Origin of the sequence: Aquirufa ecclesiirivi (genome assembly GCF_011250515.1) — a bacterium.
GTDB lineage: Bacteria > Bacteroidota > Bacteroidia > Cytophagales > Spirosomataceae > Aquirufa > Aquirufa ecclesiirivi.
The window spans coordinates 60,548-118,218 of record NZ_JAANOP010000005.1; the positions used below are offsets into that span (position 1 = coordinate 60,548).

The 57,671-nt window shown below is 39.1% G+C and carries 52 protein-coding genes (2 of these 52 running past the window's edge); 20 read left to right on the forward strand and 32 right to left on the reverse strand.

Features of this window, described 5'->3' with window-relative positions; translation table 11 throughout:
• Positions 1–863, reverse strand: partial view of a SusC/RagA family TonB-linked outer membrane protein gene (locus G9H65_RS08130; RefSeq protein ID WP_166374854.1) — the 5' end (the start) only. The gene continues 2,377 nt to the left of window position 1, outside the view; 863 of the gene's 3,240 nt are visible here — the first part of the coding sequence; it begins with the start codon at positions 861–863; its stop codon lies beyond the left edge, outside the window.
• Between the two features lie 519 nt (positions 864–1,382).
• Between G9H65_RS08130 and uvrC the strand changes: the two genes are divergently transcribed.
• Positions 1,383–3,191, forward strand: a complete 1,809-nt coding sequence (gene uvrC, locus G9H65_RS08135; RefSeq protein WP_166374855.1) for an excinuclease ABC subunit UvrC — start codon at positions 1,383–1,385, stop codon at positions 3,189–3,191.
• Here the strand turns inward: uvrC and nuoK are convergent.
• The 4 genes from nuoK to G9H65_RS08155 form a co-directional block, all read right to left on the reverse strand.
• Positions 3,188–3,493, reverse strand: coding sequence for an NADH-quinone oxidoreductase subunit NuoK (gene nuoK / locus G9H65_RS08140; protein WP_166374856.1), 306 nt, complete (start codon positions 3,491–3,493; stop codon positions 3,188–3,190). The genes uvrC and nuoK overlap by 4 nt on opposite strands.
• Positions 3,486–4,007, reverse strand: a complete 522-nt coding sequence (locus G9H65_RS08145) for an NADH-quinone oxidoreductase subunit J family protein (RefSeq protein WP_166374857.1) — start codon at positions 4,005–4,007, stop codon at positions 3,486–3,488. The genes nuoK and G9H65_RS08145 overlap by 8 nt, the downstream gene beginning before the upstream one ends.
• Positions 4,004–5,122: a 4Fe-4S binding protein gene (locus tag G9H65_RS08150; RefSeq protein WP_235927482.1), complete on the reverse strand. Its 1,119-nt coding sequence runs from the start codon at positions 5,120–5,122 to the stop codon at positions 4,004–4,006. The genes G9H65_RS08145 and G9H65_RS08150 overlap by 4 nt, the downstream gene beginning before the upstream one ends.
• A 65-nt stretch (positions 5,123–5,187) precedes the next feature.
• Complete coding sequence (locus G9H65_RS08155) at positions 5,188–7,608, reverse strand: alpha-ketoacid dehydrogenase subunit alpha/beta (RefSeq protein ID WP_205753282.1); 2,421 nt, start codon at positions 7,606–7,608, stop codon at positions 5,188–5,190.
• A 164-nt stretch (positions 7,609–7,772) separates the two neighbouring features.
• Between G9H65_RS08155 and G9H65_RS08160 the strand changes: the two genes are divergently transcribed.
• Positions 7,773–8,150 carry a DUF1573 domain-containing protein gene (locus G9H65_RS08160; protein WP_109322144.1) on the forward strand — a complete coding sequence of 126 codons (378 nt, stop codon included), beginning with the start codon at positions 7,773–7,775 and terminating at the stop codon, positions 8,148–8,150.
• A 58-nt stretch (positions 8,151–8,208) separates the two neighbouring features.
• Here the strand turns inward: G9H65_RS08160 and G9H65_RS08165 are convergent, their stop codons facing one another.
• Entirely contained in the window at positions 8,209–10,074 is a 1,866-nt protein-coding gene (locus G9H65_RS08165; protein ID WP_166374859.1) for a hypothetical protein, read from the reverse strand.
• A gap of 13 nt (positions 10,075–10,087) precedes the next feature.
• Entirely contained in the window at positions 10,088–11,890 is a 1,803-nt protein-coding gene (locus G9H65_RS08170) for a family 16 glycoside hydrolase (RefSeq protein WP_166374860.1), read from the reverse strand.
• Between the two features lie 158 nt (positions 11,891–12,048).
• Between G9H65_RS08170 and G9H65_RS08175 the strand changes: the two genes are divergently transcribed.
• The 8 genes from G9H65_RS08175 to tnpA all read left to right on the forward strand — a co-directional run bounded on the left by G9H65_RS08175 (position 12,049) and on the right by tnpA (position 18,891).
• The gene (locus G9H65_RS08175; protein ID WP_166374861.1) at positions 12,049–13,101 is read left to right on the forward strand and encodes a sensor histidine kinase; all 1,053 of its coding nucleotides are present in this window, start codon (positions 12,049–12,051) and stop codon (positions 13,099–13,101) included.
• A gap of 2 nt (positions 13,102–13,103) precedes the next feature.
• Positions 13,104–13,871, forward strand: coding sequence for a LytR/AlgR family response regulator transcription factor (locus tag G9H65_RS08180; RefSeq protein ID WP_166374862.1), 768 nt, complete (start codon positions 13,104–13,106; stop codon positions 13,869–13,871).
• Positions 13,872–13,960: 89 nt separating this feature from the next.
• On the forward strand, positions 13,961–15,463 hold the full coding sequence (locus G9H65_RS08185) for a lipopolysaccharide biosynthesis protein (RefSeq protein ID WP_166374863.1): 1,503 nt from the start codon (positions 13,961–13,963) through the stop codon (positions 15,461–15,463).
• Positions 15,464–15,476: 13 nt separating this feature from the next.
• Positions 15,477–15,806, forward strand: a complete 330-nt coding sequence (locus G9H65_RS08190; protein ID WP_166374864.1) for a hypothetical protein — start codon at positions 15,477–15,479, stop codon at positions 15,804–15,806.
• Positions 15,803–16,093 (forward strand): cell division protein ZapA, encoded by a 291-nt coding sequence (locus G9H65_RS08195; protein WP_166374865.1) that lies wholly within the window; start codon positions 15,803–15,805, stop codon positions 16,091–16,093. The genes G9H65_RS08190 and G9H65_RS08195 overlap by 4 nt, the downstream gene beginning before the upstream one ends.
• A gap of 56 nt (positions 16,094–16,149) precedes the next feature.
• A complete protein-coding gene (gene rny / locus G9H65_RS08200) occupies positions 16,150–17,727 on the forward strand; it encodes a ribonuclease Y (protein WP_166374866.1) in 1,578 nt (525 codons plus the stop codon).
• A 139-nt stretch (positions 17,728–17,866) separates the two neighbouring features.
• Entirely contained in the window at positions 17,867–18,295 is a 429-nt protein-coding gene (locus tag G9H65_RS08205; RefSeq protein WP_166374867.1) for a GNAT family N-acetyltransferase, read from the forward strand.
• A 203-nt stretch (positions 18,296–18,498) separates the two neighbouring features.
• On the forward strand, positions 18,499–18,891 hold the full coding sequence (gene tnpA, locus G9H65_RS08210; RefSeq protein WP_166374868.1) for an IS200/IS605 family transposase: 393 nt from the start codon (positions 18,499–18,501) through the stop codon (positions 18,889–18,891).
• A 708-nt stretch (positions 18,892–19,599) separates the two neighbouring features.
• Here the strand turns inward: tnpA and bioB are convergent.
• The 3 genes from bioB to G9H65_RS08225 form a co-directional block, all read right to left on the reverse strand.
• Positions 19,600–20,619 carry a biotin synthase BioB gene (bioB, locus tag G9H65_RS08215; RefSeq protein ID WP_166374869.1) on the reverse strand — a complete coding sequence of 340 codons (1,020 nt, stop codon included), beginning with the start codon at positions 20,617–20,619 and terminating at the stop codon, positions 19,600–19,602.
• A gap of 49 nt (positions 20,620–20,668) precedes the next feature.
• On the reverse strand, positions 20,669–22,444 hold the full coding sequence (gene sppA, locus G9H65_RS08220) for a signal peptide peptidase SppA (RefSeq protein ID WP_166374870.1): 1,776 nt from the start codon (positions 22,442–22,444) through the stop codon (positions 20,669–20,671).
• Positions 22,445–22,537: 93 nt separating this feature from the next.
• Complete coding sequence (locus G9H65_RS08225) at positions 22,538–23,155, reverse strand: inorganic pyrophosphatase (RefSeq protein WP_109322131.1); 618 nt, start codon at positions 23,153–23,155, stop codon at positions 22,538–22,540.
• 156 nt (positions 23,156–23,311) lie between these two features.
• On the opposite strand from G9H65_RS08225, the gene def reads away from it, so the two are divergent.
• The 3 genes from def (at position 23,312) to G9H65_RS08240 (ending at position 26,908) form a co-directional block, all read left to right on the forward strand.
• The gene (gene def, locus G9H65_RS08230; protein ID WP_166374871.1) at positions 23,312–23,884 is read left to right on the forward strand and encodes a peptide deformylase; all 573 of its coding nucleotides are present in this window, start codon (positions 23,312–23,314) and stop codon (positions 23,882–23,884) included.
• Positions 23,885–23,890: 6 nt separating this feature from the next.
• A complete protein-coding gene (gene pheT, locus G9H65_RS08235) occupies positions 23,891–26,326 on the forward strand; it encodes a phenylalanine--tRNA ligase subunit beta (protein WP_166374872.1) in 2,436 nt (811 codons plus the stop codon).
• Positions 26,327–26,500: 174 nt separating this feature from the next.
• Positions 26,501–26,908, forward strand: a complete 408-nt coding sequence (locus G9H65_RS08240) for a hypothetical protein (protein ID WP_166374873.1) — start codon at positions 26,501–26,503, stop codon at positions 26,906–26,908.
• Between the two features lie 54 nt (positions 26,909–26,962).
• Here G9H65_RS08240 and ffh read toward each other — a convergent pair whose 3' ends face one another.
• Both ffh and purU read right to left on the reverse strand, forming a co-directional pair.
• Positions 26,963–28,297 (reverse strand): signal recognition particle protein, encoded by a 1,335-nt coding sequence (ffh, locus tag G9H65_RS08245; RefSeq protein ID WP_109322127.1) that lies wholly within the window; start codon positions 28,295–28,297, stop codon positions 26,963–26,965.
• 54 nt (positions 28,298–28,351) lie between these two features.
• Positions 28,352–29,185, reverse strand: a complete 834-nt coding sequence (gene purU, locus G9H65_RS08250) for a formyltetrahydrofolate deformylase (RefSeq protein ID WP_166374874.1) — start codon at positions 29,183–29,185, stop codon at positions 28,352–28,354.
• Between the two features lie 136 nt (positions 29,186–29,321).
• Here purU and G9H65_RS08255 point away from each other — a divergent pair, with 136 nt between their 5' ends.
• Complete coding sequence (locus tag G9H65_RS08255) at positions 29,322–30,554, forward strand: isocitrate dehydrogenase (NADP(+)) (RefSeq protein ID WP_166374875.1); 1,233 nt, start codon at positions 29,322–29,324, stop codon at positions 30,552–30,554.
• A 68-nt stretch (positions 30,555–30,622) separates the two neighbouring features.
• Here G9H65_RS08255 and G9H65_RS08260 read toward each other — a convergent pair whose 3' ends face one another.
• From G9H65_RS08260 to G9H65_RS08280, 5 genes are all read right to left on the reverse strand, one after another.
• Positions 30,623–32,758: a sialate O-acetylesterase gene (locus G9H65_RS08260; RefSeq protein ID WP_166374876.1), complete on the reverse strand. Its 2,136-nt coding sequence runs from the start codon at positions 32,756–32,758 to the stop codon at positions 30,623–30,625.
• Between the two features lie 116 nt (positions 32,759–32,874).
• Positions 32,875–33,318, reverse strand: a complete 444-nt coding sequence (gene rplI / locus G9H65_RS08265; protein ID WP_166230160.1) for a 50S ribosomal protein L9 — start codon at positions 33,316–33,318, stop codon at positions 32,875–32,877.
• Between the two features lie 38 nt (positions 33,319–33,356).
• Positions 33,357–33,608, reverse strand: coding sequence for a 30S ribosomal protein S18 (gene rpsR, locus G9H65_RS08270; protein WP_109322123.1), 252 nt, complete (start codon positions 33,606–33,608; stop codon positions 33,357–33,359).
• 1 nt (position 33,609) lies between these two features.
• On the reverse strand, positions 33,610–33,972 hold the full coding sequence (rpsF, locus tag G9H65_RS08275) for a 30S ribosomal protein S6 (protein WP_109322122.1): 363 nt from the start codon (positions 33,970–33,972) through the stop codon (positions 33,610–33,612).
• Positions 33,973–34,059: 87 nt separating this feature from the next.
• On the reverse strand, positions 34,060–35,037 hold the full coding sequence (locus tag G9H65_RS08280) for a hypothetical protein (protein ID WP_166374877.1): 978 nt from the start codon (positions 35,035–35,037) through the stop codon (positions 34,060–34,062).
• Between the two features lie 111 nt (positions 35,038–35,148).
• Here G9H65_RS08280 and G9H65_RS08285 point away from each other — a divergent pair, with 111 nt between their 5' ends.
• A complete protein-coding gene (locus G9H65_RS08285) occupies positions 35,149–35,826 on the forward strand; it encodes a YggS family pyridoxal phosphate-dependent enzyme (protein ID WP_166374878.1) in 678 nt (225 codons plus the stop codon).
• On the opposite strand, the gene G9H65_RS08290 is transcribed toward G9H65_RS08285, so the two are convergent.
• Positions 35,800–37,833: a BatA domain-containing protein gene (locus G9H65_RS08290; RefSeq protein WP_166374879.1), complete on the reverse strand. Its 2,034-nt coding sequence runs from the start codon at positions 37,831–37,833 to the stop codon at positions 35,800–35,802. The two genes, G9H65_RS08285 and G9H65_RS08290, sit on opposite strands and share 27 nt — an antisense overlap.
• 64 nt (positions 37,834–37,897) lie before the next feature.
• Positions 37,898–38,371: a transcription elongation factor GreA gene (gene greA, locus G9H65_RS08295; RefSeq protein ID WP_166374880.1), complete on the reverse strand. Its 474-nt coding sequence runs from the start codon at positions 38,369–38,371 to the stop codon at positions 37,898–37,900.
• Positions 38,372–38,583: 212 nt separating this feature from the next.
• On the opposite strand from greA, the gene fmt reads away from it, so the two are divergent.
• The gene (fmt, locus tag G9H65_RS08300) at positions 38,584–39,501 is read left to right on the forward strand and encodes a methionyl-tRNA formyltransferase (RefSeq protein ID WP_166374881.1); all 918 of its coding nucleotides are present in this window, start codon (positions 38,584–38,586) and stop codon (positions 39,499–39,501) included.
• Here the strand turns inward: fmt and G9H65_RS08305 are convergent.
• From G9H65_RS08305 to G9H65_RS08320, 4 genes are read right to left on the reverse strand one after another with little or no spacing between them, the layout of a single operon-like run.
• Complete coding sequence (locus G9H65_RS08305; RefSeq protein ID WP_166374882.1) at positions 39,491–40,489, reverse strand: M15 family metallopeptidase; 999 nt, start codon at positions 40,487–40,489, stop codon at positions 39,491–39,493. The genes fmt and G9H65_RS08305 overlap by 11 nt on opposite strands.
• Positions 40,490–40,499: 10 nt before the next feature.
• Positions 40,500–41,153, reverse strand: a complete 654-nt coding sequence (locus tag G9H65_RS08310; protein WP_166374883.1) for a LysM peptidoglycan-binding domain-containing protein — start codon at positions 41,151–41,153, stop codon at positions 40,500–40,502.
• Positions 41,154–41,156: 3 nt separating this feature from the next.
• A complete protein-coding gene (gene purE, locus G9H65_RS08315; RefSeq protein ID WP_166374884.1) occupies positions 41,157–41,645 on the reverse strand; it encodes a 5-(carboxyamino)imidazole ribonucleotide mutase in 489 nt (162 codons plus the stop codon).
• 12 nt (positions 41,646–41,657) lie between these two features.
• On the reverse strand, positions 41,658–42,791 hold the full coding sequence (locus tag G9H65_RS08320; RefSeq protein WP_166374885.1) for a 5-(carboxyamino)imidazole ribonucleotide synthase: 1,134 nt from the start codon (positions 42,789–42,791) through the stop codon (positions 41,658–41,660).
• Positions 42,792–42,884: 93 nt separating this feature from the next.
• On the opposite strand from G9H65_RS08320, the gene G9H65_RS08325 reads away from it, so the two are divergent.
• On the forward strand, positions 42,885–43,469 hold the full coding sequence (locus G9H65_RS08325) for a DUF6580 family putative transport protein (RefSeq protein ID WP_166374886.1): 585 nt from the start codon (positions 42,885–42,887) through the stop codon (positions 43,467–43,469).
• A 39-nt stretch (positions 43,470–43,508) separates the two neighbouring features.
• On the opposite strand, the gene G9H65_RS08330 is transcribed toward G9H65_RS08325, so the two are convergent.
• The 7 genes from G9H65_RS08330 to rsmH form a co-directional block, all read right to left on the reverse strand.
• Entirely contained in the window at positions 43,509–44,780 is a 1,272-nt protein-coding gene (locus G9H65_RS08330; protein ID WP_166374887.1) for a metal-dependent hydrolase family protein, read from the reverse strand.
• Positions 44,781–44,900: 120 nt separating this feature from the next.
• Positions 44,901–46,142, reverse strand: a complete 1,242-nt coding sequence (locus G9H65_RS08335) for a 3-phosphoshikimate 1-carboxyvinyltransferase (protein WP_166374888.1) — start codon at positions 46,140–46,142, stop codon at positions 44,901–44,903.
• Positions 46,143–46,155: 13 nt separating this feature from the next.
• Complete coding sequence (mraY, locus tag G9H65_RS08340) at positions 46,156–47,367, reverse strand: phospho-N-acetylmuramoyl-pentapeptide-transferase (protein WP_166374889.1); 1,212 nt, start codon at positions 47,365–47,367, stop codon at positions 46,156–46,158.
• 62 nt (positions 47,368–47,429) lie between these two features.
• Complete coding sequence (locus tag G9H65_RS08345) at positions 47,430–48,890, reverse strand: UDP-N-acetylmuramoyl-L-alanyl-D-glutamate--2,6-diaminopimelate ligase (protein WP_166374890.1); 1,461 nt, start codon at positions 48,888–48,890, stop codon at positions 47,430–47,432.
• Between the two features lies 1 nt (position 48,891).
• Complete coding sequence (locus tag G9H65_RS08350; protein ID WP_166374891.1) at positions 48,892–51,021, reverse strand: penicillin-binding protein; 2,130 nt, start codon at positions 51,019–51,021, stop codon at positions 48,892–48,894.
• A gap of 3 nt (positions 51,022–51,024) precedes the next feature.
• Positions 51,025–51,414, reverse strand: coding sequence for an FtsL-like putative cell division protein (locus G9H65_RS08355; RefSeq protein WP_166374892.1), 390 nt, complete (start codon positions 51,412–51,414; stop codon positions 51,025–51,027).
• A 1-nt stretch (position 51,415) separates the two neighbouring features.
• Positions 51,416–52,330: a 16S rRNA (cytosine(1402)-N(4))-methyltransferase RsmH gene (gene rsmH, locus G9H65_RS08360; RefSeq protein WP_166374893.1), complete on the reverse strand. Its 915-nt coding sequence runs from the start codon at positions 52,328–52,330 to the stop codon at positions 51,416–51,418.
• Positions 52,331–52,454: 124 nt separating this feature from the next.
• On the opposite strand from rsmH, the gene G9H65_RS08365 reads away from it, so the two are divergent.
• The 3 genes from G9H65_RS08365 to nhaA are packed head-to-tail and all read left to right on the forward strand — an operon-like array spanning position 52,455 to position 55,563.
• Complete coding sequence (locus G9H65_RS08365; protein ID WP_166374894.1) at positions 52,455–53,690, forward strand: peroxiredoxin family protein; 1,236 nt, start codon at positions 52,455–52,457, stop codon at positions 53,688–53,690.
• Entirely contained in the window at positions 53,690–54,400 is a 711-nt protein-coding gene (locus tag G9H65_RS08370; RefSeq protein ID WP_166374895.1) for a phosphatase PAP2 family protein, read from the forward strand. Before G9H65_RS08365 ends, G9H65_RS08370 begins: the two co-directional genes overlap by 1 nt.
• Positions 54,401–54,426: 26 nt before the next feature.
• A complete protein-coding gene (gene nhaA / locus G9H65_RS08375; RefSeq protein WP_166374896.1) occupies positions 54,427–55,563 on the forward strand; it encodes a Na+/H+ antiporter NhaA in 1,137 nt (378 codons plus the stop codon).
• 80 nt (positions 55,564–55,643) lie between these two features.
• Here the strand turns inward: nhaA and G9H65_RS08380 are convergent, their stop codons facing one another.
• Positions 55,644–56,846 (reverse strand): pyridoxal phosphate-dependent aminotransferase, encoded by a 1,203-nt coding sequence (locus tag G9H65_RS08380; protein WP_166374897.1) that lies wholly within the window; start codon positions 56,844–56,846, stop codon positions 55,644–55,646.
• A gap of 110 nt (positions 56,847–56,956) precedes the next feature.
• Positions 56,957–57,671: the 3' portion of an ABC transporter ATP-binding protein gene (locus G9H65_RS08385; protein ID WP_166374898.1), read on the reverse strand. Its footprint extends 1,115 nt past the window's final position; only the last 715 of its 1,830 coding nucleotides appear in the window; the start codon falls outside the window, past its right edge; it ends in the stop codon at positions 56,957–56,959.

Genomic DNA, 57,671 nt, shown 5'->3' on the forward strand with positions numbered 1-57,671 from the left:
TAAGAAGCTGCTGTTCCGTTAGCTGCCGCATTGTTACGGTATGCTACGTGAGTCCAATCTGCTTGCTCTTGTGGAGTTAACATTTTTGGAGCACCTCCTACGTTAGGGTCTGTACCACCGTACAATCCATCATAAGTAATTTGCAAAGGTTTCTTTCCTTTTGTACCACGCTTCGTAGTATAAACGATTACACCGTTAGCAGCACGCGCTCCATAAATAGAAGCTGCAGCTGCATCTTTCAATACAGTAGTACTTTCAATATCATCTGGTGATAAGAAATCAGTAGAACCTACTGGTACTCCATCAACAATGTACAATGGCTCATTACCACCGAAAGCACCAAAACCACGTACACGAATAATACTGTTCGTTCCTGGCTGACCGTTCGTGATCAATGTAACACCGGCTACACGACCTTGTAATTGTTGCTCAACGTTTCCTGAAGGGGCAATTTGTAAATCTTTAGCCTTAACAATAGATGCTGCAGCAGTCGACTCTTTTTTGTTGGTTACTGAATAACCCGTAACGATAACCTCGCTCAATTGGCTAACATCTTCTTCCAATGTAACCGAAATAGAGGCTTGTGAACCTACAGTAACATCTTTCGTTTTGTAACCTACAGCAGAAATAGATAATACTGCGTTTCCAGATTTAACTGTAACCGAGAATGCTCCATTAATGTCAGTAGTGGTTCCTGTATTGGTTCCTTTTACCAATATACTCACGCCTGGGATACCTTGTGAATCAGTACCAACCACTTTACCCGAAACCTTGCGGTCCTGAGCAAATGACGCAAAGCTCCCGAGCACCATAATGGCTAGCAATAAGAAGCTTTTGAAAATTTGATAATAATTGTGTTTCATAAGTAATAGTTGATTAATTATTTATTTAAAATTATGCTTTTGATTAATCGCCATTATTAAACCATTCGACCTCCTTTCATTTTAACGTATTTAAACAATTTGTAGAACTGAACATTTTCTTAAAATAATACCAGAAGATTTAATGCAAACGATTGCCATTTGCCTTTACTTTAGATATAAATCTTCCAAGAACTTAACTATCCTACACTGTCCTATGGCACAGGATACTCCCAAATATGTATAATTCAATACTCATCTGCAAATATTAAATGCAAATTTTTAGTGGTAAAGTATTATTTGTGGGTATATAGCTTAAAAAGGCTATATAATATATTCTGTTGATTCATTAGCAAGATGTTAAGTTTCCATTATTGTTTGGTTTTGAGTAAATGGTACAAACTCCTGAACTTTTGTAGCAAAAAAATAAACTAAAAAAGCAAATAAAAGTTCGCATCAAAATAAAGATTCTTTGAAAAATCCTAAAAACGATATTCGAAATGAATTTATTAAATTTGAGATATGAATAGCTTCGACCCTAAAAGCATACTTCCTTCGCTACCAGAAGAGCCTGGCGTTTATCGATATTTTGATGCACATGATACCATCATCTATATTGGAAAAGCCAAAAATCTCAAAAATCGAATTAGCAGCTATTTTGTCAATCCAAAAAACCACGATACTAAAACAAGAAGGCTAGTCCAGCAAATCAACAAATTAGAATTCACCATTGTGCATTCCGAATTTGATGCCCTCCTACTGGAAAATACCCTAATCAAACAATTTCAACCTAAATACAACATTCTATTAAGGGATGACAAAACCTACCCATTCATATGCCTAAGCAATGAACGCTTTCCTCGCTTATTGACTGCCAGAAGAATTGATCATAAGTTGGGAACCTATTATGGGCCATTTGCTAACCCTAAATCCATGAACGCCCTGTTGGAAATGTTGCATCAGCTTTTTCCTATTCGAACCTGTTCTTTAGCATTAAAACAAAGCTCCATCGATGACGGAAAGTTTAAAGTCTGTTTGGAATACCATATTGGCAATTGCAAAGGACCCTGTGAAAATTTACAAAGCGAAGAGGACTATTTGCAATACATCGAACAAATCAGCCAAATACTTAAAGGCCATTTCCAAAAACCGAAACAGTTTTTTGTGGAGAAAATGCAAGCTGCAGCAGATAAGCTTGCTTTCGAACAAGCACAAGAATGGAAAGAAAAGTGGCAACTCTTGGAAAACTTCCAAGCCAAATCCACTGTCGTGAACCCCGCCATTCATGATGTTGATGTTTTTTCCATCGTTTCGGATGAACAACTTTCCTACATCAATTTCATGAAGGTAATCAATGGTACGATTACTCAATCCCAAACTTGGGAGGTGAAGAAAAAATTAAATGAAGAGGAAGCCGATGTATTAACGATGCTCATCTGGGAAAAAAGAGATGAATTTCACAGCAGTGCCAAAGAAATCATTTCCAATATTCCCATGGCCATTGAATTTCAAGGTGTTAAGAATAGTATTCCGCAAATGGGCGACAAAAGAAAGCTCCTCGACATGTCTTTAAAAAATGTCTTGTATTTCAGAAAAGAAAAAGCGGATCGGAAAGCTGCAGAAGAAAGTGGGGGAGACCGAAAAATGCGCATCCTCTTAACCCTTAAGAACGATTTACACCTAAGTAAACTACCTCAGAGAATTGAATGCTTTGATAACTCCAATTTACAAGGCACCAATCCTGTATCAGCTATGGTCTGCTTTTTGCAAGGGGTCCCTGCTAAGAAAGAGTACCGACTTTTTACGCCAAGAACCGTGGAAGGACCTAACGACTTTGCTACCATGACGGAAGTAGTAGGTAGAAGATATTCTCGCTTATTAGAGGAAGAAGCTGAGCTTCCTGACCTGATTATCATCGACGGAGGAAAAGGTCAATTAAGCGCCGCTTGTGATGCCTTAAATGCGATTGGAATATATGGACAGATTCCTATCATTGGTATTGCGAAAAGGTTAGAAGAAATCTATTTTCCTGAGGATAGTCTTCCCCTTTACATCGATAAAAAATCAGAATCCCTAAAACTCATTCAGCAATTACGTGATGAGGCTCACCGCTTTGGGATCACTGCCCATCGAAATAAACGGAGTAAACATTTTATCGTAAGTCAATTAGAAGAGTTAGATGGGATAGGAAAATTAACAGCACAAAAACTATTGAAGAAATTTGGTACCATCAAACAAATCAATGAAGCACCTATGGAAGAGCTCGAAAAAGTCTTGGGCAAAATGAAGGCCTTGAGCCTAAAGAACCAAATCAAAAATTGGGTCGATTAAAACCTCGATTTCTCCGCTCCTAGATCAATGTTTTTGAAATGACGATAAATTTGTAAAATGATCGCCAAGGCTACTGTCATTTCACATACACCAATCACTAAGACAAATACAGAAAAGACTATTCCCTGCATCTGATCATCTTGTCTTGAAAAAGCAATCAAATTTAAATTAGCTGCATTCAGCATCAACTCGATCCCCATCAATACAAATATCATGTTGCGCTTGAGTAACATAATACCTAAACCTACCGAAAACAATAAGGCACTTACGATCAAGAAATAGCCTAATGGAATATCATTCATGGTGTTTCGCTATATAAGTGGCCCCCACTAGGGCGATTAAAAGAAATATGCCTGCCAATTCAAATGCAAAGGAATATTCCGTTAACAAAGCCAAACCTAGATATGTCAATTTAGAAGATCGCTGTATCTCCCCTGAAAGCATGCCAAACGAAGCCATGGATCGATTTAGAATCCAGAGTAAACCCAAGAATATGGAAAGACTAATCGATAAAGCCCAAAAACGTCCCGACTGCTTGGTCCACAAATCATTGGAGACATCATATGGGTCGGTTCGAGGAGTATGTGTCAACATGATTCCAAATAGAATCAAGATCAAGACTCCCCCAACATAAATTAGTAAATGTGCCACGGCCATCACATCAGCATAGGCCATCACGTATAAACCTGCTAAGCCCAACATACAAAGAAACATAGCTAAGGCAGCATGTAATAAATTTTTTGTCCAAGCCATGGCCAAGGCGCTTGCGCAAGTCAATCCAGCCAATATCAAAAATGAGGCGATCATTGGATTCATGATTCTGTGGAGGGTGGCTTCGGTTTAAAACTTGGTTTAAAAGCAGGTTTAGCAGCTGGTTTTTCTTCTTCCACAGGCTTTTCATCCTTCGGAATCTCGGTCTTAGGTTTAAAGCTCGGTTTAAAAACAGGCTTAGCCACAGATTTTACTTCTTCTGTCTTTACTTCCTCTGAACTAGTTTCTGGCTTAGGTTTAAAGCTCGGTTTAAAAGCTGGCTTAGCCGCAGGTTTTAATTCTTCTGTCTTTACTTCCTCTGAACTAGTTTCTGCCTTAGGTTTAAAGCTTGGTTTAAAAGCAGGCTTGGCAGCAGGTTTAACATCTTCTGCCTTTACTTCCTCTGAACTAGTTTCTGCCTTAGGTTTAAAGCTTGGTTTAAAAGCAGGCTTGGCAGCAGGTTTAACATCTTCTGCCTTTACTTCCTCTGAACTAGCTTCTGGCTTTGCTTTGAAACTTGGTTTAAAAGCTGGTTTAGCCACAGGTTTTACTTCTTCTGCCTTTACTTCCTCTGAACTAGCTTCTGGCTTTGCTTTGAAACTTGGTTTAAAAGCAGGCTTGGCAGCAGCGGGAGCTTCCTCTTTTTTTGTCTCTACCGAAGAAATGGCCGCCTGTTTCAAGGCTTCTTTTTCTGCCACAAACTGCTCATATAATTGTTTCTTTTCAGCTGCTTGTTCAGGATTTAAATTAGCAAAAGAAAAATTGTGCTCCTTGACATCAAATACAGAGAAATCATATTCCGATGTCATGGTTAAACATTCAGTAGGACATACAGTAGTACAAAGCCCACAAAAACAGCATTTCGACATATCAATGTCAAATTTGGCTGCGTATAAACGAATAGGAGAACCGTCGGAAGTATAACCAACCAAACCCGTAGCTTTGATGGGTTCTATTTCAATGCAATCCACGGGACAGACCTTGACACATTTGTCACAGACGATACAATCGTCCATTTCATTGTGCAATTGATATCGTCCATTGACGGGGGTAGGAATTTCTTGGTGTGGATATTGTAAAGTAAAAACCCCTTCATTCGACTTGAAGTAATCTGGGTTTTGGATGTTTTGAATCGTTCTTTGTTTCCTGGCATTCCAAGCATGCTTCCATGTTAATGCCAAGCCCTTCCGCGTACTTGAGATCGCGGATTTAATATTTTGAAAATAAAGGGCTAGGGACGAATTCATTAGAAATATATAGCTGGGAAAAGCCCTGGATCAGACTCTCGCATCATTTCATAAATGGTATCAACCACATTCTCTACATTGGGCTTAGAGAAATAATCCCCATCTGAACTATAAGCAGGACGATGTGGAGGTGCTGCTAAACAACGCGCTGGTGTGTCTAACCAAGCAAAAGCTCCTTGTTTGTCTAAGACCTCTTGCATCATATAGGCAGTTGTTCCACCAGGCATATCTTCATCCGCAAAAAGCACTCGATGTGTCTTTTGAATAGAAGCCGATATACTTTGTGTTCGATCAAATGGCAACAAAGTTTGTACATCAACAACCTCAACAGAAATACCCATCGATGATAAGGTTTCTGATGCTTCCATTACAATGCGACACATGGAACCATAGGTTACTATAGTAATATCAGTTCCTTCTCGCAATACTTCAGGAATACCTAAGGGTACTGTAATTTCATGTAAGTTTTCTGGCATTGCTTCTTTGAGGCGATACCCATTTAAGCATTCCACCACGATACCTGGATCATCTCCTTTTAATAAGGTTCTGTACATACCCGCAGCCTGAGTCATGTTTCTAGGTACACAAAAATGTATTCCTCTCAATCCATTGATTAACACGGCCATGGGACTACCTGAATGCCAGATACCTTCCAAACGATGGCCGCGGGTTCGTAGAATCATGGGGGCTTTTTGTCCCCCTGCTGTACGGTAATGTAAACAAGCTAAATCATCTGATAAGATAGGAAAAGGATAAAAAATGTAGTCCAAATATTGAATTTCCACAATAGGCCTCAAGCCTCGCATGGAAGCTCCAATCCCTTGACCTACAATGCTTATTTCTCGAATACCTGTATCCGTAATTTTCAAATCTCCGAATACCTCTTGCAAGCCAGCAAGCGTTTGATTGACATCCCCTATTTTACCTACGTCCTCTCCTAATATAAATACTCTAGGATCTTCTAAAAAATGAGCAAAGCTTTTGTTCAAAATCTCTCGACCATCTACATAATTTGCCTCTTTTTTATAGATAGGTTTAACCGCATTAATTAGCAAAGGAGAATGTTGAGATTCACTAATCTGATGTGAACTAAATCTCCGACGATTTCTTTGCTCTAATTCACTTAACCACTTTCTGAGCAATTTTACGGCTGGCCCTTGGTAGACACGAAAGGCCCGCAACGTTTTTCTTCCTGCCCGCACTAAATCACTGAATATCGGATACGGAAGCTGTTTTAATTCATCCAAAATCGGGGATAATAAACTCCCTTCATTGGTAGATTCCATTAAATTTTGAGCTACCCGTAAAAATGCTTTTTTATCTGGTTCAATAGAAGCCATATAAGCCGCAAAAGCTTCTTTCTGGTACTTCCTTGCTTCCAAGACCGCAGCTTCTTCTATTTCTTTTAAGGTTTCCTCACTTGCAAATCCTTGATCCAGCACCCATTGACGAAACAATACATTACAATCCACTTCATGCTCCCAAGCTAATCGATCGGCTGACTTATAACGTTCATGAGAACCAGAAGCCGAGTGACCTTGAGGCTGGGTACATTCTATCACATGAACTAAACATGGCACAAATTCTTCACGAGCTAATCGAGCGGCTTGTTGGTAAGCCTGCATCAAACCTGGATAATCCCAAGCTTTCACTTGGATGATTTCTAAACCTTTTTCTTGATCATTTCGCTGAAAACCAGCTAATACTTTAGAAATAGACGACTTTGTGGTCTGGTATTCAATAGGTACCGATATACCATATCCATCATCCCAAACGGAAAAGACAATAGGAATTTGTAAAACTCCGGCCGCATTGATGCATTCAAAAAACATTCCTTCAGAGGTAGATGCATCACCAATGGTGGTATAACATACTTCTTTCCCGTCTTTGGAAAACTGTTCTTTAAATTCCGCTAAATCCGCTCTAAACTGATACATTTTAGAAGCATAAGCAATTCCCAAAGAACGGGGAATTTGCATAGCAGTAGACGAAACTCCCGCTACAGAATTGTATTGATTCGTTTGATCTAGCCATTCTCCCTGCTCATCCAGCCAACGTGTAGCATGGTGATTGTTCATTTGTCGGCCCGCCGAATGAGGATCATATTGGCGATCTGGATGTCCATATAATTGAGCAAAATACTGCGGCCAAGTTAAGTCCCCAATAGCTACTCCTATGGTTTGATCCCGATAATAACCCGAAATATAATCACCTAGTCGCATGGAGCGCGCTAGGGCTATTTGACACAATTCTTTTCCGTCGCCATAGATACCAAATTTAGCTCGACCAGAAAAAACTTCTTTTCGAACTAGAAGGCTACATTGCCTGCTGATGACTGCCAAACGGTAATCTTCCAACACTTTGTCTGGATTGAATTCAATCTCAACACGTGAAAATTGGGTTGGCTTTGGTAGAATCAAAGGAGATTTGTTAAAATTTACGAGGTAAAAATACGATAAAATAATCGTGAGCCAAATACTCAGTCCTTCAATTCTTCGATAAAAAATCAGTGAATTCTTTTGCTGAATCTTTGCTTTGTTATAGCTTTGCTACACATACATTGAAAAATTTCAAACGAAAAAGCATGAAAAAATTAATTGGTATTTTGGCTTTGCTAGTAGGTTTTGCATTTCAATCCAACGCCCAAGGAGCTCTTAAATTCAAAAAAGAAAAGCACGATTTCGGTACGATTGCCGAAGGAGTTCAAGCAACATACAGCTTTGAATTCACTAACACAGGTAATGCACCAGTGGTAATTTCCAATGTTCAGCCTTCGTGTGGATGTACTACTCCAGATTGGACTAGAGAACCCATTATGCCAGGCAAAACAGGTAAAGTAACTGCGTCTTACAACTCAACAGGTAGACCAGGAAACTTCAGCAAAACAATTACGGTGATAAATAATGGTTCTACTTCCCAAATCATTCTGATGATTTCTGGTTCTGTGAAGCCGAAAGCTTAACAGCTATTTTATCTCCAATAAAAAAGTCTCCCGTTCTAACAGGAGACTTTTTTATGCTTTAGTCCCGATTAATCAGGGCATCATTGGCTTTCTTTTGTGTTAAGCCGTTGATCCAAGAAGCAATTTTCAACACGTCTTTGGCTGGCACATGCGACATGGGAGCCATTTCCGTAGCAAAGTCTGGCCAGTTTTTAGGATTAGGCTTATAGACTAATGCCAAAATTTGCTTATCGCTGTATTTTCGTTTGGAAATATCCGTAAACGAAGGACCTATTAATTTTTCTTCCCTTGCATGGCAGGCCACACAGGTATGCTTCTTCAATAAAGCCATGGCCTCATTATCAGATATAAGCGTAGTTGTCTTAGTCTTTTCTAATTGAGAAACCTTTTTCTCAATGACCACTTTTTCTACAATCGGGTTGGTCGATGCATTTAAAACCACTTTATCTCCTGAAGGTATTTGATTTAAGGTATAATAGGCCGTTTCATGCAATAAAAGCTCGCCTGCCTCATTTTTCACCCCCGTCAATTTAAATTCATGGATGAAATATTGACGAATTTGATCCAAAACAATACGAACTTTCTTTTTATCCGCAGAAACAACAATGCCTTTAATCGCCAAATCCTTCACATCAACGATCGGACTTCCGTATTGGTGATGGTATTTATAAATATAAGATCTCAAAGCATAAGATGCCGCCTTTTTAACTGAGTTTACATCCACAGCCTGTGTAAAGCTAATTTCAAATCCATCCGTACGCGCCTCAATCATATTGATTTCAAATGGAGTTATTCCATTCCATACCAATCGTTGTAGGCCAAAATCATCTTTACCCGTTGAACCCCAACCTCTAGAAGTCATGCCCACGAACATACTTCCATCCAATCCAAAGCGCTCCCTCAAAATTCCCGACTGAAACCCTTCTCGGTAATTGATGCAGAAACCCTGATAAACACCATTCACTTTTTCTAAACCCATGCGCATCACTTTAGACTGCCCTTGGTCTGCCACAAAATACTGGCCAGGGAATGGACTAAATTTACCTCCTGTCGTATCTTGTAGAATATCGGATGTCGAAATACCCATGATAGCATGAGGAAACCAAACCGCTGGAAGCTTCAAGTTTTTTACTTTTTTAGCTGCTTCAAACATGGGTGAACCATTATCAGGAATTTCCTCCAAAGTTAGCTTAAAAGGGCTGTTGGGCTCTTTAGCCCATTTTAAACCTCCAGGATTTCCTGCAAAATCACCTTTAGCCAAATGTGTTACTCGACCCGATCCAACCCAGTCGCCTTGATTTTCGCCATAAAAAATATCTCCCTCTTGATTGATACTATACCCTGCTGGAGAGCGTAAACCTGCCGCAAAAGGTTCTAGTTTGCCATCTGGACTAATCTTCACTAACCAACCTCGCCATTTAGAAAATTTACCTTCTCCAAAACCTACCCAAGCTAAATTCAGTGTAACCCACATATCTCCGTTCTTATCAAATACTGGGCCATAGGTATATTCATGGTAATTTCCAGAAAGTTGAAATTGATAAATCGGTTCATAACGATCGGCAACGCCATCCCGATCTGTATCTGTTACTTTGGTTAATTCTCCACGTTGTGAACAGTAAAATGCCCCATCTTTATAGGCTAAGCCTAAAATTTCATGCATTCCACTCGCAAATCGTCGATAATAGGTTTGGTGGCTATCTTTTTGATATGGATTATCAATAATCCAAATTTCTCCGCGACGGGTACTCACTCCCAAACGACCATCTGGCATGGTCGCTATACCTCCAATTTCTAAGTATATATCTTGTGGAATCGGCAAGGTTTTTATTTCATAAAAATCCTTTTCGGTTTTTGCTCCGGGATTTTGAGCCCAAGCTAAGCTTGAAATGAATAATAATAAGATGCTAACTGTATGTTTCATGTTAAAATAAGGTTTACCAAATCACTTGATATGAAATACTATTTCCTGTTACCGGAATACGAACTTGTTGCTTTCCATTGGCAACACTTTGAACAGATTCTTGACCACCATTCCATTGAACGAAATACTGATTCCCATCTAGACTCACCAAACCCGACTGTACTTTTACTACAGAAGAACTAGTTCCTAAGACTAAATCAAAGGAAGGATTTGTTCCTTGTGCAGTCTTCCAACTGAGCGTTCTAGTCCAACCCGTTCCGGCAGAATTAGGTACTAAATGATCTTCTAACATCACATTGTTCCATTGGTACAAATAAACAGGTCTACCTTGCTGAATCCGATAGCCCTTGTACATCCATTGACCTGTATTGACAGAATCTGGCTGTGCTTGACCACTAGTCACCAAAGGAAACTTACCGTCTAAGACTTGATTTAAGCCCAGCGGCTCGGAAGTTTGGGGCTCTCCTCTATTTTCCCACATTTGAGTAGCATTCAGGAATTTCCCTCTCCATACTTGCAAAATGGCTCCCTGATTTAAATCATAGGAATAATGAACTCCTGATGGGTCACCTACATGAATGACATGTGTCTTTTTGACTCCTTGATGAAAAGCAAAAGAACGTTGGTAAACGGGTTCAGCATCGGCCTTAACTTCAATTAATCCTACAGCTTCTGGGTCAGGTAAAGAGGTGCGAGCGTGCAATGCCACTAGATGCGAACCAATGCGCTTGACAAATAAGCCCAATGCCCTATTCCCCCAAGAAAAATCTTTGCTAAAGCTCAGTTTAAACTGATGCTTGCCCGCACTTAATGTTTTAGCATGACTTACTCGATCTGAATACCAATAATCTCCTTGGTTCAGCACTTGTCCATCTACTTCCAAGCGGCCTTTTCCTGTCCAGTTTGTAATGAATTCATAGGAATCCGACTCTGGAACATTCAATTCGCCTTCATACACTAACAAAAAGTCCTTTTGAACTTTGATGGTCTTTCCGGTAATTTCAGTGGCTTTACCTTTCAATAAAGGAGTGGCATTATTCGCTTGCAAATTGGTAAATGCTCCCTCGTAATATGTATAGTTCAGATTGCCTAGGCTAATTGTTGGCTTTTCGTATGTTTCATACCGTAAGTTTTTAAAAGCAATTGGACCATGATCCCCTTGAATAGTAATGGGACCCATTGCAGCTTCTTTGTCAAACAAAGCACCACGAGTCATTCCTGAGACTTCGATGTTTTCTTGCACGACAATTCCATTCAAAATCACTTTTTTGAAAATAGCATTTTTGATTTTTTTACCATTGGCATCAAATCGAGGTGCTTGAAAATCTATTTCAATGGTCTGCCACAGCCCTGGCGCTTTACAAGCATTTTGTCGGGGAGCGTACCCTTCATACCCCTCATTTCCTTTGCCTCGAGCATCATCCCATCTTTCATAAATTCCACCACAATCGCCAAATTTCATACGTTGTTTTTTTCCATAAGAATCCAACAATTGTACTTCATAACGGCCTTGTAAATAGATACCTGAATTCGCCCCTTTAGGGAGCATAAAATCTAGCATCAAACGTATATCGCCATGATTTAATTTAAATTTCAAATCATCTGAGCGCTTGTATTTGCCATTTCTTAAGGTGTTGACTAAGATCCCTTTCCCTGGACTCACTTGAAAGGAAGTATCCGTATAATTAGCCTTAATGGCTTGCTCGATGGTCCAATTGGTGCTGGGTTGATCAAATGCTCCCAGGTCATTGAGAGGAATCTCCTGTTGAGCCCATGTTACACAAGGCAATAACAGTAAGAGAAAAAGTTTTTTCATTTTTTTAAATTGTAGGTTTGGGTAATCTATGGTTTAATTTTTCATTCTACCGAAAAATCAATTGGCAACTTCATCGGCACAATTGGGAATATGGTAGAAAATTTATGAGAAATATAAGAATTATTAAGTTAATTTGGATTCCATGTACCCTAAAAACGATGCCAAATAAAATTTTTAGATTTAAACCCATTTTATTACATGTCATATTCTGGGCATGTTTCTTGGCCTTACCCTATTGGATGCGACCAAGTCCTAACACCACTGACCCTCAGGCATTACAACGTTATAATTCTTGGACTTTCTTTTTTATTGCCTTTGCATTCAGTAACATTCCATTTTTCTATTTAAATACAGAAATTCTAATTCCTAAAATTTTAAAGAAAAAAGGAATCATACTATACTTGGTTTTACTTTCTATCGCTATCCCCGGTATGATCTGGGTATATTATCAATTACAAGAATTCATCATTATTTCTGATCATGTCAAAGGGCGAGGTGTCGGATTTAGAAGAGGTCCTTTTATGGGGACGATATTCCAGTTATTATTTATTGTTGCCATTGGCGTTTCGTATCGATTCTTATCGGATAATTTGAAAGAGAAAGAAATTCAAAAGGAAGAAGAAAATGAACGTCTAAAATCTGAATTATCGTTTTTAAGATCTCAGATTAGCCCGCATTTTATGTTCAATGTATTGAACAGCATTGTTTCATTATCCAGAAGAAAGCCTGAAATGGTAGAATCTGTGGTAGTTAAATTATCGGAGTTAATGCGTTATATGATTTACGAGACAACGGATGCCAAGGTAGCGATCAGTAAAGAGATGGTCTATTTAGAAAATTACATTGAGTTGCAGAAAATCCGTTTTGGCAATGACATTGAAATTACTTTTAATCACAAATTGGCTGATACACCTAATTCGATTGAACCCATGTTATTGATTCCCTTTGTGGAAAATGCGTTCAAACATGGAGTGGGTATGGTACTAAACCCCTTCATTGAAATTACGTTATTGGATGATCGGGAAAAATTGTACTTTGGTGTACGTAATAAAGTAAGTTCACAAAAAAGTGAGAAAAAAGATGATAGTTCGGGCATTGGTTTAACCAATGTAAAACGTAGATTAGAATTACTTTACCCGAATGAGCATCAATTGAAGATTACTGAAGAAGGAGAATTTTACCAGATTGAATTAGAAATCCAACACGTATAATAATGTCAGAAGAGGAATCAAACGAAAAATTTACGGAAGTTTCTTCGACCGTTTTACGTTGTATAGCGGTGGATGATGAGAGTTTGGCATTGGATTTATTGGAAGATAACATCGCCAAAATTCCTTTTTTGAAACTAGAGGCGCGTTGTCGCAATGCCTTTGAGGCCATGGAATACTTACAAAAATCCCCTGTTGATTTAATCTTTTTGGACATTCAAATGCCAGGTTTAACAGGAGTTCAATTTTTGGAAGGATTGACTCAAAAACCGATGGTGATTTTTGTAACGGCCTATCAGCAATACGCCATTGAAGGATTTAATTTGGATGTGGTTGATTATGTATTGAAGCCTATTTCATTTGAACGATTCCTCAAGGCGACTAATAAGGCTTTGGATTTTTATAAGAGTAAAAGTTCTACCCGCCAACAAAGTTCAGATACCACTAAATTAGAATACATTTTTATCCATGCGGATTATTCGTTAATGAAAATCATGTTGGATGATATTTTATACATTGAAGGCTTGAAAGACTATATCAAGATTCATTTAAAAACGCAGAAGTTCCCAGTTGTTTGTCGGATGACCATGAAGTCAATTGAAGAGAAACTCCCATCCACAGATTTTCTTCGGATACATAAATCATTTATTGTTTCCTTGAAAAAAGTGGAATCTATCCGTAACCAAAAAATAAAGATTGGGGAAAATCACATCCCATTGAGTGAAAACTATGCGGAGCATTTTTATCAAACCATTGGTTATCAAAAACAGTAATCTGGTAAAAATGTAGTGCTTAATTCTCTTTGGGTCATCCTGCATTCCTCAGTAAAAAATGTAACTTTGGTTTTTGGTAACATCAACCTATGTCTATACTTAAAAAATTAGCAGGCGAAACCCTTTCTTACGGATTCAGCACCATTCTTGGTCGTTCGCTCAATTTTTTACTGGTATTTGTACATACTTGGGCATTTTTGCCAGCTGAATTAGGGATTAATGTCAAGCTTTATGGTTATATGGCCATTGCCAACATTGTCTACACTTATGGCATGGAAACGGCTTATTTTCGTTTTGCGAAAGAGGCTCCTCAAAAATATTACAACCTGATTTTATCTGCGATCATCGTTACCTCAGGTCTATTTACTTTGATCTTATTTCTCTTTTCTGACCCACTGATGGCGCAATTAGGCTATGCTGGGAAAGGAGTCTTTTTAAAGTGGTTGGCATTGATTTTGGCTATAGATGCTATCACGGCTATTCCCTTTGCCAAATTACGTTTGGAGCAAAAAATCAAGCGATTTGTGTTAGCTAAAATTATATCGATTTTAATCAATGTGGGCTTAAACCTCGTTTTTTTAGTAGGTTTAAAACCGCTGCATGATGGCATTTGGGGTGACATTGGGCCACAATTTTTACGCGATTTATACGATCCCTCCATTGGTGCCGGTTATATATTCATGGCCAACTTAATTGCAAATGCTAGTTTATTTTATTGGTTAGGAGCTGAATTTAAGGCATATCGCTGGGAATGGAACTGGAAAGAATTTACCTCCTTGTGGGTCTATTCATATCCCATTATGTTCATGAGCTTAGCGGCTATGTTCAATGTCATGTTTGATCGATTATTACTGGAAGAATACTTACCTGAAGGCTTTTATCCAGGGCAAACCTCCCAAGATGCCTTGGGGATTTATGGCAATTGTTATAAACTTTCAGTCTTTATGAGTTTGGCTATTCAGGCTTTTAAATATTCCGCAGAACCCTTTTTCCTGGGAAAGAAAAATCATACCAATAACAAAGAGAATTTAGCTTTAGTGACCCATTGGTTTGTCATTGTTTGTACCATATTGTGGGTGGGGGTTTCTTCAAATCTCTTTTGGATACAGCAATTATTTTTGAAAAAGTCCATTTACTGGGAGGGTATTGGCGTGGTCCCTATATTATTATTGGCAAACCTCTTTTTGGGCATATATTATACTCAATCGGTTTGGTTCAAGCAGACGAATAAAACCTATATAGGAACGATCATCACCTTGGTAGGATTGGCTGTTACGGTGGCGGGTAATATTTATTGGATCCCCTCGTATGGCTACATGGCTTGTGCTTGGTCATTTCTTCTTTCCAGTGTCATCATGACCTTGATGTGTTATATAGGAGGGCAGTATTTTGACCCAACTCCCTATCGCTGGATGGAGGCATTAGTCTATATAAGTTTAGGGGCATTGGCCATTTATTCTGGTAAGTATTTAAGTCAAATTTCTATACCTCTGTTCTTTACCCAAAATGCAGGATTATGTGTACTTTTAGCATATCTGCTGGTGAAGGAATTTCAGTGGAAAGGTGGGAAGCCTAAGATAAAAAACAATTAATTTTCATTGATTCATGAAGCAAGACATTAAAATGCAATACTTGAACCTTCGACTAAAACTTAGTCAGATGGTTACTCGTTTGCAGGAAAATGAAGGCACGATTCGTGAATTAAAGGAGCAACTACAATTTGCCCAAGACAAGTTAGATCTCAAAATGGAGGAGCTGAACAAGTCGCAACGGCGATTAAAAGAATTGGAGAAAAACTTTAAAAAATCAGATAAAATTGTTAAAATTGTAGTTAATACAGATAACACAGCGGTACCGACTGCTGAACTGAAGGAAAAGTTAGACGAATATATCGTAAAAATAGATCAGTGTATTGAGCAATTGCGTCAACCATGAGCCAAAACCTACCATGTAACCTGATATTGGGCATTCAAACTATCGCGATGAAGGTTGAACCACAAGAGGAAGCATGTGTTAGGAATGCAGCAAATTTGGTTAATAGAATGGTTAAATACTATGAACAACAGACAAATAGTTCAGACCCAAGTGCTGTGATGGCTTTGGTCGCTTTGGATTTAGCCATGTGTGGCATTAAATTTGATGAGCAGCATCGTTCATTAGAATCCAACATCCTGAATGAAAACAAGCAATTGTTAGAATTGACTGAAATTTACGCCATATAACCCCTTTTTCTTGATTCAGTAAGTACGGAGCCAATGTAAATAAACCCACAGGTTCCATGATAATAGAAATAGTTATAGCCATCGTTTTTTTAGCAGGTGGTGTATTTACTGGAAAAATATTCTTTTCTAAAGTAAATAAAAACATAGAGGATGATGCCAAAAGAAAGGCAGAAGATATCCTCAAAAATGCAGAAATCTCTGCCGAAAATCTCAAAAAAGACCGAATGTTAGAGGCTAAGGAAAACTTCCTTCGCTTACGTGCTGAATTTGAAGAAGATACCCAAAACAAAAAAGGTATTTTGGTAGAAAATGAGCAAAAATTGCGTGAAAAAGAACGACAATTGGCTCAACAACAAGAGCAACAGAGGCAAGCAGATCAAGAGCTCCAATCTCAAAAGCAAAGCTTGCAATCCAAAGAAGAAAATTACCGTAAGAAATTAGAGGATGTTGAGAAAAAGCGAGTAGAAGCTGAGGCTATGTTAGCTAATCAGATTAGTCAATTGGAAAAAATTGCAGGTTTATCTGCTGATGAGGCACGCCAACAAATCATGGACGCGTTAAAAGCTGAAGCTGAAAGTAAGGCAAGTTCCTTGGTAAAACAAGCGATCGAAGAAGCCAAATTAACGGCAACAAAAGAAGCTAAAAAGGTCGTTATTGAAACGATCCAGCGTACAGCTGCTGAAAATGCAATTGAAAACTGTGTATCTGTTTTCAACATTGAGTCGGATGACGTTAAGGGAAAAATCATTGGTCGTGAGGGTCGAAATATCCGTGCACTAGAAGCAGCAACAGGTGTAGAGTTCATCGTGGATGATACTCCTGAGGCTATTATCATTTCGGGCTTTGATCCTGTGCGTAGGGAGATTGCCCGTTTATCTTTGCACCGTTTGGTTCAAGATGGTCGTATTCACCCGGCTCGCATTGAGGAGGTAGTGAATAAGACTAAAAAGAATATTGAAGATGAGATCATTGAAATCGGTGAAAAAACGGTGATTGATTTAGGGATTCATGGTTTACATCCCGAGTTAATCAAGATGATTGGACGCATGCGTTTCCGTTCTTCGTATGGTCAAAACCTATTGCAACACTCCCGTGAAGTCGCCAAATTATGTGCTACTATGGCGGCTGAATTAGGCTTAAATGCTAAGTTAGCCAAGCGAGCAGGTTTATTACATGATATTGGAAAAGTATGGCATGAAGAGCCTGAATTACCTCACGCTTTGTTGGGTATGGAGCTGGCTCAAAAATACAAGGAACATCCAGAAGTTTGTAATGCCATAGGTGCTCACCATGATGAGATTGAAATGACATCCATGATTTCGCCTATTATTCAGGTTTGTGATGCTATTTCAGGTTCTAGACCTGGAGCTCGCCGAGAAATGATGGAGTCTTATATGAAGCGCTTGCGTGACTTAGAAGCCTTAGCTACATCTTTTGATGGTGTTCAAAAATGCTATGCAATTCAAGCCGGCCGTGAATTACGAATTATGGTTGACTCGGAAAACGTGAGTGATGAAAAGGCATCAAATCTTTCTTTTGATATTTCTCAAAAAATAGAAAAGGAAATGCAATATCCAGGACAAATTAAGGTAACGGTTATTCGTGAAATGCGTGCCGTTAATTTTGCCAAATAAAAACCAAACGATTGATTATTTCATTTAAAAATCAGTTTAATGATTGGTTTATGGACTGAATTCGAGTAGTTTTACCCAACGCTGTCAAGGTTTAAAACCTTGACAGCGTTAGATTTTTAGCCCCATTTTTAAATTTAACATGGAAATCCGAAGTCCTCAAAATTCAGAAGAATGGGAAGCTTATTTTCAGCTTCGATTCAAGGTTTTACGAGAACCTTGGAATCAAGCTTTAGGTACAGAACATCTCTCTGATGACCCGACTGCCATCCATGTTTTTGCTATTGAAAATAATCAAGTATTAGGAGTAGCCAGAATGCATGAATCAAGTCCCCAACAAGGGCAAGTTCGTTGTGTAGCTGTAGCAAGTTCACACCAAGGTCGAGGGATTGGAAAACTTCTGATGAATTTTTTAGAGCAGAAGGCGACAGAAAACAATTGGAAAGAAATCATATTGGAAGCACGTGAAAATGCGGTACCATTCTATAGCAACTTAGGCTATATTATAGAAAAGGAATCGTATCTATTATTTGGGGAAATTCAACATTATACAATGAAGAAGGTCATCTAAAACCAGTATTTAATTCCCTTTCAGTATTTCCCGATCGTTTAATCACAAAGTACATTCTTCCATTTCTCTTGATAAATTAATGTCTAAAATTCCAAATAATTGATTTGTTTTCAATCAAAAGAATTTTCTATTTCTCATTATCAAAAAGTAGATTGTAAAATCTTATTGTTTTCATGAAATTGAATTAATTAAAATTCATGAACATGTCGGACTCGTTGATTCAAATTTATATACATGCAGTATGGGCAACAAAAAAAAGAGAACCATTTATTTTACCTGAATTAAAAGCCCCCTTATTTAAGCACATTGAGCAGGAGTTGGATAAAATGAATTGTCAGCTTCTCATCATCAATTCCATGCCAGATCACATTCATTGCCTATTTTCAATTTGCTCCACAAAATCAATTTCTTACATCATTAAACAGATAAAAGGTAGTAGTTCAAGGTTTATCAATTTACAATATTCCTTACCTACAAAACTGGAATGGCAGATTGGTTATGTGGCATTTTCAGTCTCAAAAGTGGCTTTGAATAAAGTATATAATTACATAAAATACCAACATGTTCGCCATGGATTTAAATCCATGGCTCATTAATAAAAAAGGCCGGGAGTTTAACTCCAAGAACAAAGTACACAATTAATTTATTCCAGCATGTTCGCCATGGATTTAAATCCATGGCTCATTAATAAAAAAGGCCGAGAGTTTAACACTCTCTGAATAAAGTACACAATTCATATATTCCAGCATGTTTGCCATGGATTTAAATCCATGGCTCATAAGAAAAAAAGGCCGAGAGTTTAACACTCTCTGAATAAAGCACATAGTTCATTTATTCCAGCTTGTTCGCCATGGATTTAAATCCATGGCTCATAAATAAAAAAGGCCGGGAGTTTAACACTCTCTGAATAAAGCACACAGTTCATTTATTCCAGCTTGTTTGCCATGGATTTAAATCCATGGCTCATAAATAAAAAAGGCCGGGAGTTTGACACTCTCTGAATAAAGCACACAGTTCATTTATTCCAGCTTGTTCGCCATGGATTTAAATCCATGGCTGATAAATAAAAAAGGCCGGGAGTTTAACACTCTCTGAATAAAGCACACAGTTCTTTTATTCCAGCATGTTCGCCATGGATTTAAATCCATGGCTCATAAATAAAAAAGGCCGGGAGTTTGACACTCTTTAAATAAAGAACAAAATTCATATGTGCCAACTTGTTCGCCATGGATTTAAATCCATGGCTGATAAATAAAAAAGGCCGGGATTTAAATCCCGGCCTCCTGTTTTCTTACCAATATTTCTTAATGCGTATGTTCCAACCCTTGCGCACTAGGTATCTGATTGAACTCAATACCTTGCTTCTTGGCATCCTTAAAAGCCTCTTTCGGTTTAATACTCAAAATCTGAAATAATTCAGCATCCGAATTAGCATCTGGATTGGGTGTCGTCAATAATACATCTCCTGAAAATATCGAATTTGCTCCGGCCATAAAACAAAAAGCTTGACCTTCATAATTCAATTCCAATCTACCTGCTGATAAACGAACCGCAGAACGAGGCATGATAATTCTAGCCGTAGCTATCACTCGAACCAATTCCCAAACTGAGGCTGTCTTTTGATTTTCAAACGGAGTCCCTTCTACTGGCACCAAATTGTTTACTGGAACAGATTCTGGGTGCTCTGGCAAATTGGCTAACGTCAATAACATCCCAATACGATCATCCACACTTTCTCCCATACCAATAATTCCACCTGAACATACCGAAATTTTTGCCTTACGAACATTTCCTAATGTCTCTAAACGATCATCATAGGTCCGCGTAGTAATCACATCATCATAATACTCTTCACTCGTATCAATATTATGGTTATAAGCATATAATCCTGCTTCTTTTAATCGCTCAGCTTGTTGCTCGCTCAACATGCCCAACGTACAACAAACCTCCATGCCAAGCGAATTCACCCCCTTTACCATGTCAATCACTTTATCAAAATCTGAATTATCTCTCACTTCTCTCCAAGCCGCACCCATACAAAAACGAGAACTCCCATTTTCTTTAGCCCGCAATGCAGCTTCAATAACCTCATTGTAAGGTAGCAACTTGTGAACTTTCACATTGGTGTGGTAACGAGCTGCCTGAGAACAATAGGAACAATCTTCTGGACAACCACCCGTTTTAATAGATAACAAAGTACTAATCTGCACTTCATTGGGATCATGATATTGGCGATGTACAGTTGCCGCTTGATATACCAAGTCTAAAAATGGCTGATTAAAAATGGCCTCCACCTCGGCACGGGTCCAATTAGTACGAATCATAATTTAAATTTTACTCAAAGATACTTTGAAAATCTTTTAACACGAAACACTATTCCAATTCCATCATATAAGGCAACATCGTTAAAAAGCCTTCACGCTTCTTCAAACGATCTAATTCAAAGACCGATTTTGCCCAAGGTAAGTTTGATTTTGCCCAACGCATCTCCATCGCTTCTGAAGAAGTAGCAGACTCTAACAGACTATCAAAAAACGATTTCGCTTTTGGATAAACGGCTACTTTATATTCCCCTGCTTTTAATTTTGATTTTTGAGCAGCTAGTTCTATGGCCTTATCCAACCCTCCTAACTCATCTACTAAACCTATTTTCTTAGCTTGCTCTCCCGTCCAAACGCGACCGCCAGCAATCGATTTCAATTTTTCCAAAGACATTTTTCTTCCAGCGGCTGCTTTGCTGGTAAAACTCTCATAGCCTTCATTCACCATATTCTGAATAATGGATTTCTCAAAATCACTTAATTTACCTGCAGAGTTTAAGAAATGAGAATGTTCATGGGTATTCACGTGGTCTTGGCTTATACCTAATTTATTCTTAAAGAAATTTTCCAAATTTAACCATTGAGCAAATATGCCAATGGAACCCGTAATCGTAGTAGGTTGAGCCACAATAGCATCAGCTCCCATTGCCATGTAATATCCTCCTGAGGCAGCATAATTCGACATAGATGCAATGACAGGTTTTACTTTTTTTGCCAACAAGATCTCCCTCCACATAATATCAGAAGCCAATGAGGAACCTCCTGGTGAATCAATTCGCAATACAATAGCTTTCACCGATGAATTATCTCTCAACTTGCGAAGCTCCTTCACAAAATCATCCGATCCAATGGACCCTTCTCCTCCACGCGTTCCTACAATCTCTCCTTCTGCAACTAAAATGGCGATCTTCTTCGTGCCTTCCACCTCTGGAATTGGGTTTTTAGCATGTAGATAGTCTGACATTTTCACCATAGTCAACTTCTCCTTGTCACCAATTTTTACCGCTTTCTTTAAAAGTGATTCAAACTGATCCCAATAACTCAATTTTAACATACCTAATTTCTCTGCTTTGTTTGGATTCATCGCTTGTAAACTATCAGCAATACGGTCTAAACGAGGTACAGAAATACCTTTACTTTGGGAAATCTTACTGAATATGACTTGGTTGATCGAACGAATGAACGACAGACTTTGCTCCTTACTTTCGGGACTCATATCTTCACGAATAAAAGGCTCTACAGCTGATTTATACGTTCCAACTCGAAACACCAAAGGTTCTATTTCCAACTTATCAAAAGCCTTTTTATAGAACATATATTGAACCGAAATTCCATTAAAATCCAATAAACCTGCCGGATTTAAATACAATTGGTTCGAAACAGATGCCAAATAATAAGCCTTTTCAGAATATGAATTAGAATATGCATATACAAACTTGCCTGACTTCTTAAATTTCTCTAAAGCATCGCGTATTTCAGATAACTGCGCATAACCCGCTATGGGAAAACTTACATCTAAATAAACGCCTTTGATTTTATCATCAACACGCGCTCTTTCCAAGGCTGATATAATCTGAATAAGTCCAATTTTTTCTGTACTAGAAAAAAACGGATTGGGAAAATCTGAAAAAGGATTATCCTCGTTCGAAGCATTCTCAGCCATCGGTCGATTTAGGTCCAATTTCAAAATGGAATTTTCTTTAAGTTCATATTCTGAATCAGAAGAACTCATGGCGGAACCTATCCCAGCCACTAGAAAAATGCTTACCAGCAGAAATAAAAACATTCCTACAATGGTTGCCAGTGTGTATTTAACAAATTGCCACATATCTATTTATTTTTTGCGAATTTGGTGTCAATACATAACAATCCATCACAAATTATGTTCAAAGGAATATTCTCACAAACAACGGGGATATGACTATCCGAAGTTTTTACGGTAATCTTCTCTAGATTGACGAATCACTTCATGCGCCACCTCTCTACCATACACATCATCAATATCCACAGCTAAAGAACTCGTCTCACCTGGTAACATTTTGTAAGTCCAAAAATAATGCCTCAATCGTTGAACAATGTCCTTAGGTGCATCAGAAATATCTCTCCATTTACCATAAATTGGGTCATCTTTTAACACGGCAATTATTTTATCATCAGCCTCTCCTTTATCAATCATACGAATTCCCCCAATAGGAATCGCTTGACATAAAATATCGCCATGTGTGATGGCACGTTCGGACAACACACAAATATCTAAGGGATCACCATCACCTTGTAAAATGTCTTTTCCAGAGTATTTTCTGGCCAACTCCGCAATTCCTTCAGCGCAATACGTTTGAGGTAAAAAGCCATATAAGGCTGGAACTATATTGGAAAACTTTTGAGGACGATCAATCTTCAAATAGCCTGTTTGTTTGTCTATTTCATATTTAACGGTGTCCGTCGGTACAATTTCAATAAAAGCCGTTACCAATTCAGGCATTTGATCTCCAATTTGAATTCCGTGCCAAGGGTGTGCCTTAAAGAAGTTTCTATTCATGGTATTTTTTCTGGGTTAAATTGCTACTCAGGTTTTAATCCTACAAAATTACAAAAAATATGCTGAAAACAGTCCTGTTTAGACATTCCAAAGCACAAAGGTTTAGCGGGCATTCCATTTAATTTAGTTAAATTCGCAGTTTGAATTCCATTGACCATGATATATCCCATCATACCTTACGGTGACCCTGTCTTAAGGAAGATAGCCAAAGACATTGAACCAGGCAGTATTGATTTAATTGCTTTAGCCGAAGACATGTTTGAAACCATGTATGCGGCAAGTGGAGTAGGTTTAGCCGCTCCTCAAATCGGCAAAGATATTCGCCTATTTGTGGTGGATGGTCGTCCCATGAATGAAGGAGAAGAAGAGGAAGATATAGATTCCTCATTAATTGATTTCAAAAAAGTATTCGTCAACCCAACCATCGTAGATGAAACTGGAGAAGAATGGGGATTTGAAGAAGGTTGTCTCTCCATCCCAGGTATTAGAGGGGAAGTATGGCGACCAGAATATGTCAAAATCCATTATTATACAGAACACTGGGAAGAAAAAGAAGAAGTATTTGAAGGCTTAGCCGCTCGAATCATTCAACACGAATATGACCATATCGAAGGTATCCTTTTCACCGACCACTTAAATGTGGTCAAAAAGCGCCTGATCAAAAATAAATTAACGGATATCACCCGCGGAAAAGTTTCTGTGGATTATAAAATGAAATTCCCTAGGTAATCGAATATGAAGATTTCAACAACTTGGCTTAACGATTTTATAGACTTATCACAACTGCCTCAACAAGGTAGCCCGGATGAACTGGATGTCTTGTTAACCAATACAGGATTAGAAGTAGAAGGCATTGAAGCACATGATCAAATTCCTGGTGGATTAAAAGGCTTTGTGGTGGGTGAAGTCATCAGCTGTGAAAAATTCCAAGTCAAAGAAAAAACATTGAGTGCCACTACGGTTGACGTAGGACAGGAAGAATTACTTCAAATTGTATGTGGAGCTGCTAATGTAGCCCAAGGTCAAAAAGTAATTGTTGCCACTCCAGGTACCACTTTGTTTGACAAAGAGGGTAAGCCTGTTTTTACCATTGAAAAAAGAAAAGTATACGGTCAAGTATCCGAAGGGATGATTTGTGCCGAAGATGAAATAGGCATTGGAGATTCACATGATGGCATTTTGGTTTTAGAAACACAACTAGCTAACGGAACACCTGCTACTACTTATTTCAACATTCAATCGGACTTAGTACTTGAAATCGGCCTTACACCTAACCGTGCAGATGCTGCTTCTCACTGGGGGGTGGCTAGGGATATACGTGCTGTAAGTGGATTAGACATCAAATTACCCAATGTTAGTTCCTTCCAAGAAAGTGATAATACCTATCCCATTCAAGTTCAAATTGAAGACGAAGGATGTACGCGTTTTTGCGGTATAAGTATAGATCAAGTCAAAGTGGGTCCATCTCCAGAATGGCTTAAAGATCGTTTGCAAGCGATTGGTTTACGTCCTATCAATAACATTGTCGACATCACCAATTTCATTTGTCACGGCTTAGGCCAACCCATGCATGCTTATGATTGGAAGCAAATTAATGGTCAAAAACTATTCGTCAAATCTTTAGCTGCAGGAACTCCATTCACTACCTTAGATGGCATTGAACGGCAATTAGATGGAGAAGAAATCATGATTTGTGATGCCGATGGACCAATAGGCTTAGCAGGTATCATGGGTGGTTCTAATTCCAGCATACAAGAAAACACAAGCCGAGTATTTTTGGAAGTGGCGCATTTTAGACCTGAACGCATCCGTAAATCATCTCAAGTTCATGGCCTAAAAACAGATGCTTCCTTCCGATTTGAACGAGGTACTGATATTGAAGCAAAATTACTGGCCTTACAATATGCTACTATCTTGATTCAAGAATTGGCCGGTGGAAAAGTAGCTTCTCAATTAATAGATTACTACCCCAACCAACCTGAGTTGGCACATATCGACATGACCTATGAGCGCATTCATTCCATCATGGGAATTGAATTAGCGCCTGAGCGTGTTCAAGAAATTTTAGTAGCCCTGGATTTTAAATTAAGCCATGTAAGCCCTTCTGGTTTCACGGCCATCGCACCTGCCTATCGAGTAGATGTCACCAGAGAAGCGGATGTCATTGAAGAAATTTTGCGAATCCATGGATTGGATAATATCCCATTGTCTGAGCATTTAAGTGCTCATTTCATTTCAGAATTTCCAGCGCTGGATAAAGAGAAAGTCCAACAAACTATTGGGCATCAATTGGCAGCCAAAGGATTTCAAGAAATCATTAGCAATTCCCTAACCAAAGCTGAGTTTCATACTTGGATTGAAAAGGATTTAAGCTTTGAATCTGTTGAGATTTTAAATAAACTATCCGAAGATCTAGGCGTCATGCGTCAGCACATGGTGTTTCATGGATTAGAGGCCTTGGCACATAACATCAACCGTCGCCAGAAGGATTTAAAATTAGTAGAGTTTGGTAAAACCTACCATAAAAAAGGAGCCAAATACATCGAGAAGCGCCATGCTACTTTATATGCTACAGGTTTATGGCAGGGGGAAACATGGGATCATGCTCCACAAAAAACGCAATTGTACCATTTGTTTCAAGTGTGTAAAGCAGTTATGCAACACTTAGGCAACAAGCCGTTTGACACAGAGGTCATTGAAGGCTCTTCTGTATATGCCTATGGATTACGCATTTCGGTACAAAAGAAAAGTTGCCTAGAACTTGGTATGATTCATCCGAATTTAGCCGAGAAATTTGATGTAAAACAAGATGTTTTCATGGCAGATTTCGACTGGGATTATTGGGTAAAACAGGAGAAAACAGATTTTGTTTACCAAGAAATTACTAAGTTCCCAGAGGTCCGTCGTGATTTGTCTTTAGTTATTAATAAAGAAGTGAGTTTCCAATCGATTCAACGAGTAGCAGAACAAACAGAAAAAAACATCTTGAAACAAGTTGCCCTATTTGATGTCTATGAAGGCAAAAATTTAGGTGAAGGCAAGAAATCCTATTCCATTAGTTTCATCTTACAAGATGAAAATCAAACCTTGACCGACAAGGTGATTGACTCCACCATGGAGCGATTCATTCAACGATTTGAGAAGGAATTAGGGGCTATCATACGCAAGTAATTTCCCAAACATCTTTTATGTAAATTATAAGTTTACTGATAAAATTTTATCAGTAAACTTATAATTGATTTAACCCCTATTGTTATATCAATAAAATAGATACTTTGGCATTGAAAAAGAATGACACTCGGTCAGCTTGGATAATCATTACTTAATACTAAAACCTCTAATACATTGAATACCGTTCTCTATTTCCATAAAATACCAGCCTACTTTACTCATATCATACCTACCAAATTGGAAGTTGATGGTATTAAATTCCCATTACAAGATGAAATTTCTTTGTGGGCCTTATCCAAAAGCTACGGCCATTTCAAATTGCGATTAGTATTTTTTGGACTAATCAAATCAAAAGCATTGATTATACCCGCAAATAACAAGTCCATTCACCTGAAAGTAGCATTAATGCGGCATAAAATTCCCCGTTTCACCTTGGCTATCATGGCGATTGGTTTCCCAATGGTTTATAAAATCAATTCCCAATTCATGGCCTATGCCTTTCTCATCTTTTCTCCAATTACCTATATGATGGATGCATTAACCCATCTTGTAGAAATCCAAGAAACAAATCCCCCTGCCTAAACCCACAAAAAAAGGGAGCCTTAGCTCCCTTTCTACCTATAATTCTCATGAAGCTTAGCGCTTCATCATATTGGCCATGTTAGGCATTTTCATCTTACCATCTTGCACCTTATTCATCATGCGCATCATCTTACGCATATCTTCAAATTGCTTCAAAAGATTATTCACCTGCTGGATCGACGTTCCCGAACCTACTGCAATACGGTTCTTACGAGAAGGATTCAATATATCTGGATTTTGACGCTCCTTCAACGTCATAGATTGAATGATCGCTTCAATTGGTTTAAATGAATCATTGGAAATATCGACATCCTTCACAGCTTGACCCATGCCTGGAACCATGCCCATCAAATCCTTGATATTTCCCATCTTCTTGATTTGCTGCAACTGCGCATAAAAATCTTCAAATGAGAAATTATTCTGACGAATCTTCTTATTCAATCGAGCTGCCTCATCTTCATCAAATGCCTGCTGCGCTCTTTCTACCAAAGAAAGTACGTCGCCCATACCCAAAATACGGTTCGCCATACGATCAGGATAAAACTGATCTAAAGCCTCCATCTTTTCTCCAGTAGAAATAAACTTGATAGGCTTTTCTACCACCTGACGGATAGACAATGCCGCTCCACCTCGTGAATCACCATCCAATTTGGTCAATACCACCCCATCAAAATCCAAACGGTCATTGAATGTTTTGGCTGTATTTACCGCATCTTGACCCGTCATGGAATCCACCACAAACAATATTTCCGTTGGCTTAATCGCTGCTTTTACCGCTGCTATTTCATTCATCATCGCTTCATCCACAGCCAAACGACCAGCGGTATCCACAATCACGACTTTCTTACCCATTTTACGGGCATAAGACAAAGCATTCTCTGCTATGCTAACCGCATTTTTATTTTCAGGTTCCGCATACACCTCTACCCCAACTTGCTCACCCAACACTTTCAACTGATCAATCGCCGCAGGACGGTAAATATCACAGGCAACTAACAAAACCTGACGACCTCCCTTTTTAATGTATTGAGCTAATTTTCCAGAGAAAGTGGTCTTACCCGAACCTTGAAGACCCGCAATTAACACCACAGAAGGATCGCCCTTAAGATTGATTTCTTGTTTTTGTCCACCCATCAATTGAGTCAACTCCTCATGCACAATCTTTACCAACAATTGACCAGGTTCTACCGAAATCAAAATCTTTTGACCCAAAGCCTGCTCCTTAATTCGATCAGTGATTTCCTTGGCAACTTTATAGTTCACGTCGGCATCCATCAAGGCTCTTCTAATTTCCTTCACAGTTGCCGCTACATTGACATCCGTAATTCGACCATTCCCCTTCAGGGTACGCATGGCAGAGTTTAACTTTGAACTTAAATTCTCAAACATAATATTGAATCGATTAAAAAAAGGGAATGCAATTTACGCTTTTTCAAGCAAAAATTATTCAAATAATATGGTCTTGTTTTGATGAATAAATACTCTATCCTCTAAAACCAAACGCAAAGCCTTTGCCAAGACAATTTTTTCCACATCTTTTCCAGCCTTGGACATATCTTTGGCTGAATAGGTATGATTGACGGGAACAATTTCCTGACAAATAATCGGACCTTCATCCAAATCGTCTGTCACAAAATGAGCCGTAGCTCCAATAATCTTTACTCCCCGATCAAATGCCTGCTGATATGGTCTAGCCCCAATAAAAGCCGGCAAAAAGGAATGATGGATATTGATCAGCTTCCCTTTATGTTTCAAAGAGAATTGCGGTGTTAGAATCCGCATGTATTTGGCCAAAACAATTAAATCAGGTAGATAATATTCGATTTGCTGATTGAGCAACACCTCATGGGCTTCCCTTTCCAAACCGCCAGCCGATATAAAATGAAAGGGTACTTGAAATTGTTGGCATAAAGAAGCTAAATCTTCGTGATTTCCAATCACGGCATCAACCTTAAAATTCAGATCTTGATATTGATACTTAATTAATAATTCCCCCAAACAATGGTGCTCTTTAGTCACTAAAATTAGCACCCGCTTTTGCTTCGGCGGAATGATTTCCACTTCTGCTTGCTTGGGTAACATGGAAATTAATCGCTCCTGAACCAAGACTAAATCGCATGGACCAGTAAAGGAGATACGCATGAAAAAACGATCCGAACCCTCATCCACAAACTCATTGGTTTGAGTTACATTAACCAATTGTTCGTACAAGATGCCCGTAATTTTATGAACCAAACCCTTCTCATCCCTACAAGCAATTTTAATAATCGTCTCCATGAAAAATTTATTCGTAAATTCTTCAAATTTAGCCCGAAATAATGGAGTAAAAAAGATTTAGTCTTTACCTTTGCAGGATTATCAAGACGTAGTCTGGTAATTTTAAGAACGTAACATCATATACTTGTATTAAACAATGGAAAAAATTAAAGTAGCTAACCCGGTCGTAGAACTTGACGGCGATGAAATGACCCGAATCATTTGGAAATTCATCAAGGATAAATTGATCTTACCTTATTTAGATGTAGATATTAAATACTATGACTTAGGTGTAGAATACCGTGATGAAACCAATGACCAAGTAACGATTGAGGCTGCTGAAGCCATCAAGAAATATGGTGTAGGTATCAAATGTGCTACCATCACTCCTGATGAAGCTCGTGTAACTGAATTTGATTTAAAACAAATGTGGAAGTCGCCAAACGGTACTATCCGCAATATCTTGGATGGAACGGTATTTAGAGAGCCAATCGTATGTGCCAATGTGCCTCGTTTAGTTCCTAACTGGACTGCTCCTATCATGATTGGTCGTCACGCTTTTGGAGATCAATACCGTGCAACGGACTTTGTTACTAAAGGAAAAGGTAAATTAACGGTTACTTTCACTCCAGAAGATGGTGGTGATGCTCAGACTTTTGAAGTGTATAACTTTAAAGGCGATGGTGTAGCTTTAACCATGTACAACACAGATGAGTCTATCCGTGGTTTTGCTCACTCTTGCTTTAACATGGCTTTGAGCAAAGGCTGGCCGCTTTACTTATCTACGAAGAACACCATCTTGAAAAAATACGATGGTCGTTTCAAAGATATCTTTGAAGAAATCTTCCAAGCAGATTACAAGGCTCAATTCGATGCCAAAGGTATTGTTTATGAGCACCGTCTAATTGATGACATGGTAGCTTCTGCTTTAAAATGGAATGGTAATTTTGTTTGGGCTTGTAAGAACTACGATGGCGATGTTCAGTCGGATACAGTAGCTCAAGGTTTTGGTTCATTAGGTTTAATGACTTCTGTCTTGATTACTCCAGATGGTAAAGTAATGGAAGCAGAAGCGGCTCACGGAACAGTGACTCGTCACTACCGTGATCACCAAGCTGGAAAACCAACTTCTACCAACCCAATCGCTTCCATCTTTGCTTGGACACGTGGTTTAGAGTTCCGTGGTAAATTGGATAACAACCAGGCTTTGATTAATTTCTGCCAAACCTTAGAAAAAGTTTGCGTAGCAACAGTGGAATCTGGTAAAATGACAAAAGATTTAGCGGTATGTATCCATGGAAACAAAGTTCAACATGGTGAGCATTACTTATACACAGAAGAATTCTTAACGGCTTTAGATGAAAATTTAAAAGCGGCTTTAGGAAAATAAACTTTCTTATTGTGATATCATTCAAATGCCTCTCGAATATTCGAGGGGCATTTTTTTGAGCACAATTTTTATTTAACGATAACGACCCCCTTTGTAAAAACCTGCCCTTCAGATTTCAAGACCAATTGATATTTACCCGAATGTATACCGCTAAGATTCATCGTATAAACTCCATCTTGACTGATTTTCCCTTGTAAAGCCACGCGCCCATCTATCGTATAAAGGTAATATTCCGCTCCAGCTAATGTGGCGATACTTTCAATACTGATGTTATCAATGGCGGGATTGGGAAATACAGAAAGTCCTCCATCATCTGGCAAAGTGTAATCATATTCCACCTTTGGACTAAGACAAGTCAACGAATTACTGTATTTTTTAGCAATCTGTAAACTATATTTTCCCGAGGTTTTTAGTCGCAATAAACCTGACTTTTCTGCCAAAAGGCTTCCATTCTTTTCCCATGAATACCCGATATTGGAATCCATATTGGTACTAGTTGCCTTTAACATATACGAACCGAATACCTCCATGGTAGCCGTTGGTACAGGTAAGGATTGAACTTGCACTTTGTTAGAATACTCAGAGCTACAAGCATCCGCATCATGGGCCTTTACTTGGTAAAGCCCTGAATTTTTAACAACTATACTATTTCCTTGAATGCCATTTGACCATGAATAAATAAGGCCTACTCCTGCTTGCATCTTCAATTCAACAGACTGACCTTCACAAAAGAGAGAATCGCCCATAACTAGAATAGTAGGTTTAGATGGCAGAGGTAAGCTTTTGAATGCTAAGCTGGGCATACTAAATTGATTACCCAAATCATCTTCTAATATTGCCGAATATTGACCTGATGTCAACAACTGCTTTTTCAATAAATTTCCAACATTTCCTGAAGAAGTATTATACCAAGTGATTTTTTTGAAATTTGTCGTTAAATCGAGTGATAATTCATTGTTAGGTCCACAAGCCAATTGGATGTTTGGCATGGCTTTGGATGAAATAGGAAATTTAATGGCGTCCAATTGACTGGATATTTTCTGAAACCATAAATCGGCTAAAGTGACGTAGGCTCCTCGCGAAAAGTGAATACAATCCGATTTCCTAGGAATCTCCACATTTTCCGTATTAGGACCAGAATACAAAAATGGAATTCCACTAGAAGTTACCATATCCTTTTGAGCCTGTACGATTCCCGCATCCCAAATAGTGGGCGTACATGTCCCATCCGATAGCTGAACTGAAACGGAAGTAGCCTCTGAAATCAGCCAAGGCACATCCATCCCTGTATGCCTTCTTAAGGTATTTATTAACTCAATGAAATAATTTTTATACTCTGCGGCAGGTGTTTTATGAAAGGCATCATTCTCCCCTTGATGCCAAAGGATAGCCCTTACACCATTTTTTTGACCATATATTTCCACGGCTCTCCTTAAATTAGCATAAGGAAATCCCTTGGGATAATAGATACTAGGAGCCCATTGATTAGCTGTTAGAACACCCCGTGAAGATTCAGCCCAATTCTTAATTCCTGTTCCCACCCAAGCTGTATTATAAAAACAAACAGGCACATTGTACTTTTTCACCAAAGAATCTCCCAATATTGGCCAGTAAAAATTAGAAAGCCCCATAGGTCCAATCGTCACAGTAGAATCAATCTTCCGAAACTCGGTCATGGGAAAATCTAAATTATGCTCTCCTATGTATTTATAATTAGGGCTTGGATTATATTCTTTGAAAAAGTTGTAGAAATTAGCAGCTATCACCCGATCATCGATCGCCTGAGTATCATTGGGTTTTCTAAATGTACCTTCTGCATTAGATTGACCGGAAATAATAAAATTTTCTCCAACCCCAACACGACCTAAGCTCGTACTATCTTTAATTTGTTGATTTAAGACTGTGCGTATTTTTAATTGATACCAGCCTCCTTTAGCGACGATATTTCCTTGAAAAACACCCCCTTTAGGCTTCGCATCTAAGGTAAACCAATCAAGCGTTTGACCTTGATTTGCTTGAACAGGAACCAATTTAGCTTGAACATGATCAATATTACCTGCATAGTTCCCCAACACAGAAAATGTGGCTTCATTGACGTTATTACGCTGAAAGACTTGACGGAAATGAGGATAAGAAATACTGACTTGCGCCTGAACAGCTTGTACGCAAAGACCTATCAATAAGAGCAGTATACTTTTCTTCATAGATGAAAATTAGATTGCTAATTTAGGGATATATTCCAAAAATCACATCGCCATAAAATAAGAAAGTCGTACCAGATTAAATCTGATACGACTTCCCACCAAATACTATTTATTTCTTATTCAGAAACAACAGAGAAAGTTACTTTGTGCTTCACTTCTTTGTGTAAATCCAAAGTAGCTGCGTAATCACCAATGGTTTTCACTTCACTATCGAATGAGATTTTCTTACGATCAACATCGAATCCTTTTTCTTTCAACATTTCTGAGATTTGAAGACTAGTTACGCGACCAAAGATTTTACCGCTATCACCAGTTTTAGCAACAATCGTTAAATTCATGTCACCAATAGCTGCAGCTAAATCAGTAGCATCTTGACGAATTTTTTCCACTTTATGTGCCGCTTGCTTGATATTTTCAGCCAAGACTTTGCGGTTGGACGGTGTTGCCATCATAGCAAAACCTTGTGGAATTAGGTAGTTACGACCATAACCTGGTTTCACAACCACGACATCGTTCTTGTAGCCTAATCCAGCAATATCCGTTTTTAATATTATTTCCATTTTTGTATAAAATCAAATGTTATTAGGATGTACCTGGTCTATTTTAAACCGTCAGCTACATATGGCATTAAAGCCAAGTGACGTGATCTTTTTACTGCTTGCGCAACTTTACGTTGAAATTTCAACGAAGTACCAGTAATACGACGAGGCAAGATTTTTCCTTGCTCGTTCACTAACTTTAATAAGTAATCTGGATTTTTAAAATCAATGTATTTAATACCCGATTTCTTAAATCGGCAATATTTTTTACGATTACTATTTTTATCTACAGGTTCGTTTACAAGTGTCATCTTATGCTTCTGTTTTTTCTGGTTTTCTACCTACTAAACCTTTTCTCTTTTTCTCATTATACGCAACCGCGTGCTTGTCTAAGGCTAATGTCAAGAAGCGAATAACCTTCTCATCACGCTTGTATTCAAGTTCAAGCTTAGCAATTAATGCTGGTGCCGCTAAAAATTCAAAAATCTGGTAATAACCTGTGTGCTTGTTCTGGATTGGGTAAGCCAACTTGCGTAAGCCCCATGCATCTTCATGAACAATTTGTGCACCGTTATCTACCAACACTTTCTTGAATTTTTCAACGGCGTCCTTTGTCTGTTGTTCAGACAAAACGGGAGTTAAAATGAACACCGTCTCATAGTTTTTTAATTCCATAAAAAATTGTTGTTAGTAAAAAATTAAAATTGGACTGCAAAAGTATCAAAAATACTTCACAATCAAAAACTTGTAAGAAATAATTGCTTATTTAACTTCGAATGTCCCGAGCCCAATGAGGAAACCTTCCGCATATAACTCAATTTCATGCTTTCCTTCTCGATAAGGAACAGAACGAGCATAAATGAATTCCACCGACTGGTGATTATTTTCATAAAAAATGCGCTGCTTTGCCGTGTAAGACAGCTCTTTACCTTTAAAACTCAAAGTTCCCGAACCCAGTGAATAATCCGACAAGGTTTGACCCGTCGGTTCTATGATGCGCAAATAAATGGTTTTAACTTCTTTAGAGGCTAATGGATTTTCTTGTAGATGGAAAATCACACGAATCTTATCAATCTTCTTGGATTTATGAATCCCCACTTCCTTTCCTCGAGAAGAAATGGCGTAGACATTCACCCCTTCGGCCCTTAAGGCTGCCGCCACTGAAACCTTTTCGACCAACTCTTGATTTCTAACTTCTAAGATACGTGAACGCTCACTCAGTTCTCTTTGCTTGACACCAAACGTTTCAGATGAATCTTTTAAGGCTTTTTGAACATTGGACAAACCGTCCTGCAATAATTTTGCTTCTCGACTCAATGAATCATTTCTTGCTAATAAAAACGAATTCTCTCTTCTTAATTTCTTGATTTCTTGATCTTTCAATCCCAATAAACGCAAATAATAGGCCAACTTCTGTTTAAAATCAGCCTCATTCATTTTAGGATTTTCAGCTAATTCCTTTTTATCACCCAATATTTGCTCACGGGCCACCTCTAGCTCACTCACCCGACCACCTAATTTCTTGATTTGAATCATGCGCAATTGCAATTGCTTGGAGATTGAATCCAGCTGCTCACTAGCACTTTCCGCAAACTTTCCTTCTGTTTTTCCCAAGGAAAATAGCTGGATTTGATAATGCTCACACACCCAAAGCCCGCTCATTATAAGAAGAAGCAAAGAAAGCACTCCAATAACCCGCTGCTGACCCTTTTCCTTGGAACTCATAGTATCTGACTCCATGTTCAAATTTTTCTGGTAAGAGCTGACGTATATCAAACTCCTAGAATCAAAAATAATAAATTAATTTTACTTTTATTTTTTTCTTCATTCAATCTTTAACAAATTTCCAACATGTCCATCGCACAACATATTTCAGAGATTCAAGCCCAATTGAAATTTAGTTCTGCGAAACTCATAGCAGTAACCAAAACCCGCAGTATCGATGAACTGAAAGCCACTTACGATGCAAGCATACTCGATTTTGGGGAAAACAGGGTTCAAGAAATGGTGGAAAAGCAAAGTCAATTACCAACCGATATCCGTTGGCATCAAATTGGCCATCTGCAAACCAATAAAGTAAAATACATTGCGCCCTTTGTTCATTTGATTCATTCCGTGGACTCTTTTCGCCTATTAAAAGAGATTGATGCTCAAGGAAAAAAACTAGGGCGCATCATTCCCTGCCTTTTTCAAATGTACATTGCGCAAGAAGAAAGTAAATTTGGACTTGATAAAGGCGAGTTATTGAGTATACTAGCTAGTCCTGAATTTGCCGAATTGCAACACATTAAAATACTAGGCTTAATGGGAATGGCCAGTTTTACCGACAATGAAGCTCAAGTCGCCGCTGAATTTCAAGCATTGCATGATGTATTCATCGAACTACAAACCCAACAAACAGCGTATAACACAGGCCTTGTAACGTGGCAAGAATTATCCATGGGCATGTCGGGGGATTACCTCCTAGCCGCTAAGTTAGGATCTACCATGGTTCGGGTGGGCTCAGCGATTTACGGAGCTCGTTCTTGAGGATCGACTATTCCAAAGCACTAAGGCCATTTCTACCAAAAAGAAAAATAATGCTAAACCAAAGCAATATAAAGCCCAGCTCGTACGTGGATAATCTTCCCCTAAACCCGTTGGAACTTCTTGGCTTATACTAACTTGTTTCTGATCGGCATAATGCTCTTCCAATTCCTTTTTTGAATACGTGGCCAATTGACTGAATTCTTTGGGATAATTCAATGCTAATGTAGCCAAGGTTTTTCCTCCAATTTGCGCCTCGATAAAACCATTGGCTCCCGACCTAAGATCCTGCATCATGGCCTGAGGAATACGGCACAACCACGATTTACCCAACCAATTTTGTTCAGGAATAAAGTTTTTCCCTTGCTTTCGCCAGTTTAACAAACTTTTCTCGGAAGATTGATATACAAAATCAGCACTGGCTTTGATTTCAATTCCTTGAGAACTAATTCGTTGATGTAATACGGGACTCATACCACTGGATAAGACCATTTCATGCCAAACAGGTAAAAATAAACCATGTTTATTAAATCCATCTTGTGGAGCTACTACATGGGATGAAAACAAAAATACTGTCCCCTGGCCCACTTTCAATTTCTCTAAAAAGGGCTTCCCATTCATCCAAGAAATAAGTACTTCATTTCCTGGATTCCATTCCCACAAAGGCTTGGATGTCCATAACTTAGCCGCATTATTCAAGGACTTTTTAGCTAAAATCTCCTGAAAAAAAGATTGTCGGGAAGAAACTTGCTGAACCGGTAACTCCGAAGTGGAGGTTTGTACCAACTGCTTACCTGTACCAGCCAAAAAGCGATTTAGATCTTGTAGAATGGCTTCATTGGGACTATTATTTGGAATTATTGCCAAGGAATGTCCTTGACTGACCCAAGTATTCAATGCCTTCCAATCCGTGGCTGTCCTATCTTCAACACCCACCAAACATACAAAAGCATCCTCTGGTAAGTGAGCGGGTAATATTTCCGAAGCTTGAATGGATTTGAACTCAAAAAATTCCTCTTTCTCAAATACCTTCTCTAGATTTTGAGCATTCCCAACCACATAAATTTTACGTGCTGCGGAACTTTGTAACATAAAATAAAAATTATTGTCAAATGCTACGGGATCATCCGACAATAGTTTAGCCCGATACACGCCTGATTTAGTCAAAGAAAATGGGAACCTGAGCTCACTTGATTCCGCTGGCTCCAAAGTGACCGACTGAGTCGCCATCATAAAATCATTCAAATACAGGGATATTTGTCTTTTATTGGCAGCTTGAGTGCCTCCATTTTTCAGACGAACAATTAATTCATAACTGGTATTGGGGCGAATGAACTTATTGGATAAATATACACTATCGACAAAAACATTATCCAAATTTATCGCTGGAAACGGCTGTAACACGTAAGTCCCTTTGTTGGGAAAACTAGGTAATGTTTTATTTTTGGGAAAGTTAGAAAACCAATACAGTGATGGCTCCTGCTGATTTTCTTCCGCTATTTGCTGGGAATGTGTCACAATTTGTGATGCCTTGATTGGTTCCAAACCGGGCCCTCGTTGATTCCAATGTTCCCTGATTTGAGGCCAAGCTTTTGGTTCAAAATCTTGGCTTTCAAAATCATTAAAAAATAAATGCGCTTGTCCATTTGGACTAGCAGGTAGACTTGTCGATTTCGCTAAAAAAGCCTTTCTGGCTACCAAAACTTGGGCGGGACTATTATCTACATAGAGGATCAATTTTGACTTAGCATTCCGTTGGAAGGATATTGGGCCCAAAGGATTAGCGAATCCCAAAATCAAAAAAAATAAACTCAGCAATCGGGCCAAAAGGAGCCAGAATTTTTGAACCTGCTTTAAGCCCTTTCCTTCTTGGTGAATCTTTTCTAACCAACTTAAATCCGAATAATACAAAACCTTGGCTGCCTTTTTGTGGTAAAAATGCATCCAAAGGGGTATGATCAATCCCAATAAGGCCCATAAATACATGGGATGGGCAAAATGAATATTCATATCCTCTAAAATACAAAAAATCCCAATCGCTTGATTGGGATTTCAAGATTTGAATGTGATTATATTAACGAGTAAGGGAAATAATTTCAAATTCCATTTTACCTGCTGGTGCCTGGATTTCAGCTAAATCCCCCACTTTCTTACCCAACAATCCTTTACCAAATGGTGAGGATGCCGAAATTTTCCCTGCCCTCAAATCAGCCTCTTCTTCTGAAACAATCGTATAAGTTACGACAGCACCTGATTTGGTATTCTTAATTTGAACAATGGAATAGATAGACACCTTGGATAAATCAATGGTCGATTCATCTAACACACGTGCATTGGCTACAATTTCTTCCATTTTGGAAATCTTCAACTCCAACAATCCTTGAGCATCTTTAGCAGCATCGTATTCAGCATTTTCACTTAAATCACCTTTATCACGCGCTTCAGCAATTTGCTTGGCCATATCGGATCTACCTTGAATCTTCAAGTGATGCAATTCCGCCTTTAACTTATCTAGGGCTTCTGCAGTGTAATATTGTAACTTTGCCATATGCTTTATTAATTCTAAAGGGTGATAAAAACAAAATAGAACGGCCTCCGACCGTTCTACTTAATTTATTCGTAGTTTTGTTTCGGATTCGTTCCTAAAATAAATATTTTATAAATAACACGTAATTCGGTTTATTTTGCCTTGCAAAGGTAATTAAAAAGCTGAGAGATTCCCAAATCATTTCGAATATCCGAATTATTGACCAATTACATATGCGCATTGTATTTTTTGGAACTCCTGATTTTGCTGTTGCTAGCCTTGAAGCTTTAATGGACGCTAATTTTACGGTTGCAGCCGTAGTGACAGCCCCTGATAAACCTGCAGGTAGAGGCCAACAAATTCAAGCTTCCCCGGTGAAAATATTTGCTGAAAGTAAAAATTTACCTGTCTTACAACCCCTCAAATTAAAAGATCCCGAATTCCTAGAAGAGCTAAAGTCATATCAAGCTGACTTACAGGTGATTGTTGCATTTCGCATGCTACCTGAATCTGTTTGGAACATGCCGCCTTTGGGGACCTTTAATCTCCATGCGTCGCTTTTACCCAATTACCGAGGTGCAGCTCCCATCCACTGGGCAGTCATTAACGGTGAAACAGAAACAGGTGTCACTACATTTTTCTTACAGCATGAAATCGACACAGGAGATTTATTATTTCAAGAAAAAGAAGCGATTTCGCCTGTAGACACTACTGGAGATTTATATGAGCGTTTGATGAAAAAAGGAGCTCAACTTGTCGTAAAAACGGCCAAGGCTATTCAAGACCATACGATTCAAGCACAGCCACAAATCATGACGGGTGATATGAAGCCCGCTCCGAAATTACACCGAGCTACCGGGGAAGTCCATTGGTCAAAAACAGGTAAAGAAATTGTCAATTTAGTGCGTGGAATGCATCCTTTCCCAGGATCACATACGCAGTTTCAAGGTAAAAACTGCAAACTAATTCATATAGAATTTCATCCTGAAATAATACCTGATTTAGGTATTGGCGTTTGGGATTCAGACCAAAAGACCTATTTAAGGGTAGGATGTGCCGACGGCTACATTCAGATTTTGGAATGGCAAATGGAAGGGAAAAAGCGGATGAAAATAGCTGATTTTTTAAGAGGTTATTCTTTTACATTTTAGCTTGAGGCTTCCAACGACCTAAAGGAAAAAAATACCCATTGTTTCCGCGCTGCACATAAGCCCATTGCTCTTTTACATTCACATGAATTCTAGGTTTGGGATTTTGCTGATAGCTTTCCATCCAATAACGTGCACTTTCTGGAATGGGTCGCGCTATTTCACATAGACATGGCTGCATCATGCGAAATTCATTCATGGCTTCCAATAAATCACGCGTGTCCTGAACTAAATCTACCCGACTAAGATTCGCTTTTTGAATATAAATTTGTTCATAATTACTTTTAAAATGCTCAAACTCAAATGCCAAATTGGGATGCTGTCGAAGTAATGCAGCAGAGTTCTTGAAGGCTTGAATGTGACCTAAGTCGGGGAATCCTACAAAATCGCCCCCCCAATAAAGTCCGAGATCCTTGGCGATAGCACCCATTTTATCATACATGATACCTCGTTTCAAATACCGCTTCTTCCGGTATATGGCCACGTCGGCAGCTAGGCTAAAATTATGCATGGACAAAGCTATCTTAGATCGACCTCGTTTTTGCAAGGATAATTGCTGTTTTAATGAGCGTGTTTCCGAAGAATAGCGCATGGCATACTGCCGAAACTTGAATTTAGTATGTAAACTATCCTTCAAAGATTTAAATAAACGTATATCGTCCTCCAATTCCAATGCCCAAAATGCAGTAAGATCAGGCTTGTCAATCAGAACACGTTGAGCTAAATATTCATCCACCGAATCATTCATCCGAAAAGTACTATCCGACTGAAATGTCTTCTCCGTTCGAATGCCTTGTGCATCTTCGAGAATGAGAGTTAAATTTTGATATGGTTCAAGGTTTGAGATACTATCTTGTTGGGAAAACATCCAGACCAAATCTTTCCATTGAAGGCTGTCTAATCGAGAAGTTTGACAAGTTCTTATTGGGGATTGCGAATACGCAGCACAGGAAATAATGCTCAGAAATACGAGAATTAGTGCTTTCCGCATGAAAAGGAAATTAATGTAAAGGAATAATCAGCTGTTCTCCACGTAAAGTAAGATCTTGATCTTTATGGTTTACTTCCATCAATGATTTTTTGGAAACTCCATATTTCTCAGCTACCACGCGAAGGACATCACCTGGACCTACAGTATGAATAGTTTGAATTTTGACGTTTAACTTGGTTATTCCCACCTTGATTCCATTAGGATCTACTCCAGGATTAAGAGCTTTCAGCTGGTCTGGTTTAAGTCCAAAACGATTGGCAATACCAAAAAATGTTTCCCCTTTTTCAACCGTATAAGCATGACTTTTCCCTCCTACATTTTTCAAAGATTCTGCCTCAGGTACTTTTTCTGCTTCGGCTTCCTTTTTTTGAGCTTCTAAATCTTGTTGGGCCGAGACGGCGGAATCTCCTTGGTCACTTGAAGCTACGGTTGTTTCCGAATCATCCGTGGAATCAATGATAATGGGAGTAGGATCATCTAATAAAGTTTCATCCTCTTCCATTTTTAGCTTTTCTGCTTTCACCAACTCTTCGGAAGTAGGGCTTAAAAAATGTTCATAGCCCACCAATAGTAATCCTGCCAAGGTGGCTAACAAGATCAACAACGTGATGAATGGAAGCTTGGCGGTGGAACTATCTTTGATGAATGAAAAAGGATTTTTCATGTATTATGACAAATTGGATTTTGTTTTTTGGCTCATTTCAGCCACTTTTTCAATTAAATCTTGCTTGTATGTGAGCAATTTTTGAGCTAATGTTTCATCTGAAATGGCCAACATTTGAACGGCTAAAATTCCCGCATTTTTGGAGGCATTCAATGCCACCGTGGCTACGGGAACCCCATTGGGCATTTGTAATATGGACAAAACTGAATCCCATCCATCAATGGAATTGGATGATTTCACTGGAACGCCAATTACTGGTAATATGGTAGCTGAAGCAACCATTCCTGGCAAATGTGCCGCTCCACCAGCACCAGCGATGATGACTTGAACACCCCGTTCTTTGGCAGTTTGTGCATACTGAAGCATTTTAACTGGAGTACGGTGAGCAGATACAATATCTACTTCATAAGCTACTCCAAATTCCTTGCAGATTTCGATTGCATCTTGCATAACCGAAAGATCTGAACTACTTCCCATGATGATTCCTACCATATCTATTGCTGCTTAACTAATAACACGAATGATTTTTCTTACTTGATTGGCTTTTTCCTCTACTTCTTCTCGACTATCTCCTATAATACTGACGTGCCCCATTTTGCGAAATGGTTTCGTTATTTTTTTCCCATATAAAAATGGATAAACGCCTGGAATAGCTAATGCTTCGGACAAACCTGCATATTTTACCTTTCCTGTATATCCAGCTTCCCCTAAGAGATTCAACATCCCAGCAAATACCGTGGTAGAAGTGTCCCCCAAAGGCAAACCAGCGATGGCTCTTAAATGCTGCTCATATTGTGAAGTTGCATTGGCTCGTATCGTTTGATGACCCGAATTATGCGGACGAGGGGCTATTTCATTGATTAGGACTTGTCCGTCTTTAGTCAGAAACATTTCCACGGCCAATAAACCCACCATTTTCATTTCTTGAATTAATCGAGTAGCGATGTCTACTGCTTGGGCTTCGATTTCTTTGGAAATAGCGGCTGGTGAAATTAAAAACTCGACCAAATTTTGAACTGGATGAAAAACCATTTCCACGGCTGGAAAGGCCTTCACTTCTCCATGTATATTTCTAGCCACGATAACGGCTAATTCTTTTTCAAAATCAACTGCCTTTTCCAATAAACCAGGAGCGTCAAATCCTTCCGCAATTTGTGAAGCATTCGCAATCAATTGAACTCCTTTCCCATCATATCCTCCTTTACCCAGCTTTTGATAGGCTGGCAAAAAATCAAGATGCTGATTTATTTCATCCCTCGACTCAATCAATCGGAAGTCGGCCGTAGGAAATCCATATTGTTGAAAAAACTGCTTTTGGGTTCTTTTATCCTGAATCATGCGCAACAAATGAGGCTGAGGATACACCTGTTTCCCTTCGGAGGCTAATTTCTCTAAAGCATCAATATTGACATGTTCTATCTCGATACTGATTAAATCTTGCGACTGACCAAATTGATAGACGGTATCAAAATCTTGAAATGACCCTTGTGTAAATTCATGTGCCAACCGATGGCAAGGCGCTTCAGGATCTGGATCAAGGCAGGAAATCTGGAAATCCAAATCGATGCCTGCTTGCAAAAGCATGCGGCCTAACTGTCCTCCTCCTAATAATCCAATTTTTGGCAAGTCCTGATACATAAATTCCTTTCGAATGGATAAAATTACGGCTTTTGTTTTACCTTTGGAAATTATTTTCCTAGTCCAAATTAGATTCTTTCAAATTTTAAGATAATGTCGAAAAGAACGCTTACCCTCATTTGCATTTTATTGCTAGCTGTAGCTAGCCGACTTTTAATATTAGCAGGACCAGCGTGGGCTAATTTTTCGCCGATTACATCCATGGCCTTATTTGCTGGAGCTTATTTTAGCAGCAAATCTCAATCTATTTCTTGGACTATTTTAAGTATTTGGCTGGCTAACTTAGTTTTAAATAACTTAGTTTACCCTCAATACTACGATGGTTTCTCCTTCGGCTTTGCTCCTATCCACATGTCGCTTTTTGTGGGGATTTCTTTATTAGGAACCTATATGTTGAAAAACAAAATCACTGCATTAAACTTCCTGACTTCCAATTTAGCGGCAGTTATTGGCTTCTTTTTACTATCCAACTTCGCTGTTTGGGTGAACATGCCCAGCCTAGGTTCGGCGGTGGTAGGTGACGAATTAGTGTACTCGAAAGATTGGAATGGCTTAATGCAATGCTATGCCATGGGATTGCCTTTCCTGAAAAACAGTTTGGTAAGTCAATTCCTATTTTCAGGAATTTTCTTTGGAGGATTTGAATTACTAAAAAAACAAGTTCCCGCATTACGATAGGCATGAGCAAGCATGAATAGCCTGCCCATGCTAGGTCATTTATTCGTTTTTGTACACCTTACCTTCTTTCATCACAAATTTCACTCGGCTCATTGACTGAATGGTTTCTGCAGGATTCCCTTCTACCGCAATGATGTCAGCCCATTTACCCGGTTCAATGGATCCTAACATATCACTTTGTCCCAATAAATCAGCTGCATTGACGGTTGCGGATTGAATGGTTTCTAGTGCGGGCATACCTGCTTCATGCATCAATTCAAATTCACGGGCATTTTTGCCATGGCCAAATACCCCGGCATCCGTCCCAAAGGCAATTTTCACCCCTGCCTTGTAAGCTCTACCAAAAGTAGACTGAATCATGGGACCGATAGCCAAAGCTTTCAAACGAACCATTTCTGGATAATAATTGGGAATTTTGGCTGAATCAGCGGTAGATCGACCAGCTATAACGGTAGGCACATAATAAGTCCCATGCTTTTTCATCAATTCCATAATTTCCTCCGTCATATAAGTTCCATGTTCGATGGAGCTTACTCCCCCTAAAACGGCACGTTTGATGCCTTCTGCACCATGGGCATGAGCCGCTACTTTAAAGCCATAATCTTTAGCTGTTTGCACTATGGCCTGCACTTCTTCTACAGTAAATTGAGCACCCATACCATCTTTGGCATAGCTCAAAACCCCTCCAGTAGAAGCAATTTTAATGACATCTGAACCTTCTTTGTAGCGTTGTCTAACTGCTTTACGAGCATCATCAACTCCATTGACAATACCTTCTTCCGGACCTAAATCTTTGGTATAATATTGGTTTACGCCATTGGTTCCATCCATATGACCTCCTGTGGTAGATATGGCTACACCAGCTGCAAATATTCTTGGACCTTCTACTAAGCCATTATTGATGGCATTTCTCAAACTGATACTTATTAATCCTCCCAAATCCCGAACCGTGGTAAAACCTGCCATCAGGTTTTTCTTTCCAAAGACCAAAGCTTGGTAAGCTTGATCACCAGGATTTTTCACAAATCGGTCTAAATAGGCATTGGGGTTGGTTTCACTTCGTAAATGAACGTGCATATCGATTAAACCCGGCATCACGGTTTTACTTTTCAAATCAATGACTTGATCACCCTTCTCTGGATTGATAAAACCGGATGAAACACTGACAATCTTTTTTCCCTGAACGGTAATGGACATTTTAGGTAAGACCTTCAATGTTTTCACATCAATTAAATTACCACAATGAATGATGGTTTTTTGAGCTAGTATAGGCTGAACTGCCCACAATAGAATAAGTAAGATTTTTTTCATAGGATGTTGATTTAGCAATTTCACCCTTGTCGTGCGTAGATTTGACAACCTTCCAAAGGTTGTCAAATCTAAGTGAAAAAGGATAAAATCGTACTATCTAGATCAAGAAATCCAAAATACTTATTCCTTGGAATCCAATATTTTATCTACATGAGACCAAAAGCTTGGATACGATTTAGCCACTACACCTGGTTCATGAATAACTATTTCAGATAACAGTCCTAGCGGAGCAAAAGCCATGGCCATGCGGTGATCATCATAGGTTTCAAATTCGGGAGCAACTTGCTCATGCATGGTCAAGGCACCCGATAATTCATATTTCAAACAGGGTTCCACCTCGACTAAATTTCCTCCAATCTTCTTTAGTTCTTGTTGTAATGCCAACACGCGATCCGTCTCTTTTACCTTCAAGGACTCAATCCCCGTTAATGTTAAATGTATGTTTTTGGCTGTAGCCACCACACAAATAGTTTGAGCTAAGTCGGGACAATCAGTAAAATCCCATGCCAAACTTGGTTTAGCTTCGCATTTGGTCAATAAAAATCCTCTACCCGTATAGGTACTTTTCACGCCCATTTCGGCCATGATATGTTGAATAGCCGAATCGCCTTGCAGTGAATTCTCTTTCAAACCTAATAATTCCAAGGATGCATCTTCAAAGGGCGATAAAGCAACCATGGAATACCAATAACTGGCTCCAGACCAATCTGATTCTACAGCAAAGGGATTCACTTGATAACTTTGTGCGGGTATATTGATCAACGATTTATACCAATCTGCCTCCGCTTGAATACCAAAATGTTTCATTTGAGCCAAAGTCATTTCAACATAAGGTTTTGAACCCAATGAACCCGTAATAGTCAATTCCAAACCGTCTGGCAACAAGGGAGCTAACATCAAAATAGCAGATATAAACTGCGAACTTACGTCTCCCCGAATGGATAAATTCCGATTCCCCGCATAGCTAAAGCCATTCAATTGCATGGGCGGATAACCTTCTTTATTCAGGTAATTGATATCTGCTCCTAAGCCTCTTAAAGCATCAACCAAAATACCAATCGGACGCTCACACATACGCGGTGTACCTGTCATTTTTTTCTTTTGGCCCTTAATAGCATAATAGGCAGTCAAAAAACGCATGGTCGTACCTGCATCTAATACATCAGCCACCTCCCCATTTTCTGACAATAAGCGAATCATGGTTTGGGTATCTCTCGCTTCCGCCAAATTCGAAACATTGGATAATGCTCCACCTGCTAAGGCATTGATGATCAAAGCACGATTACTTTCCGACTTAGAAGCCGGTAATGGTATGATTTCTTGAAAAGATTTGTTTCTTGGGAATAGGCGAATTTGACTCAAAACTAGGTAGCGCTTAGCGCAATTTTAAAGTGACAAGTGAGATAACAGCTAAAATAATACCCACAATTAAGAATCGGATAACAATTTTAGCTTCATGGTAATTTTTCTTTTGAAAATGGTGGTGCAGAGGTGACATCAAAAAGACGCGCCTCCCCTCTCCATATTTTCGTTTGGTATACTTAAAATAAGCCACTTGAATAATAACGGACATATTTTCTACTAAAAAGATTCCACATAATACGGGGATCAACATCTCTTTACGGATAACAATGGCCAGCGTTGCAATTACTCCGCCCAACATTAAACTTCCTGTATCTCCCATAAAAACCTGAGCTGGATAGGCATTGTACCATAAAAATCCAATGCAAGCTCCTACGAAAGCCGCACAAAAAATAGCTAGCTCTCCCGAATTGGGGATGAACATGACATTCAAATATTGAGAGAAAACTTTATTTCCAGATACATAAGCCAAAATAGCCAGGGTCAAACCGATAATCACGGAAGTCCCTGCTGCCAATCCATCTAATCCATCAGTAATATTGGCTCCATTGGAAACCGCCGTAATAATGAAAATAACGACCAAGACATAGACTACCCAAACATAATGATCTGGGATAAAGTCGGGCAATAACATGTTGTAGTCGAACTGGTTATTCTTCAAAAAAGGAACTGTGGTCATCAATGACTTATGATCTGTATAAGATTGCAAGGTAGTCCCGTCTGCTAATACACTTACTTTGGAAAATAGTCTAACTTTGATGTGCTCATTGAAATACATCGTTAAGCCAACAATAATCCCTAGTCCAATCTGACCAACTATTTTAAAACGGCCCGACAAGCCATCTTTGTTCTTTTTAAATACTTTAATGTAATCATCTGCAAAACCCACCGCACCTAACCAGATAGCAGAAGTCAATAACAGTACAATATATACGTTGGTTATTTTAGCAAAAAGCAAGGTGGGGATAATCAAAGATAATAAAATGATAAAGCCTCCCATGGTCGGGGTACCTTTTTTTTGCATTTGACCTTCCAATCCCAAATCACGAATTTCCTCTCCAATTTGAAGCCTTTGCAATCGATAAATGACGGCCTTCCCCCAAATAGCCGCAATCCCCAAGGAGGTGATGATTGCCAAAAATACCCGAAACGAAATATATTGAAATACCCCTGCTCCCGGAATGTTCCATTGCTTGTCTAGGTAATCAAAAAGGTAATACAACATATTCCTGAAATTTGGATTAGATACTAAAAACAAAAATGCAAAATTTTACATCGATGTACAAATTAATTCAAAGCCTCAAATGCTTCCTGAATGACTTGTTTATCGTCAAAATCATATTTAACGCCTTGGATGTCTTGGTAGGTCTCATGCCCTTTTCCTGCTACTAAAATAATATCTCCAGGACTTGCTAAATGCTGAATGGCATAAAATATACCCTCTTTCCGATCGACCAACCTCGTCATTTTCACTTTATCTTCTTCACTTAATCCCGCTTCCATTTGATCTAAAATCAATTCAGGATCTTCCTTTCTGGGATTATCGGAGGTAAGTACAAAAGCATCCGAGAACTTAGCCGCTAAGGCCGCCATGATAGGTCTTTTCCCGGAATCACGGTTCCCACCACAACCCACAACAGTGATGATTTTTTGATTTTTTGACCGAATTGCCTGAATGGTTTTCAACACATTTTCTAAGGCATCAGGCGTATGAGCATAGTCAACGATGGCCATTTTATGATGACTACCGGCCATTTGCTCAAATCTTCCAGGAGCTGTTTTCAAGCTAGACACTTGAATCAAGACCTCGATTGGGTCTTCCCCTAAAATGATGGCTGTCGAATAAATGGCCAATAAATTATATGCATTGAATGTCCCAATCAACTGAGCATGAAGATGCTGTCCATTCATCTCTAATTGCAATCCCGACAATCCATTGCTGATAATCTTGGCTTTAAAATCAGCCGCATTCAATAATCCGTACGTGTATTTCTTAGCTTTGGTATTTTGCAACATCACCATCCCCCGCTTATCATCTACATTCGTTAAGGCAAAAGCGGAAGCAGGAAGAGCATCAAAAAAACCTTTTTTAGCCGCTATATAGGCATCAAATGTCTCATGAAAATCTAGGTGATCTCGAGTTATGTTGGAGAATATGGCTCCACAAAACTGTACTCCAAAAATGCGTTTTTGAACAACAGCATGAGAGCTTACTTCCATGAATACATGGCTGCAACCCTCCTCCTTCATTTCTCTCAATAAAGCTTGGAGGCTTAATGCATCTGGCGTTGTGTGGGTAGCTGGAATTATCCGATCTTCGATCTTGTTTTGTACCGTTGAAATTAAACCGCAGCGATGTCCTAATTTGCGAAAAAGCTCAAATAATAAGGTAACGCTCGTTGTTTTACCATTGGTCCCCGTAATACCAACCAATTTCAATTCTTTGGATGGATGACCATAAAACTCTGCTGCCGCTAAAGCCAAGGCCTCATTACTATCCTTCACTTGAACACAAATCACATCGGAGGGAATCGATGAGGGTAATTGCTCCACGACCCAGGCCTTACATCCTTGCTCATACACTTGGGGCAAAAATTGGTGGCCATCTACTTGGGTGCCTCGCAATGCAAAAAACAAGGAACCTGCTTGTGCTTTTCTTGAATCAAAACACAACATCCCAACCGACTGATCTTCACCTGTTAGTTGAACAACAGGAATCGATTGAAATAAGGTCTGAACAGATGCCATGCTACTGAAGTTGAATTTGTAATAATAGATTTTTTCTGGTGGGACTTCCAGCTGGTACAGATTGACTGACCACCGTACCTAAACCATTGGCTTTCACTTTAAGTCCTCTATTTTCCAATGTGAAAATTGCGTCTCTTAAATTCATCCCCACTACATTGGGAACGGTTTTGGCTGGAAAACTTAAAGGAGTGTTTTCCACCAATTGCTTATCCATTTTAAACTGTAACCAACTACCATCTTCTTCTACTTTGGGCAAACCAAAATTGGAATACAAAATGGATTGATCCATAGGATGAACCGTATGGCTCAAGGAGGCTTTGTTTAATGAATCAGGGATGGTACCTGCTAATTTACGATGCAACTTCATGTCGCGTAAATAAATATTATCTGAAATTTCCCTAAAAACAGGGGCTGTTACTTGCCTAGCATACGTGGCTTCCGCATGTCCTTGCGGATTATCAATCGATACTAAAATGGTGTATTTAGGTTTTTTAACAGGAAAATACCCAATAAACGAAGTATAATATTTACCTGGAATATAACGCCCATTGATGATTCTCTGAGCAGTACCCGTTTTACCAGCTATTCCGTACGAAGTACCTTTAATGTTATTTGCGGTTCCTTTGGTCACGACTCCCTCCAGCATACTTTGAATTTTTTCTAGAGTCTTGGGCGAACATAAAGGAGTTTGATCTCTTACTTGACTGGCACGATAATCAATCACCACTTCATCTGCTCGGGTAGCTTTACTGACAATGATTGGCTGTACCCAGTAGCCATTATTGGCAATCGCATTGTAAAAGGATATTAGCTGCAAAGGAGAATACTGCGTAGAATAACCTACCGAAGACCAAAGCAATTGAAAAGCATCCCATTTGGCAGGAACAGGGAAATTCGGCCTAGGATTAGGTTGAATTTGAAAATGTAATGACTCGATTAAATGAAACTTTCTCAAATAATCATAAAATTTGGCTGGCTTCGAGGCAAATACTTTTTTCATGAGCACCATGGTTCCTACGTTGGAAGAACTTTCGATCACTTGGGCTACCGAAATGGTTCCCATGGGATGAGAATCCGACATGGTTCCATTGTAGTGATGGTATTTTCCATTTCCAGTTGAAACGGGCATATCCAAAGGCAAATCTGCCTCTTCTAACATGGCCATCATAGAGGGTAATTTGAAAACAGAGCCCGGGTCTCTTGCTTCTCGAATGGCGTAATTAAAGCTCTCTGAATATCCTGTGGGAGAATTCGCATTCTTAGATAAATTGGAAATGGCTTTAATTTCCCCGGTCGTTGTTTCCATCACAATCACTACCCCATAATCTCCTTCATAGGTGGTCATGGCTTTCATCAGTGCTGTTTCAACAATATCTTGTATGTTGATATCCAGAGTTGAATAGATATCCAAACCTGGCTTAGGAACAGATTCTTCTCCTCCTTCTACTGGTCGCCAAGTATTTTTATCCATCTTTTCAAATAGCCCTTTACCCGGTGTTCCTTTCAACTCTGCATTAAAACTTCCTTCAATACCTACCGCTACTTTATCTTTTAAATAACCCACAGTACGGTAAGCCATTTGCCCGAAAGGAGCATAGCGTACATTAACTTTATCAAAAACAATCCCCGTTTTAGTGGCTTCGCCTAAATTAAATAAAGGAAACTTGGCGACTTTCTTGCGCTCTTGAAAATCGAGTAAACGGTTGTTTAGTAGTAAGTAGTTTTTACCATTCTTTTTCGCAGAAACAATCTTATTCTTGTATTCTTCTGCCGTATGATCCTGAAAAAAATTCGCTAATGCATTGGCTAGCTCATCGATATGCTCCTTAAATTTTTGCTCTGAGGTGGCATTTCGATTGTACACTGAAGGATCAAGACCGAGCCGGTATTTAGGCAAAGATGTGGCCAATAAACTACCATCATCCGAATAAATGTTACCACGGGTTGCATCTACACTTCTTTCTTTGATGTAGGTATTGAATACGTCATTTCGCAAGGTGTCGCCATTGATAAAAACGATCTTATATAAATTGAAAACCAACACGACAAAGAGCATGATCACCACAACGAAAAAGAGGATGAAACGCTTCGTGATAATCTCGCGTATATTTTGTCTTTTTACCTTTGCCATATACTAGTCGCTGTTTTTGCCATCTTTAGTTTGATCCATTACGACTTTCGTAGGAGGCGTTAGGCTTAATTCCAACGCATATTTTTTCATGGCTATGGCCAAATAGCTTTGCTTACCTATCTTCATAAATTCCGCTTTTTGAGTAGTATAGTCCGCACGAATCTCTTCCAATTCTGCCTTGGTTTTGGCTATCTGATGGATTTTCCCATCGGCTAACATGGAATAATAAATATATACTAGGATCAAAAATGCTACAAAACCTATGCGAAAAACCAATTTAACAGGCAGTTCACCACCTGTTAGCGGATCCATATTGAACAACAGGTCCAGTATCCCTTCTTTTGGAACGGAGGTTTTAGGCGCTTGCTCAGTATCAGAAACTTGTTTGGCCATATTATAATTTAGCTGCGATTCTCAATTTTGCACTTCTTGAACGTGGATTTCTTTTTAATTCATCTTCGGATGCCGTAATAGGTTTCCGAATGACCGATTCTACTGGTTTGTGTACGACTCCAAACAAATCTTTGTCTTCCTTCCCGTGGCAATCTCCTGTTCGAATGAAATTTTTTACCAATCGGTCTTCCAAAGAATGAAATGCCAGTACTACTAACCTTCCGCCTGGAGACAATAAAGTAGCTGCTTGTTCTAAAAATTCTTCAATGACCGCCAGTTCTTGATTTACCTCAATGCGCACCGCTTGAAACGCTTGAGCAAAGTACTTAAACTCGCGTGATCTTGGAGCTAATTTAGCCAATATTTCTTTGAATTCCGACGTCGTTTTTAGGCCTTTTTGAGTCCTCGCTTGTACAACAGCTTGGGCTAATGTTCGTGCATTTTTTATCTCTCCGTACATGCCAAAAATCTTTTGCAAGTTTTCTGCTGAATAGGAATTTAACACTTCAGCCGCATCGGTGGAGGCTGAAGGCCCCATACGCATATCCAAGGGTCCATCAAATCGAGTAGAAAAACCACGTTCGGCGGCATCTAATTGAAAGGATGATACGCCAAAATCGGCCATAATGCCATCCACTTCCTTGATACCATGTATCCGTAAATATTTCTGAATATGCCTAAAATTGGCAGTAATCAACTCCAGGCGATCATCGTCGATTTTCTCTGCTTGTCGCCAAGCATCCGGATCCTGATCAAAGGCAAATAAACGTCCATTGGGTCCTAATTTTTCTAAAATAGCACGGGAATGGCCTCCTCCTCCAAAAGTTACATCCACATAAATGCCGTCTGGCTTGATGGCTAATCCATCGATGCACTCATGCAACAAAACGGAGGTATGGTAAGGGTTCTCGATCATAGGGTCTATTCAAAACAAATTTACAAATTATCCTTTGGCCATTTCATCAATTTTCGAAATTGTCAGCATTTTTTTTAAAGCCGCCAAGCTTTGTCCTATCTTTGCACACAAGCATTTCAACATCATGACCATACGCTATTTATTATTAGCTTTTCTTTCTTTCTTTTTGATAGGAAATATAGCCGCTCAATCAAGATCTAATCCACACATGGGCCCCTGGAGAGCCGAGCTTCGTTCTCAAGGAGGAGGTCTTCCTTTTAACCTCAGTGTAGCTCCAGGTAAAAAGAAAAATACCTTTTCCATTAAAGTAATCAATGGCTCAGAAAGCTTTCTCTTAGGGGAATCCTTTTTTCGAGGCGATTCCTTAGTTATACCCTTCGATCTATATGATTCAGAAATTGTAGCCCGTTTAGAAGGTTCACAAAAAATGTCAGGTTACTGGATCAAAAAAAGAAATGGAAAATTTGTCAATCAGCTTCCCTTTTCCGCTAACTATGGCTCCAAGGAACGATTCACATCACTTAAAGCTCCAAGCGTCAACGTTAGTGGCACCTGGAATGTAGATATTTCTGTCGATGATAAACATACCCCAAGTGTAGGTGTTTTCAAACAAGTAGGAAACAAGGTAACTGGTTCCATTTTACAGACCTCAGGTGATTATCGTTTTTTACAAGGGAACGTATCAGGAGATAGCTTATTGGTGAGCTATTTTGATGGCAGTTTTGTCTTACTATTCAAAACCAAAGTAAGCGGAAAAGAAATCAAAGGAACCTTATTTTCTGGATTTGCTACCAAAAAAGAATTCAAAGGAATTTTAGACCCCAAAGCCAGCTTACCCGATTTGAAAAAATTAACCTTTTTAAAACCCGGATACGAGCGTTTAAATTTCAATCTACCCACCCCAAAAGCTGAAACTATTAGCTTACAAGATGAACGATTCAAGAACAAGGTAGTCATCGTGGAAATCATGGGGTCATGGTGCCCTAATTGCATTGATGAAGCTCGCTTCCTAGCCCCATTTTATACCAAAAACAAAGCAAAAGGTGTGGAAGTCATTGGCGTTTCCTTTGAATACTCCCCTGAAATGTCTGTTTCTGGTCCCAAAATTGAAAATTTCAAAAAGAAAATTGGCATTGAGTATCCCATTGTCTTTGGAGGTGTCCCAGAAGATGAAACCATTGCTCGGGTTTTCCCTATGTTGAATAAGTTTAATGGTTACCCAACAACTTTTATCATCGATAAAAAAGGGAAAGTCCGAGAAATACATACAGGTTTTTCAGGACCAGGAACGGGTTTATATTATACGGATTGGGTTCAAGAATTTGAAAAAACTATCCAAAACCTACTGGCTGAGAAATAATGGCATCTTTTAAATATTTGCTTCTAGTTGGCCTCTTTTTCTTTGGGAGGGAACATGCCAGTTTCGGACAAGAAAAGAAAAGCAGCAAGCTGAAGCCATGGATAGCTCCTTTGAGTTTAACCTTAGGTGGACTTGCGTTTTATAACCAAAGCGCTCACGATAAACAGCTGACTTGGTATCATGAAAACTACCACACATTTCACAGCTCTGCGGATGATTTCTTACAGTACAGCCCTACCCTTATTCAAATCGGGGCTAGGTTATTAGGAGCTAAGGCGCAGCACAAAGGCAAAGAGCAGTTGGGTTTATTCCTTGTAGGAACAGGCATCTATGTCATCAGTACTCAAGGTTTAAAACGTATTATCAATGAAACTCGTCCCAATGGCTCGGAACATTCCTTTCCATCTGGCCACACAGCCACCGCATTTTTCGGCGCTACCGTTTTAGCAAAAGAGTTAGGCAAAGAGTATCCTTGGTTAGCTATAACAGGTTATACCTTGGCCGCAGGTACTGGCTACCTTCGTTTAGCCAATAATGAACATTGGCTGAGTGATGTCTTGGTGGGAGCCGGCATTGGTATAGCTTCAGCAGAAATAGCATATTGTATTTATCCGAAACTGAAAGAGCGTTTTGCTAAATCTCAAGCCTTTCAATGGGAGCCTAGAATAGCCCCCAATTATTATGCAGCTAGCTTTAGCTACCATTTCTAAATTACATCCACTCATTTGTTTAATGTATGAAGGTTAGTAAACTATTTAAAGAATTTGTTGAAAGCGAAAAATCAAGTGGTATTATCTTGATTTTTTGTACCCTTTTCTCCTTGTATGTGACCAATTCAGAATGGGGAAATGCCTACCATCATCTTTGGAAAACAGATGTATTGGGCCATTCATTGGAACATTGGATTAATGATGGCTTAATGACCATCTTTTTTCTTTTGGTTGGTTTAGAATTAGAAAGAGAAATCTACATCGGAGAATTATCCAAAATCAAAGAGGCCTCTTTTCCCATCATTGGGGCTTTAGGTGGCATGATTGTCCCTGTGATCATTTATACTATTTTTAATTACGGCACAGAAACCATTTCAGGAAGCGCTATTCCCATGTCCACAGACATCGCTTTTGCCTTGGGTATCTTATCCCTTTTAGGAAACAAAGTACCATTATCACTCAAGATATTTTTAACGGCTTTGGCAGTGATTGACGATCTTGGGGCCATTGTGATCATTGGAACTTTTTATTCTAATGGACTGAATTGGACCAATTTATTGCTATCGTTAGGCACCTTTGCCTTGTTAGGTGGCTTAAATTTTGCCAAAATACGTTCCATTCCATTGTACCTTTTGGGTGGCATAGCCATGTGGTATTTTATGGGACAATCAGGTGTGCACCCAACCATCACGGGAGTTTTATTGGCCTTCGCTATTCCTTTTGACAAAGGGGATCATATTTCCATTTCCACTAAAATTCAGCACTTTTTGCATAAGCCTGTCAGCTTTGGAATTTTACCCGTTTTTGCTTTAGCCAACACCGCGATCATCTTAAATACAGATACGACAAGCAAACTACTAGAAACCTACAGTTTGGGTATTTTCACGGGCTTGAGCTTAGGTAAGCCCATTGGTATATTTCTATTTTGTTTGATTGCTTCTCGATTAGGGATCAGCAAATTACCCAAAGATTTATCTTGGGCTTCCATCGTTGGAGTAGGTTTTTTAGGTGGAATTGGATTTACCATGTCCATTTTCATTACCAACTTATCATTTAATCAAGCATCCATCGTGGACGTTTCCAAGTTCAGTATTTTATTGGCTTCCTTGGTTTCCGCGATCATCGGATTTAGTATATTGAGCAAATCCCTAAAACAGAAATAGTTACCTAAGTCTGCTGAATCCATTGGGCATAAAAAAAGGTTAGCTATTCGGCTAACCTTTTTCTTTATAAAGAAATAAGCTTATTTCAATTTAGCTACGGCATTTTTAATGCGCTCGCAAGCTTCTTCTAATTGCTCATCAGCAGCAGCAGTAGATATACGCATACAATTCGGCGCTCCGAAACCTGAACCTGCTACGGTAGCTACAAAAGCCTCTTGCAATAACCAGTTACAGAAATCATCAGAATCATTGATGGTTGTTTTTCCATCTGATTTACCATAGAAGTAGGAAATATCAGGGAAAGCATAAAATGCACCATCTGGCATGTTTACTTTAAATCCTTCAATCTCACGTAATTTACCAACGACCAATTTACGGCGACGGTCATAGGCGGCTTTCATTTCATAAGCATGATCCAATGTCCCATTAAATGCAGCTACTGCGGCTTTTTGAGCAATGGAGTTCGTGCCAGAAGTTACCTGACCTTGTAATTTCTCGACGCCATCAGCAATCCATTTGGCTGCAGCAATGAATCCAATTCTCCAACCTGTCATGGCGTGACCTTTGGCAACTCCATTAACGGTGATGACACGGTCTTTAATTTCAGGAATTGAACCGATGGAGAAATGACCTCCCTGAGTAAAGTTGATATACTCATATATTTCATCTGCCAACACAAAGATGCGCTCATGGCGAGCCACTACATTGGCGATATCGCGTAATTCAGATTCGGTATAAACAGATCCTGTAGGATTATTTGGCGAAGCAAACATCACCATTTTAGTCTTAGGTGTAATCGCTGCTTCAAATTGCTCAGATGTTACTTTGAAATTGTTTTCAAATGAACCTTGTACAATCACAGATGTGCCTTCGGCTAATTTGACCATCTCCGAATAAGAAACCCAATAAGGAGAGAAAATGATAACCTCATCACCTGGATCGATTAATGCAGCAATGGCATTAGCTAAGGAATGCTTCGCACCTGTAGAAACAACGATGTTTTCAGAAGCCCACTCTAATCCATTATCACGTTTCAATTTGTTGGCAATGGCCATACGTAAATCTGGATAACCAGCTACCGGGGAATATCCATGAAAACCATCATCAATGGCTTTCTTGGCAGCCTCACAGATGTGAGCAGGAGTTTTGAAGTCTGGCTCTCCAACGGATAAACTGATAACTTTATGACCTTGGGCGGCTAATTCACGTGCTTTTTTAGTCATTCCCAAGGTGGAAGACTCTTCTAAAGCTTGAATTCGTTGAGCTAATAATGATGATGACATAGTAGATAATCAATGCTAATTTTACAATTCGAACGCAAAATTACCCTTTTCTAAATGGAATAACTAATCATTTCTTGATAAATCAATTGACCAAATGATCAAAAGGTAGATTATTTGGCATGACTTAATTTGGCATAAAGTCCCTTCGAATCACGCATTAATTCCTCATGCGTACCCCTTTCCATAATCTTTCCTTTTTGCACCACCAATATCTGATCCGCATGCTGAATAGTACTCAATCGGTGCGCAATCACCAACACCGTTCTATTCTTCATCAGGTTCGTTAAAGCTGCCTGAACTAATTTCTCGGATTCATTATCAAGCGCACTAGTTGCTTCATCCAAAATCAGAATGGGTGGGTTTTTCAATACTGCCCTCGCAATGGAAATCCGCTGACGTTGCCCCCCCGACAATTTTGAACCTCGATCCCCAATGTGTGCCTGATAGCCTTCTGGATTAGCCATGATAAAATCATGGGCATTGGCTATTTTAGCGGCTTCTTCTACCTCTTCCTGACTAGCTTCGGTACCAAAGGCAATGTTATTAAATATCGTATCGTTAAACAAAACGGATTCTTGCGTCACAATACCCATCATAGACCGCAAATCCTCTAATGGTACTTGCTTAATGGGCACCTCATCAATCAGAATTTGACCCGAACTGGGATCATAAAAACGAGGCAATAAATCCGCCAACGTTGATTTTCCTCCTCCTGATGGCCCAACCAAAGCAATGGTTTTCCCTTTGGGAATCTCAAAACTGACATGATCCAAAACGAGTTTATCCTTTTGATATGCAAAATTCACTTGATCAAAAACAATGCGG

What these genes read in the sequence shown, in the direction of transcription:
- uvrC (WP_166374855.1), top strand. Translation starts at nt 1,383, where the DNA reads ATGAATAGCTTCGACCCTAAAAGCATACTTCCTTCGCTACCAGAAGAG.
- nuoK (WP_166374856.1), bottom strand. Translation starts at nt 3,493, where the DNA reads ATGAATGATATTCCATTAGGCTATTTCTTGATCGTAAGTGCCTTATTG.
- G9H65_RS08145 (WP_166374857.1), bottom strand. Translation starts at nt 4,007, where the DNA reads ATGAATCCAATGATCGCCTCATTTTTGATATTGGCTGGATTGACTTGC.
- G9H65_RS08160 (WP_109322144.1), top strand. Translation starts at nt 7,773, where the DNA reads ATGAAAAAATTAATTGGTATTTTGGCTTTGCTAGTAGGTTTTGCATTT.
- G9H65_RS08165 (WP_166374859.1), bottom strand. Translation starts at nt 10,074, where the DNA reads ATGAAACATACAGTTAGCATCTTATTATTATTCATTTCAAGCTTAGCT.
- G9H65_RS08170 (WP_166374860.1), bottom strand. Translation starts at nt 11,890, where the DNA reads ATGAAAAAACTTTTTCTCTTACTGTTATTGCCTTGTGTAACATGGGCT.
- G9H65_RS08175 (WP_166374861.1), top strand. Translation starts at nt 12,049, where the DNA reads ATGCCAAATAAAATTTTTAGATTTAAACCCATTTTATTACATGTCATA.
- G9H65_RS08180 (WP_166374862.1), top strand. Translation starts at nt 13,104, where the DNA reads ATGTCAGAAGAGGAATCAAACGAAAAATTTACGGAAGTTTCTTCGACC.
- G9H65_RS08185 (WP_166374863.1), top strand. Translation starts at nt 13,961, where the DNA reads ATGTCTATACTTAAAAAATTAGCAGGCGAAACCCTTTCTTACGGATTC.
- G9H65_RS08190 (WP_166374864.1), top strand. Translation starts at nt 15,477, where the DNA reads ATGAAGCAAGACATTAAAATGCAATACTTGAACCTTCGACTAAAACTT.
- G9H65_RS08195 (WP_166374865.1), top strand. Translation starts at nt 15,803, where the DNA reads ATGAGCCAAAACCTACCATGTAACCTGATATTGGGCATTCAAACTATC.
- rny (WP_166374866.1), top strand. Translation starts at nt 16,150, where the DNA reads ATGATAATAGAAATAGTTATAGCCATCGTTTTTTTAGCAGGTGGTGTA.
- G9H65_RS08205 (WP_166374867.1), top strand. Translation starts at nt 17,867, where the DNA reads ATGGAAATCCGAAGTCCTCAAAATTCAGAAGAATGGGAAGCTTATTTT.
- tnpA (WP_166374868.1), top strand. Translation starts at nt 18,499, where the DNA reads ATGTCGGACTCGTTGATTCAAATTTATATACATGCAGTATGGGCAACA.
- bioB (WP_166374869.1), bottom strand. Translation starts at nt 20,619, where the DNA reads ATGATTCGTACTAATTGGACCCGTGCCGAGGTGGAGGCCATTTTTAAT.
- sppA (WP_166374870.1), bottom strand. Translation starts at nt 22,444, where the DNA reads ATGTGGCAATTTGTTAAATACACACTGGCAACCATTGTAGGAATGTTT.
- G9H65_RS08225 (WP_109322131.1), bottom strand. Translation starts at nt 23,155, where the DNA reads ATGAATAGAAACTTCTTTAAGGCACACCCTTGGCACGGAATTCAAATT.
- def (WP_166374871.1), top strand. Translation starts at nt 23,312, where the DNA reads ATGATATATCCCATCATACCTTACGGTGACCCTGTCTTAAGGAAGATA.
- pheT (WP_166374872.1), top strand. Translation starts at nt 23,891, where the DNA reads ATGAAGATTTCAACAACTTGGCTTAACGATTTTATAGACTTATCACAA.
- ffh (WP_109322127.1), bottom strand. Translation starts at nt 28,297, where the DNA reads ATGTTTGAGAATTTAAGTTCAAAGTTAAACTCTGCCATGCGTACCCTG.
- purU (WP_166374874.1), bottom strand. Translation starts at nt 29,185, where the DNA reads ATGGAGACGATTATTAAAATTGCTTGTAGGGATGAGAAGGGTTTGGTT.
- G9H65_RS08255 (WP_166374875.1), top strand. Translation starts at nt 29,322, where the DNA reads ATGGAAAAAATTAAAGTAGCTAACCCGGTCGTAGAACTTGACGGCGAT.
- G9H65_RS08260 (WP_166374876.1), bottom strand. Translation starts at nt 32,758, where the DNA reads ATGAAGAAAAGTATACTGCTCTTATTGATAGGTCTTTGCGTACAAGCT.
- rplI (WP_166230160.1), bottom strand. Translation starts at nt 33,318, where the DNA reads ATGGAAATAATATTAAAAACGGATATTGCTGGATTAGGCTACAAGAAC.
- rpsR (WP_109322123.1), bottom strand. Translation starts at nt 33,608, where the DNA reads ATGACACTTGTAAACGAACCTGTAGATAAAAATAGTAATCGTAAAAAA.
- rpsF (WP_109322122.1), bottom strand. Translation starts at nt 33,972, where the DNA reads ATGGAATTAAAAAACTATGAGACGGTGTTCATTTTAACTCCCGTTTTG.
- G9H65_RS08280 (WP_166374877.1), bottom strand. Translation starts at nt 35,037, where the DNA reads ATGGAGTCAGATACTATGAGTTCCAAGGAAAAGGGTCAGCAGCGGGTT.
- G9H65_RS08285 (WP_166374878.1), top strand. Translation starts at nt 35,149, where the DNA reads ATGTCCATCGCACAACATATTTCAGAGATTCAAGCCCAATTGAAATTT.
- G9H65_RS08290 (WP_166374879.1), bottom strand. Translation starts at nt 37,833, where the DNA reads ATGAATATTCATTTTGCCCATCCCATGTATTTATGGGCCTTATTGGGA.
- greA (WP_166374880.1), bottom strand. Translation starts at nt 38,371, where the DNA reads ATGGCAAAGTTACAATATTACACTGCAGAAGCCCTAGATAAGTTAAAG.
- fmt (WP_166374881.1), top strand. Translation starts at nt 38,584, where the DNA reads ATGCGCATTGTATTTTTTGGAACTCCTGATTTTGCTGTTGCTAGCCTT.
- G9H65_RS08305 (WP_166374882.1), bottom strand. Translation starts at nt 40,489, where the DNA reads ATGCGGAAAGCACTAATTCTCGTATTTCTGAGCATTATTTCCTGTGCT.
- G9H65_RS08310 (WP_166374883.1), bottom strand. Translation starts at nt 41,153, where the DNA reads ATGAAAAATCCTTTTTCATTCATCAAAGATAGTTCCACCGCCAAGCTT.
- purE (WP_166374884.1), bottom strand. Translation starts at nt 41,645, where the DNA reads ATGGTAGGAATCATCATGGGAAGTAGTTCAGATCTTTCGGTTATGCAA.
- G9H65_RS08320 (WP_166374885.1), bottom strand. Translation starts at nt 42,791, where the DNA reads ATGTATCAGGACTTGCCAAAAATTGGATTATTAGGAGGAGGACAGTTA.
- G9H65_RS08325 (WP_166374886.1), top strand. Translation starts at nt 42,885, where the DNA reads ATGTCGAAAAGAACGCTTACCCTCATTTGCATTTTATTGCTAGCTGTA.
- G9H65_RS08330 (WP_166374887.1), bottom strand. Translation starts at nt 44,780, where the DNA reads ATGAAAAAAATCTTACTTATTCTATTGTGGGCAGTTCAGCCTATACTA.
- mraY (WP_166374889.1), bottom strand. Translation starts at nt 47,367, where the DNA reads ATGTTGTATTACCTTTTTGATTACCTAGACAAGCAATGGAACATTCCG.
- G9H65_RS08345 (WP_166374890.1), bottom strand. Translation starts at nt 48,890, where the DNA reads ATGGCATCTGTTCAGACCTTATTTCAATCGATTCCTGTTGTTCAACTA.
- G9H65_RS08350 (WP_166374891.1), bottom strand. Translation starts at nt 51,021, where the DNA reads ATGGCAAAGGTAAAAAGACAAAATATACGCGAGATTATCACGAAGCGT.
- G9H65_RS08355 (WP_166374892.1), bottom strand. Translation starts at nt 51,414, where the DNA reads ATGGCCAAACAAGTTTCTGATACTGAGCAAGCGCCTAAAACCTCCGTT.
- rsmH (WP_166374893.1), bottom strand. Translation starts at nt 52,330, where the DNA reads ATGATCGAGAACCCTTACCATACCTCCGTTTTGTTGCATGAGTGCATC.
- G9H65_RS08365 (WP_166374894.1), top strand. Translation starts at nt 52,455, where the DNA reads ATGACCATACGCTATTTATTATTAGCTTTTCTTTCTTTCTTTTTGATA.
- G9H65_RS08370 (WP_166374895.1), top strand. Translation starts at nt 53,690, where the DNA reads ATGGCATCTTTTAAATATTTGCTTCTAGTTGGCCTCTTTTTCTTTGGG.
- nhaA (WP_166374896.1), top strand. Translation starts at nt 54,427, where the DNA reads ATGAAGGTTAGTAAACTATTTAAAGAATTTGTTGAAAGCGAAAAATCA.
- G9H65_RS08380 (WP_166374897.1), bottom strand. Translation starts at nt 56,846, where the DNA reads ATGTCATCATCATTATTAGCTCAACGAATTCAAGCTTTAGAAGAGTCT.